General features: G+C 59.3%; 64 protein-coding genes, 1 tRNA gene and 3 pseudogenes (1 of these 68 running past the window's edge). 44 read left to right on the forward strand and 24 right to left on the reverse strand.

The annotated features are described in order from the left end of the window. Positions 1–27 precede the first annotated feature (27 nt). Positions 28–1,116 (reverse strand): asparaginase, encoded by a 1,089-nt coding sequence (locus M1B34_RS27975; RefSeq protein WP_123330847.1) that lies wholly within the window; start codon positions 1,114–1,116, stop codon positions 28–30. Between the two features lie 349 nt (positions 1,117–1,465). Here M1B34_RS27975 and M1B34_RS27980 point away from each other — a divergent pair, with 349 nt between their 5' ends. The 8 genes from M1B34_RS27980 (at position 1,466) to M1B34_RS28015 (ending at position 9,139) form a co-directional block, all read left to right on the forward strand. After that, positions 1,466–1,897, forward strand: coding sequence for a hypothetical protein (locus M1B34_RS27980; RefSeq protein WP_123330849.1), 432 nt, complete (start codon positions 1,466–1,468; stop codon positions 1,895–1,897). A gap of 267 nt (positions 1,898–2,164) precedes the next feature. Then, positions 2,165–3,121, forward strand: coding sequence for a sugar ABC transporter substrate-binding protein (locus tag M1B34_RS27985; protein ID WP_268266825.1), 957 nt, complete (start codon positions 2,165–2,167; stop codon positions 3,119–3,121). Positions 3,122–3,179: 58 nt separating this feature from the next. Continuing rightward, on the forward strand, positions 3,180–4,733 hold the full coding sequence (locus M1B34_RS27990) for a sugar ABC transporter ATP-binding protein (protein ID WP_268266826.1): 1,554 nt from the start codon (positions 3,180–3,182) through the stop codon (positions 4,731–4,733). After that, a complete protein-coding gene (locus tag M1B34_RS27995) occupies positions 4,730–5,707 on the forward strand; it encodes an ABC transporter permease (RefSeq protein ID WP_268261881.1) in 978 nt (325 codons plus the stop codon). The genes M1B34_RS27990 and M1B34_RS27995 overlap by 4 nt, the downstream gene beginning before the upstream one ends. Positions 5,708–5,710: 3 nt before the next feature. Further along, the gene (locus M1B34_RS28000; protein ID WP_123330858.1) at positions 5,711–6,730 is read left to right on the forward strand and encodes a LacI family DNA-binding transcriptional regulator; all 1,020 of its coding nucleotides are present in this window, start codon (positions 5,711–5,713) and stop codon (positions 6,728–6,730) included. A gap of 23 nt (positions 6,731–6,753) precedes the next feature. Continuing rightward, positions 6,754–7,671 (forward strand): ribokinase, encoded by a 918-nt coding sequence (rbsK, locus tag M1B34_RS28005; protein ID WP_268266827.1) that lies wholly within the window; start codon positions 6,754–6,756, stop codon positions 7,669–7,671. Further along, entirely contained in the window at positions 7,668–8,072 is a 405-nt protein-coding gene (rbsD, locus tag M1B34_RS28010) for a D-ribose pyranase (protein ID WP_123330862.1), read from the forward strand. The genes rbsK and rbsD overlap by 4 nt, the downstream gene beginning before the upstream one ends. Before the next feature lie 38 nt (positions 8,073–8,110). Next, positions 8,111–9,139 (forward strand): nucleoside hydrolase, encoded by a 1,029-nt coding sequence (locus M1B34_RS28015; RefSeq protein ID WP_268266828.1) that lies wholly within the window; start codon positions 8,111–8,113, stop codon positions 9,137–9,139. Between the two features lie 28 nt (positions 9,140–9,167). Here M1B34_RS28015 and M1B34_RS28020 read toward each other — a convergent pair whose 3' ends face one another. Then, on the reverse strand, positions 9,168–9,380 hold the full coding sequence (locus M1B34_RS28020; protein WP_268266829.1) for a hypothetical protein: 213 nt from the start codon (positions 9,378–9,380) through the stop codon (positions 9,168–9,170). A gap of 164 nt (positions 9,381–9,544) precedes the next feature. On the opposite strand from M1B34_RS28020, the gene M1B34_RS28025 reads away from it, so the two are divergent. Together M1B34_RS28025 and M1B34_RS28030 are read left to right on the forward strand one after the other, a co-directional pair. Further along, positions 9,545–9,850, forward strand: coding sequence for a hypothetical protein (locus M1B34_RS28025; protein ID WP_123330868.1), 306 nt, complete (start codon positions 9,545–9,547; stop codon positions 9,848–9,850). Between the two features lie 162 nt (positions 9,851–10,012). Continuing rightward, on the forward strand, positions 10,013–10,324 hold the full coding sequence (locus M1B34_RS28030; protein ID WP_123330870.1) for an I78 family peptidase inhibitor: 312 nt from the start codon (positions 10,013–10,015) through the stop codon (positions 10,322–10,324). Positions 10,325–10,396: 72 nt separating this feature from the next. Here M1B34_RS28030 and M1B34_RS28035 read toward each other — a convergent pair whose 3' ends face one another. Then, positions 10,397–10,609, reverse strand: a complete 213-nt coding sequence (locus M1B34_RS28035) for a cold-shock protein (protein ID WP_003179963.1) — start codon at positions 10,607–10,609, stop codon at positions 10,397–10,399. 292 nt (positions 10,610–10,901) lie between these two features. Beyond that, a complete protein-coding gene (locus M1B34_RS28040) occupies positions 10,902–11,201 on the reverse strand; it encodes a hypothetical protein (protein WP_268266830.1) in 300 nt (99 codons plus the stop codon). A 390-nt stretch (positions 11,202–11,591) separates the two neighbouring features. On the opposite strand from M1B34_RS28040, the gene thrS reads away from it, so the two are divergent. From thrS to M1B34_RS28085, 9 genes are all read left to right on the forward strand, one after another. Beyond that, on the forward strand, positions 11,592–13,514 hold the full coding sequence (thrS, locus tag M1B34_RS28045) for a threonine--tRNA ligase (protein ID WP_123330874.1): 1,923 nt from the start codon (positions 11,592–11,594) through the stop codon (positions 13,512–13,514). Then, complete coding sequence (gene infC, locus M1B34_RS28050) at positions 13,514–14,065, forward strand: translation initiation factor IF-3 (protein WP_185039287.1); 552 nt, start codon at positions 13,514–13,516, stop codon at positions 14,063–14,065. Before thrS ends, infC begins: the two co-directional genes overlap by 1 nt. Before the next feature lie 60 nt (positions 14,066–14,125). After that, positions 14,126–14,320, forward strand: coding sequence for a 50S ribosomal protein L35 (rpmI, locus tag M1B34_RS28055; RefSeq protein WP_002553160.1), 195 nt, complete (start codon positions 14,126–14,128; stop codon positions 14,318–14,320). A 30-nt stretch (positions 14,321–14,350) separates the two neighbouring features. After that, positions 14,351–14,707: a 50S ribosomal protein L20 gene (rplT, locus tag M1B34_RS28060; RefSeq protein WP_007905879.1), complete on the forward strand. Its 357-nt coding sequence runs from the start codon at positions 14,351–14,353 to the stop codon at positions 14,705–14,707. A gap of 110 nt (positions 14,708–14,817) precedes the next feature. Continuing rightward, entirely contained in the window at positions 14,818–15,834 is a 1,017-nt protein-coding gene (gene pheS, locus M1B34_RS28065) for a phenylalanine--tRNA ligase subunit alpha (RefSeq protein WP_123330878.1), read from the forward strand. 26 nt (positions 15,835–15,860) lie between these two features. Continuing rightward, positions 15,861–18,239, forward strand: a complete 2,379-nt coding sequence (pheT, locus tag M1B34_RS28070; RefSeq protein WP_268266831.1) for a phenylalanine--tRNA ligase subunit beta — start codon at positions 15,861–15,863, stop codon at positions 18,237–18,239. Positions 18,240–18,242: 3 nt separating this feature from the next. Then, positions 18,243–18,545: an integration host factor subunit alpha gene (gene ihfA / locus M1B34_RS28075; RefSeq protein WP_002553164.1), complete on the forward strand. Its 303-nt coding sequence runs from the start codon at positions 18,243–18,245 to the stop codon at positions 18,543–18,545. Next, on the forward strand, positions 18,526–18,882 hold the full coding sequence (locus tag M1B34_RS28080) for a MerR family transcriptional regulator (RefSeq protein WP_007920509.1): 357 nt from the start codon (positions 18,526–18,528) through the stop codon (positions 18,880–18,882). The genes ihfA and M1B34_RS28080 overlap by 20 nt, the downstream gene beginning before the upstream one ends. Positions 18,883–18,971: 89 nt before the next feature. After that, a tRNA-Pro gene (locus tag M1B34_RS28085) sits at positions 18,972–19,048 on the forward strand. 89 nt (positions 19,049–19,137) lie between these two features. On the opposite strand, the gene M1B34_RS28090 is transcribed toward M1B34_RS28085, so the two are convergent. From M1B34_RS28090 to M1B34_RS28105, 4 genes are all read right to left on the reverse strand, one after another. Beyond that, complete coding sequence (locus tag M1B34_RS28090) at positions 19,138–20,250, reverse strand: tyrosine-type recombinase/integrase (RefSeq protein WP_268266867.1); 1,113 nt, start codon at positions 20,248–20,250, stop codon at positions 19,138–19,140. After that, a complete protein-coding gene (locus M1B34_RS28095; RefSeq protein ID WP_268266832.1) occupies positions 20,250–20,462 on the reverse strand; it encodes a hypothetical protein in 213 nt (70 codons plus the stop codon). The genes M1B34_RS28090 and M1B34_RS28095 overlap by 1 nt, the downstream gene beginning before the upstream one ends. 62 nt (positions 20,463–20,524) lie before the next feature. Then, complete coding sequence (locus M1B34_RS28100) at positions 20,525–21,652, reverse strand: DNA-methyltransferase (RefSeq protein WP_268266833.1); 1,128 nt, start codon at positions 21,650–21,652, stop codon at positions 20,525–20,527. A 49-nt stretch (positions 21,653–21,701) separates the two neighbouring features. Further along, positions 21,702–22,091: a hypothetical protein gene (locus M1B34_RS28105; RefSeq protein WP_268266834.1), complete on the reverse strand. Its 390-nt coding sequence runs from the start codon at positions 22,089–22,091 to the stop codon at positions 21,702–21,704. A gap of 72 nt (positions 22,092–22,163) precedes the next feature. Here M1B34_RS28105 and M1B34_RS28110 point away from each other — a divergent pair, with 72 nt between their 5' ends. Continuing rightward, complete coding sequence (locus M1B34_RS28110; RefSeq protein WP_268266835.1) at positions 22,164–22,835, forward strand: hypothetical protein; 672 nt, start codon at positions 22,164–22,166, stop codon at positions 22,833–22,835. A 111-nt stretch (positions 22,836–22,946) separates the two neighbouring features. Then, positions 22,947–23,144, forward strand: a complete 198-nt coding sequence (locus M1B34_RS28115) for a hypothetical protein (protein ID WP_268266836.1) — start codon at positions 22,947–22,949, stop codon at positions 23,142–23,144. 197 nt (positions 23,145–23,341) lie between these two features. On the opposite strand, the gene M1B34_RS28120 is transcribed toward M1B34_RS28115, so the two are convergent. Next, positions 23,342–23,779: a hypothetical protein gene (locus M1B34_RS28120; RefSeq protein ID WP_268266837.1), complete on the reverse strand. Its 438-nt coding sequence runs from the start codon at positions 23,777–23,779 to the stop codon at positions 23,342–23,344. A gap of 96 nt (positions 23,780–23,875) precedes the next feature. Between M1B34_RS28120 and M1B34_RS28125 the strand changes: the two genes are divergently transcribed. After that, complete coding sequence (locus M1B34_RS28125; protein ID WP_268266838.1) at positions 23,876–24,580, forward strand: helix-turn-helix domain-containing protein; 705 nt, start codon at positions 23,876–23,878, stop codon at positions 24,578–24,580. A gap of 10 nt (positions 24,581–24,590) precedes the next feature. On the opposite strand, the gene M1B34_RS28130 is transcribed toward M1B34_RS28125, so the two are convergent. Next, complete coding sequence (locus tag M1B34_RS28130) at positions 24,591–24,983, reverse strand: hypothetical protein (protein ID WP_268266839.1); 393 nt, start codon at positions 24,981–24,983, stop codon at positions 24,591–24,593. Positions 24,984–25,091: 108 nt separating this feature from the next. Between M1B34_RS28130 and M1B34_RS28135 the strand changes: the two genes are divergently transcribed. Continuing rightward, positions 25,092–25,304: a hypothetical protein gene (locus M1B34_RS28135; RefSeq protein ID WP_268266840.1), complete on the forward strand. Its 213-nt coding sequence runs from the start codon at positions 25,092–25,094 to the stop codon at positions 25,302–25,304. Between the two features lie 37 nt (positions 25,305–25,341). Here the strand turns inward: M1B34_RS28135 and M1B34_RS28140 are convergent, their stop codons facing one another. Next, positions 25,342–25,917: a hypothetical protein gene (locus tag M1B34_RS28140; protein ID WP_268266841.1), complete on the reverse strand. Its 576-nt coding sequence runs from the start codon at positions 25,915–25,917 to the stop codon at positions 25,342–25,344. Between the two features lie 165 nt (positions 25,918–26,082). On the opposite strand from M1B34_RS28140, the gene M1B34_RS28145 reads away from it, so the two are divergent. From M1B34_RS28145 to M1B34_RS28155, 3 genes are all read left to right on the forward strand, one after another. Beyond that, complete coding sequence (locus M1B34_RS28145; RefSeq protein WP_268266842.1) at positions 26,083–26,274, forward strand: hypothetical protein; 192 nt, start codon at positions 26,083–26,085, stop codon at positions 26,272–26,274. Positions 26,275–26,443: 169 nt separating this feature from the next. Then, positions 26,444–26,974, forward strand: coding sequence for a hypothetical protein (locus M1B34_RS28150; RefSeq protein WP_268266843.1), 531 nt, complete (start codon positions 26,444–26,446; stop codon positions 26,972–26,974). A gap of 110 nt (positions 26,975–27,084) precedes the next feature. Continuing rightward, a complete protein-coding gene (locus M1B34_RS28155) occupies positions 27,085–27,267 on the forward strand; it encodes a hypothetical protein (RefSeq protein WP_268266844.1) in 183 nt (60 codons plus the stop codon). A gap of 7 nt (positions 27,268–27,274) precedes the next feature. On the opposite strand, the gene M1B34_RS28160 is transcribed toward M1B34_RS28155, so the two are convergent. Beyond that, positions 27,275–27,676, reverse strand: a complete 402-nt coding sequence (locus M1B34_RS28160; protein WP_268266845.1) for a hypothetical protein — start codon at positions 27,674–27,676, stop codon at positions 27,275–27,277. A 56-nt stretch (positions 27,677–27,732) separates the two neighbouring features. Continuing rightward, a pseudogene (yejK, locus tag M1B34_RS28165) lies at positions 27,733–28,740 on the reverse strand (nucleoid-associated protein YejK). 106 nt (positions 28,741–28,846) lie between these two features. Between yejK and M1B34_RS28170 the strand changes: the two are divergent. Next, positions 28,847–29,077, forward strand: a complete 231-nt coding sequence (locus tag M1B34_RS28170) for a hypothetical protein (RefSeq protein WP_268266846.1) — start codon at positions 28,847–28,849, stop codon at positions 29,075–29,077. Between the two features lie 40 nt (positions 29,078–29,117). On the opposite strand, the gene M1B34_RS28175 is transcribed toward M1B34_RS28170, so the two are convergent. Then, positions 29,118–29,426, reverse strand: a complete 309-nt coding sequence (locus M1B34_RS28175) for a hypothetical protein (protein WP_268266847.1) — start codon at positions 29,424–29,426, stop codon at positions 29,118–29,120. Between the two features lie 331 nt (positions 29,427–29,757). Between M1B34_RS28175 and M1B34_RS28180 the strand changes: the two genes are divergently transcribed. Then, positions 29,758–30,360 carry a hypothetical protein gene (locus M1B34_RS28180; protein ID WP_268266848.1) on the forward strand — a complete coding sequence of 201 codons (603 nt, stop codon included), beginning with the start codon at positions 29,758–29,760 and terminating at the stop codon, positions 30,358–30,360. A gap of 47 nt (positions 30,361–30,407) precedes the next feature. Here M1B34_RS28180 and M1B34_RS28185 read toward each other — a convergent pair whose 3' ends face one another. From M1B34_RS28185 to M1B34_RS28200, 4 genes are all read right to left on the reverse strand, one after another. Next, complete coding sequence (locus M1B34_RS28185) at positions 30,408–30,926, reverse strand: hypothetical protein (RefSeq protein ID WP_268266849.1); 519 nt, start codon at positions 30,924–30,926, stop codon at positions 30,408–30,410. After that, positions 30,923–31,114 (reverse strand): hypothetical protein, encoded by a 192-nt coding sequence (locus M1B34_RS28190; RefSeq protein WP_268266850.1) that lies wholly within the window; start codon positions 31,112–31,114, stop codon positions 30,923–30,925. The genes M1B34_RS28185 and M1B34_RS28190 overlap by 4 nt, the downstream gene beginning before the upstream one ends. A gap of 428 nt (positions 31,115–31,542) precedes the next feature. Further along, entirely contained in the window at positions 31,543–31,899 is a 357-nt protein-coding gene (locus tag M1B34_RS28195; RefSeq protein WP_268266851.1) for a hypothetical protein, read from the reverse strand. A 394-nt stretch (positions 31,900–32,293) separates the two neighbouring features. Continuing rightward, positions 32,294–33,010, reverse strand: a complete 717-nt coding sequence (locus M1B34_RS28200; RefSeq protein WP_268266852.1) for a S24 family peptidase — start codon at positions 33,008–33,010, stop codon at positions 32,294–32,296. A gap of 89 nt (positions 33,011–33,099) precedes the next feature. Here M1B34_RS28200 and M1B34_RS28205 point away from each other — a divergent pair, with 89 nt between their 5' ends. The 4 genes and pseudogenes from M1B34_RS28205 to M1B34_RS28220 form a co-directional block, all read left to right on the forward strand. Further along, positions 33,100–33,288, forward strand: a complete 189-nt coding sequence (locus tag M1B34_RS28205) for a Cro/CI family transcriptional regulator (RefSeq protein WP_268266853.1) — start codon at positions 33,100–33,102, stop codon at positions 33,286–33,288. A 2-nt stretch (positions 33,289–33,290) separates the two neighbouring features. Then, on the forward strand, positions 33,291–33,617 hold the full coding sequence (locus M1B34_RS28210; protein ID WP_268266854.1) for a transcriptional regulator: 327 nt from the start codon (positions 33,291–33,293) through the stop codon (positions 33,615–33,617). Positions 33,618–33,619: 2 nt separating this feature from the next. After that, positions 33,620–34,066, forward strand: a complete 447-nt coding sequence (locus M1B34_RS28215; protein ID WP_268266855.1) for a hypothetical protein — start codon at positions 33,620–33,622, stop codon at positions 34,064–34,066. After that, a pseudogene (locus M1B34_RS28220) lies at positions 33,969–34,892 on the forward strand (major capsid protein); the annotation flags it as partial. The gene M1B34_RS28215 and the pseudogene M1B34_RS28220, both read left to right, overlap by 98 nt. A 90-nt stretch (positions 34,893–34,982) precedes the next feature. Here the strand turns inward: M1B34_RS28220 and M1B34_RS28225 are convergent. Next, entirely contained in the window at positions 34,983–35,825 is an 843-nt protein-coding gene (locus M1B34_RS28225; protein ID WP_268266868.1) for an SDR family oxidoreductase, read from the reverse strand. A gap of 364 nt (positions 35,826–36,189) precedes the next feature. Here M1B34_RS28225 and M1B34_RS28230 point away from each other — a divergent pair, with 364 nt between their 5' ends. The 3 genes from M1B34_RS28230 (at position 36,190) to M1B34_RS28240 (ending at position 39,133) form a co-directional block, all read left to right on the forward strand. Then, positions 36,190–36,936, forward strand: a complete 747-nt coding sequence (locus M1B34_RS28230) for a YkgJ family cysteine cluster protein (RefSeq protein ID WP_268266856.1) — start codon at positions 36,190–36,192, stop codon at positions 36,934–36,936. 289 nt (positions 36,937–37,225) lie between these two features. Then, entirely contained in the window at positions 37,226–38,194 is a 969-nt protein-coding gene (locus M1B34_RS28235; protein WP_268266857.1) for an XdhC family protein, read from the forward strand. 84 nt (positions 38,195–38,278) lie between these two features. After that, positions 38,279–39,133 (forward strand): AraC family transcriptional regulator, encoded by an 855-nt coding sequence (locus M1B34_RS28240; RefSeq protein ID WP_123334341.1) that lies wholly within the window; start codon positions 38,279–38,281, stop codon positions 39,131–39,133. A gap of 109 nt (positions 39,134–39,242) precedes the next feature. Here the strand turns inward: M1B34_RS28240 and M1B34_RS28245 are convergent, their stop codons facing one another. The 5 genes from M1B34_RS28245 to M1B34_RS28265 form a co-directional block, all read right to left on the reverse strand. Further along, entirely contained in the window at positions 39,243–41,483 is a 2,241-nt protein-coding gene (locus tag M1B34_RS28245) for a xanthine dehydrogenase family protein molybdopterin-binding subunit (RefSeq protein ID WP_268266858.1), read from the reverse strand. Between the two features lie 12 nt (positions 41,484–41,495). Next, positions 41,496–41,969, reverse strand: coding sequence for a (2Fe-2S)-binding protein (locus tag M1B34_RS28250; protein WP_268266859.1), 474 nt, complete (start codon positions 41,967–41,969; stop codon positions 41,496–41,498). A 422-nt stretch (positions 41,970–42,391) separates the two neighbouring features. Next, positions 42,392–43,723: an OprD family porin gene (locus M1B34_RS28255; RefSeq protein WP_268266860.1), complete on the reverse strand. Its 1,332-nt coding sequence runs from the start codon at positions 43,721–43,723 to the stop codon at positions 42,392–42,394. 63 nt (positions 43,724–43,786) lie between these two features. Next, entirely contained in the window at positions 43,787–45,331 is a 1,545-nt protein-coding gene (locus M1B34_RS28260; protein WP_268266861.1) for an MFS transporter, read from the reverse strand. 10 nt (positions 45,332–45,341) lie between these two features. Then, a complete protein-coding gene (locus M1B34_RS28265; RefSeq protein ID WP_123331134.1) occupies positions 45,342–46,550 on the reverse strand; it encodes an aspartate transaminase in 1,209 nt (402 codons plus the stop codon). Between the two features lie 311 nt (positions 46,551–46,861). On the opposite strand from M1B34_RS28265, the gene nac reads away from it, so the two are divergent. From nac to M1B34_RS28310, 9 genes and pseudogenes are all read left to right on the forward strand, one after another. After that, positions 46,862–47,767, forward strand: coding sequence for a nitrogen assimilation transcriptional regulator NAC (gene nac, locus M1B34_RS28270; protein ID WP_123331136.1), 906 nt, complete (start codon positions 46,862–46,864; stop codon positions 47,765–47,767). Between the two features lie 114 nt (positions 47,768–47,881). Next, on the forward strand, positions 47,882–48,310 hold the full coding sequence (locus M1B34_RS28275) for an acetyl-CoA carboxylase biotin carboxyl carrier protein (RefSeq protein ID WP_123331138.1): 429 nt from the start codon (positions 47,882–47,884) through the stop codon (positions 48,308–48,310). 31 nt (positions 48,311–48,341) lie between these two features. Further along, a pseudogene (gene accC, locus M1B34_RS28280) lies at positions 48,342–49,692 on the forward strand (acetyl-CoA carboxylase biotin carboxylase subunit). Beyond that, entirely contained in the window at positions 49,689–50,360 is a 672-nt protein-coding gene (pxpB, locus tag M1B34_RS28285) for a 5-oxoprolinase subunit PxpB (RefSeq protein ID WP_268261868.1), read from the forward strand. Before accC ends, pxpB begins: the two are co-directional and overlap by 4 nt. Then, the gene (locus M1B34_RS28290; protein WP_123331144.1) at positions 50,357–51,328 is read left to right on the forward strand and encodes a 5-oxoprolinase subunit C family protein; all 972 of its coding nucleotides are present in this window, start codon (positions 50,357–50,359) and stop codon (positions 51,326–51,328) included. The genes pxpB and M1B34_RS28290 overlap by 4 nt, the downstream gene beginning before the upstream one ends. A 12-nt stretch (positions 51,329–51,340) precedes the next feature. Further along, complete coding sequence (locus M1B34_RS28295) at positions 51,341–51,745, forward strand: hypothetical protein (RefSeq protein WP_268266862.1); 405 nt, start codon at positions 51,341–51,343, stop codon at positions 51,743–51,745. A gap of 16 nt (positions 51,746–51,761) precedes the next feature. Then, positions 51,762–52,529 (forward strand): LamB/YcsF family protein, encoded by a 768-nt coding sequence (locus tag M1B34_RS28300; protein WP_268266863.1) that lies wholly within the window; start codon positions 51,762–51,764, stop codon positions 52,527–52,529. Between the two features lie 132 nt (positions 52,530–52,661). After that, entirely contained in the window at positions 52,662–53,414 is a 753-nt protein-coding gene (locus tag M1B34_RS28305; protein WP_268266864.1) for an SDR family oxidoreductase, read from the forward strand. Positions 53,415–53,524: 110 nt separating this feature from the next. Continuing rightward, on the forward strand, positions 53,525–53,600 hold the 5' portion of the coding sequence (locus M1B34_RS28310) for an amino acid ABC transporter permease (protein WP_268261864.1). It continues 626 nt past the right edge of the window; only the first 76 of its 702 coding nucleotides appear in the window; its start codon is at positions 53,525–53,527; its stop codon lies beyond the right edge, outside the window.

The raw sequence follows: 53,600 nt of genomic DNA on the forward strand, positions 1-53,600 counted from the left end.
CCGACCTGAGCGGCCGGGCGAGGTGGATCAGTATTCCCAGAAGATGCGCTGCAATTCTTTGCTGTCCTGAGTCTTGGTCAGGGCGACCATGGCCAGGATGCGGGCTTTCTGTGGGTTCAGGTCGTGGGCAACGACCCAGTCGTATTTGTCGTCAGGCTGTTCTGCGTTGCGCAGGACGAAACCGCCGGCATTCACGTGGGAGGAGCGAATGATCTGCACGCCATTTTTGCGCAGCTCTTGCAGGGCTGGAACGACGCGCGAAGACACCGAACCGTTGCCAGTGCCGGCGTGGATGATGGCTTTGGCGCCAGACTGGGCCAAGGCCTTGTAGGCGGTGTCGCTGACGTTGCCGTAGCCGTAGGCGATTTCTACGTCAGGCAGGCTCTTGATGGTCTTGATATCGAATTCCGAATCCTGGGTGTGGCGCTTGGCTGGCAGGCGGAACCAGTAGGATTTGCCTTCCACGACCATGCCCATTGGGCCCCAGGCGCTTTTGAACGCTTCAGTTTTGATGTTGACCATTTTGCTCACGTCGCGACCCGACTGGATCTCGTCGTTCATGGTAACCAGCACGCCTTTGCCCCGTGCTTCTTTGCTACCGGCCACAGCCACGGCGTTGTACAGGTTGAGCATGCCGTCGGCGGACATGGCGGTGCCTGGACGCATGGAGCCGACCACGATGATTGGCTTGTCGGTTTTTTCCACCAGGTTCAGGAAGTAGGCGGTTTCTTCCAGGGTGTCGGTGCCGTGGGTGATGACGATGCCATCAACGTCTTTGCTGTCGGCCAGTTCGGCGACACGACGGCCCAGTTGCAGCAGGTTGTCGTTGGTGATGCTTTCGGAGGCGATCTGCATCACTTGTTCGCCACGCACATTGGCCAGTTGGCTCAATTCGGGGATGCCGGCGATCAGTTGCTCGATACCGACTTTGGCGGCTTGGTAAGTGGCGCTGTTGGCCGAGCTGGCGCCCGCGCCTGCAATGGTGCCGCCGGTGGCGAGTACCACGACATTGGAGAGTTTCTGTTTGTTTTCGACTTCTTTTGCGTGCAGTGCGGTTGGCAGGAGCAGCAGGAGGGCCAAAGCGCCCGGAACCAAAGTGTTGAAGGCAGATTTCATTATTTTTCTCTCTAGTGGTGAGACGGTGCTGATGCAGGTTCATCTAGAAACACCCCGCGGCAGATCTGAACGCGGTGGGGCCAGACGGATGAGCAGGATCTGTACCAGTCCTGCCTCGATCTGAAATAACTTTTAAGTTATTGATTTATATGTATTTATTTTGTTTTCTGAAAGGCGCTGGGTGTTTCTGTGTCCGGGTTTCCGAATATTTCAGAATCCTTTGTTCGGCAATCCGAAGGTGTTTGCCGGACATGCTGCGCAGTGGAGCGGGAGGGTGGAGACGAAGTGAGTTAAAGAAAGTCCTGCCGTGGCCGATGCCCGTTTAGGATCTTTTTTCTTAGGAGTTCACATGTCCCTTTCTGTTGGTTTTCCGCCCTCAGGTGCGATCACTCTCAGTGCCAAATTGCCCTTGTCTCTAGAGGCGCAGGATGAGGCGTCAACGCAAGGGGTGGATGAAGACGGCAAGTTGAAGGTGAGCATCAGCTCTCTGAGCCAGGACACGAAGACTGAAGACACTGAGCGCTCCGACCTGAGTGCTGCTGCGCAGATCCTGCTCAAGCGGATGAAGGAGCTGCAAGAACAGCTCAAGCAACTCCGGGAGCAACTGGCCGCTGCCCAGGCCGCGGATTACCCGACCCCGGAAGCCAAGACCACGGTGGTGATGGCGATCCAGGGCCAGATCGCCGATGTCAGTAGCGTCCTGCAAGAGGTGGTGGCCAACCTGGTCAAAGAACTCAGCAAGGATTCGACCTCCGGCGGGCTGATCAGCACCTCCGTCTGAGTCGCCCCCAGGCTGGAAAGGCGCGCACCGCCAGGGCGCGCTAGGCCTATGCGCTTTTGCAGCCCTGCAGAGCGCTTTTCTCTCGTTGACAAATCCCCGACAGGTTCGCATAGTCCGCTCTACGCAAACGTTTGCTACTCCTGGAAACCTTCAAGTCTGAGGCGTTCTTCCAGTTTGGCTTCGGTTCAGGCTAGTTGTCCGTCATCAGTGCCCAAGTCTGTTTTGCGCAAGCGTTGCTCACAATAATCATAAGATCGGAGTGAACCCATGAAGCTGCCATTCGCTGGACGTCTTCTTGCTGTCGCTGTGCTTGCCGCGGCATCCGCTGCGCTGCCTCTCTCTTCGGCTTACGCCGAAACCACTGAAAAACCCAAGGTCGCCCTGGTCATGAAGTCCCTGGCCAACGAATTCTTCCTGACCATGGAAGACGGCGCCAAGGCGTATCAGAAAGCCCATTCCGCCGATTTCGACCTGGTGTCCAATGGCATCAAGGACGAGACCGATACCGCCAACCAGATTCGTATTGTCGAGCAGATGATCGTGTCCAAGGTCAACGCGCTGGTCATTGCCCCGGCCGACTCCAAGGCCATGGTGCCGGTGATCAAGAAAGCCGTGGATGCCGGTATCACCGTGATCAACATCGACAATCAGCTGGACCCGGCGGTCCTCAAGAGCAAGAACATCAGCGTGCCATTCGTAGGCCCGGATAACCGCAAGGGTGCGCGCCTGGTGGGCGAGTACCTGGCCAAGCAGCTCAAGGCCGGTGACGAAGTCGGCATCATTGAAGGGGTTTCCACCACCACCAACGCCCAACAGCGCACCGCAGGCTTCAAGGATGCGATGGAAGCGGCGCAGATCAAGGTGGTGTCCCTGCAGTCCGGCGATTGGGAGATCAACGCCGGCAACCGTGTCGCCGCGGCGATGCTGAGCGAATACCCGAACCTCAAGGCCTTGCTGGCCGGCAACGACAGCATGGCGGTGGGCGCGGTATCGGCGGTACGAGCTGCGGGTAAGGCGGGCAAGGTGCAGGTGGTGGGTTACGACAACATCAACGCCATCAAGCCGATGCTCAACGACGGCCGGGTATTGGCCACCGCTGACCAGTTTGCTGCCAAGCAGGCGGTGTTCGGTATCGAGACCGCCCTGAAAATGCTCAAGGGCGAGAAAATCGACGGTGGCGCCAATGGCGTGATCGAAACTCCGGTTGAGCTGGTGACCAAGTAGTCGTCCAGGCGGCGCAACGGCGTCCGTCCCTCAGGGGCGGGCGCATGGAGAGTTTCTTATGGCAGTTTCTGCTGCGAACCCTGTCCTTTCGGTCAGCGGTATCGGCAAGACCTATGCACAACCTGTACTCACTGGCATCGACCTGACCTTGATGCGCGGTGAAGTGCTGGCCTTGACCGGCGAAAACGGTGCCGGCAAAAGCACCCTGTCCAAGATCATCGGCGGCCTGGTCACACCCACCACCGGGCAGATGCAGTTCAACGGCCAGGATTACCGACCCGGCAGCCGGACCCAGGCCGAAGAGGCCGGCATCCGCATGGTCATGCAGGAACTCAATCTGTTGCCGACCCTGTCGGTGGCCGAAAACCTGTTTCTCGACAACCTGCCCAGTCGCGCTGGCTGGATCAGCCGCAAGCAACTGCGCGAGGCGGCGATCGAGGCCATGGCCCAGGTGGGGCTGGATGCCATCGACCCAGACACCCTGGTCGGCGAGTTGGGTATCGGCCACCAACAGATGGTGGAAATCGCCCGCAACCTGATCGGCGATTGCCACGTGCTGATTCTCGATGAACCCACGGCCATGCTGACCTCGCGTGAAGTGGAAATGCTTTTCGAACAGATCACTCGCTTGCAGGCCCGGGGCGTATCGATCATTTACATCTCTCATCGGCTCGAAGAGCTGGCCCGGGTTGCCCAGCGCATTGCGGTATTGCGCGACGGTTGCCTGGTCTGTGTCGAGCCGATGGCCAATTACAACAGTGAGCAACTGGTCAACCTGATGGTTGGGCGCGAGCTGGGCGAGCACATCGACTTGGGCCGGCGGCAGATCGGTGCGCCGGCGCTGACGGTCACCGGGCTGAGCCGTTCGGATAAGGTTCGTGACGTTTCGTTCGAGGTGCGCAGCGGGGAAATCTTCGGGATTTCCGGGCTGATCGGTGCAGGCCGTACGGAGTTGCTGCGCCTGATCTTCGGCGCTGATACCGCCGACAGCGGCACCTTGGCCCTGGGGTCGCCGGCTCAAGTCGTGAGCATTCGCTCGCCAGCCGATGCGGTGGCTCATGGCATTGCCTTGATCACCGAGGACCGCAAGGGCGAGGGCTTGCTGCTGAGCCAATCCATCAGCGCCAATATTGCCTTGGGCAATATGCCGGCCATCTCCCGCGCGGGGCTGGTCGATGCTGGGAACGAAGCACGGCTGGCCCAGCGTCAGATCGATGCAATGCACATCCGCAGTTCCGGTCCGGGGCAGTTGGTGTCCGAGTTGTCGGGCGGCAACCAGCAGAAAGTGGTGATCGGTCGCTGGCTGGAGCGTGATTGCTCGGTGCTGCTGTTCGACGAACCCACCCGCGGCATCGACGTGGGGGCCAAGTTCGATATCTACGCCTTGCTGGGCGAACTGACCCGCCAGGGCAAGGCCTTGGTGGTGGTCTCCAGTGACCTGCGGGAACTGATGCTGATCTGCGATCGCATCGGCGTACTGTCCGCCGGGCGCCTGATTGACACGTTCGAGCGTGACAGCTGGACCCAGGACGAACTGCTTGCCGCGGCTTTTGCCGGCTACCAAAAACGTGATGCGCTGCTCAATGAAGCGGCGCCTAGGAACGCACCATGAAAACTCCACCTGCAAGCGCCAAGCGCGGCGGCAATTACTACGGCCTGGGGACTTACCTGGGGCTGGCCGGCGCCTTGCTGGCCATGATCATTCTGTTCTCCAGCCTGAGCAGTCATTTTCTGTCCTATGACACCTTCAGCACCCTGGCCAACCAGATTCCCGACTTGATGGTGTTGGCGGTGGGCATGACGTTCGTCCTGATCATCGGCGGGATCGACCTGTCCGTGGGCTCGGTACTGGCTCTGGCAGCGTCGACGGTCAGCGTGGCGATTCTCGGCTGGGGCTGGGGCGTATTGCCGGCTGCACTGCTGGGCATGGGCTGCGCTGCGCTGGCGGGCACCATCACCGGTTCGATTACCGTGGCCTGGCGTATTCCGTCGTTTATCGTGTCGCTGGGGGTGCTGGAGATGGCCCGGGGCGTGGCCTATCAAATGACCGGCTCGCGCACGGCGTACATTGGCGATGCGTTTGCCTGGTTGTCCAATCCCATCGCCTTTGGCATTTCGCCATCGTTTATCATTGCGCTGCTGATTATCTTCATCGCCCAGGCTGTGCTGACCCGAACCGTGTTCGGTCGCTACCTGATCGGTATCGGTACCAACGAAGAAGCGGTGCGCCTGGCGGGGATCAACCCCAAACCCTACAAGATCCTGGTCTTCAGTCTGATGGGTTTGTTGGCGGGCATTGCTGCACTGTTTCAGATTTCTCGCCTGGAAGCGGCAGATCCGAATGCGGGCTCCGGCCTGGAGTTGCAGGTCATCGCTGCGGTGGTGATTGGTGGCACCAGCCTGATGGGGGGCCGTGGTTCGGTGATCAGCACCTTCTTTGGCGTCTTGATTATCTCTGTACTGGCTGCCGGCCTTGCACAAATCGGCGCGAGCGAACCGACCAAGCGCATCATTACCGGCGCGGTCATCGTGATTGCCGTGGTGCTCGACACCTATCGCAGCCAGCGCGCAAATCGGCGGGTTTGATTCATGGCAACAATCAAGGATGTGGCGGCGCTGGCGGGGATTTCCTACACCACGGTTTCTCACGTGGTGAACAAGAGCCGGCCGGTCAGTGAGCCGGTGCGGCTCAAGGTCGAGGAGGCCATCAAGCGCCTCGACTACGTGCCCAGTGCGGTGGCCCGCTCACTGAAGGCCAAGACCACGGCGACCATCGGCTTGCTGGTGCCCAATAGCCTCAACCCGTACTTTGCCGAGCTGGCCCGGGGCATCGAGGATTATTGCGAGCGCAACGGCTACTGCGTGATTCTGTGCAATTCCGACGATAACCCGGACAAGCAGCGCAGCTACTTGCGGGTGTTGCTGGAGAAGCGCATCGACGGCCTGATCGTGACCTCGGCCGGTGGCGACGGCGGGTTGGCCGAGGGCTTGGCCGGGGTGCGCACGCCGATGGTGATCGTCGACCGTGGACTGGAAGGTGTTGACGCCGACCTGGTGCGTATCGATCACGAGTACGGCGCCTACCTGGCGACCCGGCATTTGCTGGAGTTGGGACATCGAGACATCGCCTGCATTGGCGGCCCTGTCTACACCAGCGTGGCGCAGATGCGCCTGGCCGGATTCTGCCGTGCCCTGGAAGAGGCGGGGATCGAAGTGCCCGCCGAACGCATTATCGAAAGCGATTTCACCAGCCCCGGTGGCTACAGCGCAGCCGCGCAGTTGCTGGAGCGACAGGCGCCGAGTGCGATCTTTGCCAGCAACGACATGATGGGCATCGGTGTGCTGCGTGCGGCGGCTGAGCGCAACATTCGTGTGCCCAGCGAGCTGTCGGTGATCGGCTTCGATGACATCCAGATGAGCCGTTATGTGTACCCGGCACTGACCACGGTCGGCCAGTCGATCCTGCAACTGGGGGAGATCGCGGCAGAGTTGCTGTTGCGCCGGATCGCCAGCCCGAGCTTGCCGACTGAGCAACGTATTGTGACGCCGAATATTGTCTTGCGAGAGTCGACGGCACCGCTTGCGGGTGCCTTTGCCGAATACCGCTGAACCGAACTGATGAGTATCGATGTATGCCAGCAAAAGTAGTGATCGTGGGCAGCCTCAACATGGACCTGGTGACTCGGGCCGAACGCCTGCCCCGGGGCGGTGAGACCCTGATCGGCAAGTCATTTGCCACTGTGCCCGGTGGCAAGGGCGCCAACCAGGCCGTGGCGGCTGCCCGCCTGGGCGCTGAGGTGGCGATGGTCGGCTGCGTCGGCGATGACGCCTATGGCGAACAGTTGCGTGGAGCCTTGCTGGTCGAGGGGATTGATTGCCGGGCGGTTCGTGCCGTCGAGGGCTCCAGCGGCGTGGCGCTGATCGTGGTGGATGACAGCAGCCAGAACGCCATTGTGATTGTGGCGGGTGGCAACGGTCAGATCAGCCCTGAAGTGGTTGCCCAGGCCGACAGCGTGCTGCAGGACGCGGACGTGGTCATCTGTCAGTTGGAAGTGCCGATGGCGACTGTGGGTCATACCCTCAAGCGCAGTCGTGAGTTGGGCAAGACAGTGATCCTCAATCCAGCCCCCGCCAGCGGCCCGCTGCCGGCCGAGTGGTACGCGGCCATTGATTACCTGATCCCCAATGAAAGCGAAGCCTCGGCGCTTAGCGGTGTGGCGGTGGATTCCCTGGCGAGTGCCGAGGTCGCCGCCGGGCATTTGCTGGCGGCCGGGGCGGGCAAGGTGATCATCACGTTGGGCGCTCAAGGCTCGCTGTTTGCCAATGGCCAGGGTTTTGAGCATTTCCCCGCACCCAAGGTCAAGGCACTCGATACCACAGCAGCGGGGGACACCTTTGTCGGCGGTTTTGCGGCGGCCCTGGCTGCTGGTAAAAGCGAGGCCGAGGCCATTCGCTTTGGCCAAGTGGCTGCTGCACTGTCGGTGACCCGTGCCGGGGCGCAACCCTCCATTCCTACGTTGTCTGACGTGCAGGCCTTTTCCCCATCATGAAAAAAACACCTTTGCTCAATGTCGCCTTGTCGCGGCTGATCGCTTCGCTGGGGCACGGTGACATCGTGGTGATCGGCGATGCCGGCCTGCCGATACCACCGGGCGTCGAGTTGATTGACTTGGCGCTGACCCAGGGCGTGCCTGATTTTATTGGGACCCTGACAGTGGTGCTCAGCGAAATGCAGGTCGAAAGCCATGTGCTGGCGCGCGAGCTCCTGGACAAACAGTCACCGGCCCTTGCAGCCCTGGATGGGCTTAACGCCAGCGGCGAGTTAGGGCAGCGTGAGTGGCTGGGGCATGAGGCGCTTAAAGTCCTCAGTCGCCAGGCGCGGGCCGTGGTCCGTACCGGCGAATGCCAGCCTTATTGCAATATCGCCCTGATTGCGGGAGTGACGTTCTAGCTCTCCAGCCTTTCTTTCCCACGCACAAGGAGTGCGCCATGCGACGCTATGCTCAGCTATTTCAACACTGGACTCGGAGCCTGCTGCTTTTGACTCTGCTCACTGCTACCGGCGCCCAGGCGGCGGAAAAGATTGACCTGATCATCGACACTGACCCGGGCGCCGACGACGTCGTCGCCTTGCTGTTTGCCCTGGCATCGCCGGAAGAGTTGCACGTCCGTGCCCTGACCACGGTGGCGGGTAACGTGCGGCTGGACAAGACGTCGCGCAACGCGCGGTTGGCGCGAGAGTGGGCAGGGCGTGAGGAGGTGCCTGTGTATGCCGGTGCGCCCAAGCCGCTCTTGCGCACGCCAATCTACGCCGAGAACATCCATGGCAAGGAAGGGATTTCCGGTGTGACCGTGCATGAGCCCAGGGCTGCACTGGCCCAGGGCAATGCGGTCAACTACTTGATCGACACGCTGCGCGAAGCCAAGCCCCATAGCATCACCATCGCCATGCTCGGGCCGCAAACCAACCTGGCCCTGGCGCTGATCCAGGCGCCGGAGATCACTCAAGGCATCAAAGAAGTGGTGGTCATGGGGGGCGCGCATTTCAACGGGGGCAACATTACGCCGGTGGCGGAGTTTAATCTGTTTGCCGATCCGCAGGCCGCTGAGGTGGTGCTCAACAGTGGCGTCAAGCTCACCTACCTGCCGCTGGATGTGACCCATAAAGTGCTCACCAGCGAGACGCGGCTGCAGAAAATTGCCGCGCTGAAGAACAACGCCAGCAAGGTCGTGGGCGATATTCTCAATGAGTACGTCAAGGGCGATATGGAACACTACGGGATCCCGGGCGGCCCGGTGCATGACGCCACAGTGATCGCTTACCTGCTCAAGCCTGAGCTGTTCAGCGGCCGTCAGGCCAATATGGTCATCGACAGTCGCGAGGGGCCGACCTTCGGCCAGACCATCGTCGACTGGTATGACGGCTTGAAGCAGGAAAAGAACGTATTTTGGGTTGAAAATGGCGATGCCCAAGGCTTCTTCGATTTGCTGACCGAGCGCCTGGCCCGCCTCAAATGAGCCTGGCCCGCGCAGGCGACTGCGCGGGTTACTCTCTTTCCGTGTCTTGTGTGCCCGGGTAGTCGGCGGGGTACTTTTCAAATACCTGGGTAATAAAGGCCTGGGCTGCTTGCGTGCCCAATTCCTTGACCAGCAGGTCTATACCGATGATTGCCAGCTCCTCGGGGCTCCCGGGGCTGTAGGAGCAATGGCCCTGTGGCCATTTGGCTTTGATGTCGGCGTCGATACTCACGGTGGCCATGACGGTCTCACGAATTCAAATAAAGGCGGTTGCCAGGATAGGGGCAGGGCGAAGGGCTGCCGAGCGCAGAGTTAAACACCTTGCGGGCCTTTTAGCACTCCGACTTAGGCATGGGGGAGGGGCTGTGCGACACTTGCGCTTTGCCTGTTTTAAAGGAAACCCCTGTGCAGATTGATTTGAACAACCCTGAGGCCTTGACCCTTGAGTCGGTGCGTCAGCTTCTGGCGTCAGCCAGCGACAATGTGCACGCCCAACTGCGCGTCACCAAGGGCGGCATTGCCTATATCTCATCCGGCGTGGTCGGGGGCGTTGATATTGACGGCCTGCTGTTTCGATTGGAGACCTGGGCGGCCGGTTCTGGCTATGTCGGGTTGGTCGCGGCCAGCGATGAAGTCTGGGTCATGCAGATTTTCAATGCATTGAAACAGAATTGGCCCAAGCCCGCTTTTGACTACATCGACATCTATTGAGGCCTGTTCATATTCAGTCACGATTGCCGGGTGAACGCCTGCGCTGCTCTGAGGCAGACTTGCCTACTGCGTGACGATAGGGCAAAAGGCCATTTCGTTTTTGCAACCAAACGCGCAGCGCGCTGTCGCACGAACTCTGCTTATTTTTAGAAAGGAGGCTTCATGCCTTGGAAGCTCGCATCATTCGGAACCTTGTTGGCGGCGGTCGTGCTCGCAGGTTGCAGCACCTCAGGGGCAGCCAAAGACCCTGTGGCCACTGAGCCCGTATACACCCGCTGTGAAGCGAAGGGCGCTGAATTTTCTATCGGCAAGACCGCATCTCCGGAGTTGCTTGAGCAGGCCCGTACCCGTGCTGGGGCGCAGAATGCACGAATCCTCAAGCCCAACGACATGATCACGTTGGAGTACCGCTCCGATCGCCTGAACCTCAATACCGATGCCAACCTGGTGATCACCCGCGTCAACTGCGGTTGATGACTTGAGGTTTTTGTCGCGCCCATAAAAAACCCCGTCACATGGACGGGGTTTTTTTAGCTCGCGTAGATTTTACTCTGGGCGAACTTGTGCAGCTTGCATACCCTTTTGGCCTTTCTCAGCCACGAAGGAAACGGTTTGGCCTTCTTTCAGGCTTTTGAAACCGTCGCTTTCAATAGCTTTGAAGTGTACGAACAGGTCGTCACCGCCACCTTGAGGAGTGATGAAGCCGAAGCCTTTTTCATCGTTGAACCATTTTACGGTGCCGGTTTGGCGATTAGACATGGTGTATCTCCAAGAAACATATATTTTCAGTAGTGCTGTGTTGCTCAGGCCAACTGGGCACACCGAGCTATCATAGTCGAAATGTTCGACTTGGGAGCCCCCTCTCAGTGCTGTTTGCCCAGTGGTTGAACTCATTTTGCTGATCGGATCCGCTGGAAGCCCCGATTTAAGGGACTTTGGCGGAAAATAATCGGCGATAAAAAAACCGTAAAAGCTGCATTTATTGTGAGGGAAGTCAGTATTTCAGCTGATTTTCAGCCCTCAAAACAGCAAGAATCCGAGTGTCGCCGGGTTACTTGACGACTCGGCAAGCGGCAATCGCATCCAGCGCTTTGGTTCTGAGTTCCGCGCTCGGTTGTTTCTGCTTGCTCATCAATTCCGAGATTTGCTCAGTGGTGAATTTTTCGTTGAGCTTTTCCGCGCCACAAGCGCAGTGCTTCTCGGCGCTCTTGGCATCCACGCTCTGGCTGGCAGCTGCGGTGCAGTCCTTCATATAGTCAGCACGTGCCCCGGCGGGCCAGGCAGCGTTTGCGCTGAGGGGCAGCAACAGGGCAAATGGGGCGACGGCGGCAAAAAGTTTGATAAGACGCATGACTCGAGCTCTCCTGAAGTCGATAGCAAGGACGGCAATTCTCCGTTTATTTGAGGCCCTGCGTATATCGCAAGTTCACTTTCCTGGTGAAAACACCTGGCGCCGGGTTTCCGTATTCCCGGCGCAGCGATGACCGTTCATCTGTGCTAGCATGCCGCCCCTTGGGTGTTTTCAGGCTTTGGGTGTACTTCAATTCCCCTCGCAGTTTATGCCTCATGATTCTTTTTGATGTGAACCCCAGTCACTCTGGTTCGGTTTCCCGGTTGGCCGCAAGGCTCCTGCCGCTGTAAGGCAGGCGTTGATCACTCAATGGCCTGGACTGAATCGCGTACTGGCTCATCCCAACCCACGTGACCTTTGGTAGGGGTCACCACTAGGAGAGGAGGCGCCATGCCAACTATTACTCTTCCCGACGGCAGTCAGCGTTCATTCGATCACCCGGTATCCGTAGCCGAGGTCGCCGCGTCCATCGGCGCCGGCTTGGCCAAGGCCACTGTGGCCGGCAAGGTCAATGGTAAGCTGGTCGATGCCTGCGACTTGATCGACAGCGACGCGTCCTTGCAAATCATTACGCCAAAGGATGAAGAGGGGCTGGAGATCATTCGCCACTCTTGCGCTCACTTGGTTGGCCATGCGGTCAAGCAGCTGTACCCGACGGCCAAGATGGTTATCGGTCCAGTGATCGATGAAGGCTTCTATTACGATATCGCCTATGAGCGTCCTTTCACTCCGGACGACATGGCCGCCATCGAACAGCGCATGCAGCAGCTGATCGAAAAAGATTACGACGTCATCAAGAAAGTCACTCCGCGTGCGGAAGTGATCGACGTGTTCACGGCTCGCGGCGAAGACTACAAGCTGCGTCTGGTCGAGGACATGCCGAACGAACAGGCCATGGGCCTGTACTACCACGAAGAATACGTCGACATGTGCCGTGGCCCGCACGTGCCGAACACGCGTTTCCTCAAGTCGTTCAAGTTGACCAAGCTGTCCGGCGCCTACTGGCGTGGTGATGCTAAAAACGAGCAGTTGCAGCGCGTTTATGGCACCGCTTGGGCGGACAAGAAGCAATTGGCGGCGTACATCCAGCGCATCGAAGAGGCGGAAAAACGCGACCATCGCAAGATTGGCAAGCGTCTTGGCCTGTTCCATACCCAGGAAGAAGCACCGGGTATGGTGTTCTGGCACCCGAATGGCTGGACCCTGTACCAAGTACTTGAGCAGTACATGCGCAAGATCCAGCGCGATAACGGCTACCTGGAGATCAAGACTCCGCAGGTGGTCGATCGCAGCCTGTGGGAGAAATCCGGGCACTGGGCCAACTACGCCGACAACATGTTCACCACTGAGTCGGAAAGCCGCGACTACGCAATCAAGCCGATGAACTGCCCGTGCCACGTGCAGGTGTTCAACCAGGGGCTCAAGAGCTACCGCGAGCTGCCAATGCGCCTGGCTGAGTTTGGTGCCTGCCACCGTAACGAGCCGTCGGGTGCTCTGCACGGCATCATGCGTGTGCGTGCGTTCACCCAGGACGATGCCCACATCTTCTGTACTGAAGAGCAGATGCAGGCTGAGTCCGCCGCTTTCATCAAGCTGACCATGGATGTCTATGCCGACTTCGGCTTCAAAGACATCGAGATGAAGCTTTCCACTCGTCCTGAAAAGCGCGTGGGTTCCGACGAGCTGTGGGATCGTGCTGAAACGGCACTGGCTGCCGCACTCGACAGCGCCGGCCTGCCTTATGATCTGCAGCCAGGCGAGGGGGCCTTCTATGGTCCGAAAATCGAATTCTCGCTGAAAGATTGCCTGGGTCGTGTCTGGCAGTGTGGTACCTTGCAGCTCGATTTCAACTTGCCGATCCGTCTGGGCGCCGAATACGTGTCCGAAGACAACAGTCGCAAGCACCCAGTGATGCTGCACCGGGCGATCCTCGGTTCCTTCGAGCGTTTCGTCGGTATTTTGATCGAGCACTACGAGGGTGCATTCCCTGCGTGGCTGGCTCCGACCCAGGCAGTGGTGATGAATATCACTGATAAACAGGCAGATTTTGCCCTTGAGGTCGAAAAAACTCTCAATCAAAGCGGATTTCGTGCCAAGTCCGACTTGAGAAATGAAAAGATCGGCTTTAAAATCCGCGAGCATACTTTGCTCAAGGTTCCCTATCTCTTGGTTATTGGAGATCGGGAAGTCGAGATGCAGACTGTCGCTGTGCGTACCCGTGAAGGTGCTGACCTGGGCTCGATGCCCGTCGCCCAGTTCTCGGAGTTCCTTGCACAAGCGGTTTCCCGGCGTGGTCGCCCAGATTCGGAGTAATTATTATTAAGCGTGAAATGAGACAAGATAAACGAGCTGCACCGAAAGCCCCGATCAACGAGAATATCTCGGCACGCGAGGTTCGGTTAATTGGCGCTGACGGCGAGCAGGTTGGCATCGTCTCGATTGATGAAGCGCTTCGTATAGCTGAAGAAGCCAAGCTGGATTTGGTGGAAATTTCCGCCGACGCAGTACCGCCAGTTTGCCGTGTGATGGATTACGGCAAGTCGATCTTCGAGAAGAAGAAGCAGATCGCGGCTGCGAAAAAGAACCAGAAGCAGATTCAGGTTAAAGAAATCAAGTTTCGTCCAGGGACGGAGGAAGGGGATTACCAGGTAAAACTACGCAACCTGGTACGTTTCCTGAGTGACGGGGACAGGGCCAAGGTATCCTTGCGATTCCGCGGCCGTGAGATGGCCCACCAGGAGCTGGGGATGGAACTCCTCAAGCGGGTTGAAGCTGACCTGCAAGAGTACGGTTCGGTCGAACAGCATCCTAAGATGGAAGGACGCCAGCTGATTATGGTCATCGCCCCGAAAAAGAAGAAGTAATCAACAGGGCACGGCAGGCCTTGCGATTATGTTTATCAACTGAATGCGGAGTATCCGAACATGCCAAAGATGAAAACTAAAAGTGGTGCTGCTAAGCGGTTTCTGAAAACTGCTAACGGTATCAAGCACAAGCACGCTTTCAAGAGCCACATCCTGACCAAAATGTCGACCAAGCGTAAGCGTCAACTGCGCGGTAGCAGCTTGCTGCATCCGTCTGACGTGGCAAAAGTCGAGCGCATGCTGCGCCTTCGTTAATTTTTGGATCAAGAATAGAGGAAGTAACTCATGGCTCGTGTAAAGCGTGGCGTCATTGCCCGTAAGCGTCACAAAAAAATTCTGAAACTTGCTAAAGGCTACTACGGTGCACGTTCGCGCGTATTCCGTGTTGCCAAGCAAGCGGTAATCAAGGCAGGCCAATACGCCTACCGTGACCGTCGTCAGAAAAAACGTCAGTTCCGCGCTCTGTGGATCGCTCGTATCAACGCTGGTGCTCGTATCAACGGTCTGTCCTACAGCCGTTTCATCGCCGGCCTGAAAAAAGCGTCCATCGAGATCGACCGTAAGGTTCTGGCTGATCTGGCAGTGAACGAAAAAGCGGCGTTTGCTGCGATTGTCGAGAAAGCTAAAGCCACCTTGGCTTAAGTACCCCCGACAGTCCATCCGGGCTCACCTCTGTGGGCTCTGGTGTTAAACGTCTTAAATAGGGGAAGAGCCTTCAAGCTCTTCCCCTATTTTGTATCTGGAGTCTGTACATGGAAAACCTGGATGCGCTGGTCTCTCAAGCACTAGAGGCTGTGCAAAGCGCTGAAGATATCAATGCCCTGGAGCAAATCCGGGTTCACTACCTTGGCAAAAAGGGCGAATTGACTCAGGTGATGAAGACCCTGGGGAATTTGCCGGCAGAGGAGCGCCCACAAGTCGGTGCCCTGATCAACGTTGCCAAGGAGCGTGTCACAGAGGTTCTCAATGCGCGCAAGGCGTTGTTTGAAGAGGCTGAACTGGCCGCCAAACTGTCTGCCGAATCCATTGACGTAACCCTGCCGGGCCGTGGTCAGACCTCGGGTGGTCTGCATCCGGTTACCCGTACTCTGGAACGTATCGAACAGTTCTTCACTCACATCGGCTACGGCATCGCCGAAGGCCCTGAGGTCGAAGACGACTATCACAACTTCGAGGCGCTCAACATCCCAGGCCACCACCCGGCCCGGTCGATGCATGACACCTTCTATTTCAATGCAAACATGTTGTTGCGCACTCATACCTCGCCGGTACAGGTCCGCACCATGGAATCGAAGAAGCCGCCGATCCGCATCGTCTGCCCAGGCCGTGTGTACCGTAGCGACTCCGATATCACTCACTCGCCGATGTTCCACCAGGTCGAAGGCCTGCTGGTCGACCGCGACATCAATTTCGCCGACCTGAAAGGCACCATCGAAGAGTTCCTGCGGGTGTTCTTCGAGAAAGAACTGGCCGTGCGTTTCCGTCCTTCCTACTTCCCGTTTACCGAGCCGTCCGCTGAAGTCGATATGGAATGCGTGATGTGCAGCGGTAAAGGCTGCCGTGTCTGCAAGCAGACCGGCTGGCTGGAAGTCATGGGCTGCGGCATGGTTCATCCGAACGTATTGCGCATGTCCGGCATCGACCCGGAAGAGTTCTCGGGCTTTGCCTTCGGCATGGGCGTTGAGCGTCTGGCCATGCTGCGTTACGGCGTGAACGACTTGCGTCTGTTCTTCGACAACGACTTGCGGTTCCTCGCGCAATTTCGCTAGTCGTAACGAATTTTTAGGAGAGCAGGATGAAATTCAGTGAACAATGGCTGCGTGGTTGGGTTAGCCCGCAGGTAAGTCGCGACGAGCTGGTTGCTCGTCTGTCGATGGCCGGTCTTGAGGTCGATAGCGTTACGCCGGCCGCCGGTATTTTCAGTGGCGTTGTGGTGGGCGAGGTGCTGAGCACCGAGCAGCATCCGGATGCCGACAAGCTTCGTGTGTGCCAGGTCAGCAATGGTGCAGAAACCTTTCAGGTCGTTTGCGGTGCGCCTAACGTGCGTCCGGGCCTGAAGATCCCATTCGCAATGATTGGCGCCGAGCTGCCAGGCGACTTCAAAATCAAGAAGGCCAAACTTCGTGGTGTTGAGTCCAACGGCATGCTGTGTTCTCAGGCCGAGTTGCAGGTAGGTGAAGGCAACGACGGTCTGATGGAGCTGCCGGCTGATGCGCCGGTAGGCAAGGACTTTCGTGAATACCTGGAGTTGGACGACGCGAGCATTGAGGTTGATCTGACCCCTAACCGCGGTGACTGCCTGTCGTTGGCCGGTTTGGCGCGAGAAGTCGGCGCCTTGTACGCCGCACAGGTCACCCGCCCGGTAGTGGCCGCTGTTGTGGCTGCACACGACGAAGTGCGCCCGGTTGAAGTACTGGCGCCGGCTGCCTGTCCGCGTTATCTGGGTCGAGTGATCCGCAACGTCGACCTGAGCAAGCCAACCCCGCTGTGGATGGTGGAGCGTCTGCGTCGGGCTGACGTACGCAGCATTGATGCGGCGGTGGATATCACCAACTACGTCATGTTGGAGCTGGGTCAGCCTCTGCACGCTTTCGACCTTGCCGAAATCAACGGTGGCATCCGTGTACGCATGGCGGAAGAAGGCGAGAAGCTCGTTCTGCTTGATGGTCAGGAAGTGACCCTGCGTAGCGATACCTTGGTGATTGCCGACCATTCCCGCGCGCTGGCCATTGCCGGTGTCATGGGGGGCGAGCACAGCGGTGTGACCGCCACCACGCGCGACATATTCCTTGAAAGTGCGTTCTTCGATCAGATTGCTGTTGCCGGCAAAGCGCGCTCCTATGGGCTGCATACCGATGCCTCGCACCGTTATGAGCGCGGAGTGGATTGGCAGCTCGCCCGTGAAGCCATGGAGCGTGCCACTGGCCTGCTGCTGGACATCACTGGCGGGGAAGCCGGTCCGATTATTGAGGCGGTGAGTGAGCAACATCTGCCGTCCATCGCACCGATCACTCTGCGCGCCGAGCGCGTGACTCAGATGCTGGGTCTGGAAATCGAAAGCGCGGAAATCGAGCGGCTGCTCAGTGCCCTGGGCCTGGCGGTTACTGTGGATGGGGCAGGGCAATGGCGTGTTGAAGTGCCAAGCCATCGCTTCGATATCAGTCTCGAAGTCGACCTGATCGAAGAGCTGGCTCGTCTCTACGGCTACAACCGCTTGCCGGTTCGTTACCCGCAAGCACGCTTGGCTCCACAGGCCAAAGCTGAAGCCCGTAGCGATCTGCCGGTGCTGCGCCGTCTGCTGGTGGCTCGCGGTTACCAGGAAGCGATTACCTACAGCTTCATCGATCCTAAGCAATTCGAATTGTTCAGCCCGGGCGTCGAGCCGCTGCTACTGGCCAACCCGATTTCCAATGACATGGCTGCCATGCGTTCGTCGTTGTGGCCAGGCCTGGTCAAGGCACTGCAGCACAACCTCAATCGCCAGCAGGATCGTGTCCGCCTGTTCGAAAGCGGCCTGCGTTTTGTCGGCCAATTGGAAGGCCTGAAGCAAGAGCCGATGCTGGCCGGTGTCGTTTGCGGTAGCCGCTTGCCTGAAGGCTGGGCTCAAGGTCGCGACGCGGTGGATTTCTTTGACGTCAAGGCTGATGTGGAAGCAGTGCTGGGCTTTGCCGGTGCACTGGACTCCTTCACCTTCTCGCCAGGTAAACACCCGGCGCTGCACCCAGGACAAACTGCGCGCATCGAGCGTGAAGGCCGTTTGGTTGGTTTCGTCGGCGCGATTCACCCTGAACTGTCGAAAACCCTCGGTCTTGATCGCCCGGTGTTTGTATTCGAACTGGTTCTGGCTGAAGTCGCCCTGGGCAAAATGCCGAAGTTCCACGAACTGTCGCGCTTCCCAGAAGTACGCCGCGACCTGGCCCTGTTGGCCGATCGTGACGTTGCAGCCAGCGCCGTGCTTGACGTGATTCGTGAAAACGCCGGTGAGTGGCTGACCGACCTCAGGCTATTTGACGTGTATCAGGGTAAAGGTATTGATCCACATAGAAAAAGCCTTGCAGTTGGCTTGACCTGGCAGCATCCATCGCGCACTCTTAATGACGATGAGGTGAACTCCACTACGCAAAATATCCTCACCTCGCTCGAACAAAGGTTGAACGCCACGTTAAGGAAGTGACGTATGGGGGCTCTGACGAAAGCTGAAATGGCCGAACGTCTCTACGAAGAGCTGGGCCTGAACAAACGTGAGGCCAAGGAATTGGTCGAACTTTTTTTTGAAGAAATCAGGCATGCTCTCGAAGATAACGAACAGGTCAAATTGTCCGGTTTCGGTAACTTCGACCTTCGGGATAAGCGTCAGCGGCCTGGCCGCAACCCGAAAACGGGAGAAGAAATCCCGATCACGGCTCGCCGTGTGGTCACCTTTCGTCCAGGGCAGAAGTTGAAGGCCCGAGTTGAGGCTTATGCTGGAACCAAGTCATAACGACGAGCTGCCGGTTATTCCAGGCAAACGCTACTTCACCATTGGTGAAGTCAGCGAGCTCTGTGCGGTAAAACCGCATGTGCTGCGTTATTGGGAGCAGGAGTTTCCTCAACTCAACCCTGTGAAGCGCCGCGGAAATCGCCGGTATTATCAGCGCCAAGATGTGCTGATGATCCGGCAGATCCGCGCGCTGCTTTATGATCAGGGGTTCACCATCGGTGGCGCACGGTTGCGTCTCTCCGGTGATGAGGCCAAGGACGATACTACCCAGTACAAACAACTGATCCGTCAGATGATCTCCGAATTGGAGGACGTACTGGTGGTGCTGAAGAAGTGATGAAAGGTATTTAAATACTTCCACATTTCAAAAGCTTGCGGTATATTCCTCAGCGCTTCGTAAGGAGCGATACAAGTTTCACGCCTAGTCGGGGCGTAGCGCAGTCCGGTAGCGCACTAGCATGGGGTGCTAGGGGTCGAGTGTTCGAATCACTCCGTCCCGACCATATTTTCTGAGTAAAATCAGACACTTAAGCCGATCAGCTAGATCGGCTTTTTTGTGCCTGCGCAAAACCCGCACAATACTGGCGCAAAACTACCCGGTTATTTCGCTGATATTTAGGTCCGGAATCGCTTCGGACCAAATGATTTCCTCGTGGTCCCGTTGGTAGTTTTTGGTCATTCCCTCGCTCGCATGCCCCGCTATTTTCTGCCCATCCTTTCCGGCTTTCTTGTACAGGTGGAGTGACAGCGCTCGCACTTCGTGGAAGCCCGGCATCTCTTCCTCCTTCCATCCTGCGTAGCATCCAGCCGCCTCCCTGGCTTCCTTGAATGCTCTCGTCAAATATCGCTCCTCGATCTTGGTCCAGTGGTCCTTGGTCTGCGCCTGTTTTTGCTTGAGGCGTTCCGGCTTCCGATGTACCAGGTACGGTGAAACGATGTTGTCTCGGCATCTAGCGATCACTTCCTGCAGCTCGTCTGTCACCCGAAAGCGAATCCATGCTGCGTCACTAGACTTGGCCGTCTTCTTTTGTACGACGTACAGGAAGCCCTCCCTAACGCCATCGAAGCGCATGTCGAGGATATCGGTGCGCCTTTGAGCCGTGATCAGCGCGAGATCAATAGCGTTTCGAAGCCAGGCCGGCGACTTTTCACGGATGGCCTTCAGGCCTTCGACGGTATGCCGCTTACACTGTTTCTTCTCGATGCGATTGATCGTGCTCGCTGCCGGGTTGTCCGGGCAAAGTCCCTTGGCCGCGGCGTGGTTGAAGATATCGGTCAGCAAGGCGCGACACTGGTTCGCCGTGCGCGGGGTGAGCGCGTCCAGCATATCCGCGACCATACGGATTGAAATCTGGTCGACGGCCTTGCCCTCGAATTGTTTTCGGAAGCGTCGGAAATGCACCGCGTACAAGCTGAGGGTGCCTTTTGCCAGCTCCCGCGGCGGCAGAACCTGTTGCTCGTAAGTGTCGAGGAACGAGGCGAACGACTCAGATGATGCGGACATGACGGCGCCAACCAGGTCAGCGCCGCGCATGAACTCCAGATTCAACTGCTTGGCGGTATCGATCGCCTTAATGCGGTCGGCCCCGAACTGGAACCACTTGCCATCGGTAGGCCGCCGGTAGCGATATGTCGAGCGCCGCGAGTCGAAATACAGGTTCTGCGGAAGGCTCTTGTTCGCCTTGTTGCGCGGCCGAGGGACCATCATGCAGCTCCTTTCAATACCATTGCGACCAGTTCGTTGCCGGCGGACTTGCTGAAGGCGGTCCAGTCAACGTACCAGAGCTTGCCGATTTGCTCGCCAGGGATGTAGCCGTTGCGAATGTGGTTGCGGATTGCCTGAGGGCACTGGGGGGTTCCGTTTTCTCCCCAGCGGCGCCGCTGAAATTCGCTGATTTTTATCAGTTCTCGTCTCATTGATATGCCTCTATCCCGCCCGCCATTGCCGGCAGGCTGTTCAGGTTTTTGAGTGGGGTGTTTCAGATGGTGCTGATTGTCGCCGGCGTTGCGCCGTGGGCTTGTTTTGAATAGGCGCAGTCATGGAACACGTCCATCTGGGCGGCACCATCAAGCCATGCTGCTTCGATCCTTTGTTCAGCCATAGAGGCATACTCAGGGTTGAGTTCGCACAGGATCGATTTTCGACCCTCTTGCATAGCCACGACTGCGGTGGTGCCCGCTCCACCAAATGGGTCGAGCACGATACCGCCCCGGGGCGCGCCTGCCAGGATGCATGGGCGAATTAGATCAGGTGGGAAGGTGGCGAAGTGGGCGCCCTTGAAACCTTGCGTCGGCACCGTCCAAACACTGCGTTTGTTACGAGTATCCAAGGGCCAGGCACTTTCCTCTCGACCAGGCCGGTGTGTTCCCAGTGACTGCCCAGGGATAGGCTGTTCACGCTTTGAATCATCACGCTTGAAACTGTCCCGCTTGCCGCGCACTGCTTTCATTGGGCCGTTTGACTTTCCGGGCACTCGATCACTGCCGCGCTGTTGCTCGAGATCCTGAGACATTCGGGTGATCGTACTAGGCGCAACAGGCTCCTTGATCGCATCCTGGTCATAGTAATAGCGTGGTGACTTGCTCAACAGAAACAGGTACTCGTGCGACTTTGTGCACCGATCCCTGGTGGATTCAGGCATGGGGTTTGGCTTATGCCAAATGATGTCCTGGCGCAGGTACCAGCCATCATCCTGAAGGGCGAAGGCGAGACGCCAGGGGATGCCCATCAAGTCCTTCTGTTTGAGTCCTGTCGGTGGCGCCTTTCTCTTGCCACGCAATACCGCTCCGCGTGTAGCCTGAGAAACCATGTCGTGCTTGCCTGCTGAACCACCAGGTGCGTAGCCGCCTGCGATTGATGCGTAGGTGTCACCCATGTTTACCCAGGCGGTGCCGTCGTCGCGCAGTACTCGGCGTACTTCGCGGAACACCTCGACCAGTCGAGCGATGAATTCAGCCGGCGTTTCCTCCAGGCCGATCTGTCCAGCCACACCGTAATCCCTCAGTCCGAAGTAAGGCGGGCTGGTCACACACATCTGAACTGATTTATCCGGCAGGGTGCGCATCATGTCGATGCAGTCCCCAACTAGCACCTGGTGCTGTTTCATGGCCTTGGCCCCGTGTAGATGAAGACGTAGGCGAACCAGAGGGTGGCGATCATGAGCGCCTCCCAATTTCAGCAGCTGCCTCGACAATTGCGCGGCGCGTTGCACCGAAAGGATCGGCGTGGTGATACATGGTGTGCTCACCAAAGCGCTCAGCACCCACGTAGGTGTAAGGTCCGGTGTCGCCGTCGAACGGCTCGACGATGTGGATTGCGACACCCAGGCGCTCCATGCGCCCCATGACCACCGCCAAGCGCAGCGCATCCCCGTCGTTGATGAGCGGGTTCCAGTGGCCACGGATGCCGGACTTGCCAGCCAGCCGGAAAGGCCACTTTGGATCGCTGCAGGTGCACGGTTCGATATCGATGCGGGCGGAGTGCGCGGCCTGAATGAGTAGGTTGCGGTCAACTGCAGCCAAGTCGTGTTTGTTTTCTTCGGGCATGACTTCGTCCTTGCCGCTATAGCGGCTGACTTTGAGGGGGAAGGGGGGGGGCTAGCGTTTTGATTAATTTGAATGCGGGCGCTGCGCTCAGGCAAAGTGCCTGCACTGAATTGGAGCTTTGATATGCAATGGAATAGGCTTGTTGAGCGAACCGTGTGGGCGCTGTGGCTCTTGATTTTCGGAGGGGCAGCGCTTTGGGTTTTTGTTGGGTCTATCGGGTATTTCACCAAAACTGGATGGCTGCCAAAAGATGTAGCGGCGTGGGTCCAGGCGGTTGGTGCTATTGCTTCGATATGGGCTGCATTTCTGATCGGAAACAGACAGATTCGTGAGCAGAATCGAATCAGAAGAGAAGAACAGAGGGCTCGTTTATTGGCCTTTTATTCGGTTGTAAGAAATGCCGCTCAAAACTCATTAGCATTTGAGTCGCTTTTGACCTCGGATAACTCCCTGGCGGCAGTTCAAGAAAACTGGCAATTAATGTTTTCTCAGATGTTCAAGGTTTCACAGCGCGCTTTGAGCCAGTTGCCGTCACATGAACTGGGGAACTACGACCTAGTGGAAAGCTTTCACTCTATTGCAGGAAGCATCGACACCCTAGTTGCTGCGGTGGATAGCTCCTTATTCAGCACGGCATTTCAGCAGCAGGAATTCATTTTTTTGCGCCAAAACGCACTTATCCATTGCAGAGTTTGCAGGTTGGGCTGGGAGAGATTTGAGCAGGCTTGCAGGGAGCAAAATTAGTTAGGAAGGTACTAACTGAATGTTCACTAATTGGTTCTCGCCAACTGGCGTGATTCGTTGATATGGGGTATTACGGGTGACCGGCATGGAGCCGGATCAAGGAGAGAACAGATGTCTAATCAAGCGCAAATCGACGCAATTGAGCAACTGCTATTGGCCTTCCTAAAATCCAGACAGTTTAAAGTGGATACGGAGTTGGCTTTCGAAAAAGCCAGCTCGGCGCTCATGGGAAGCGACGGCCCGCCCGGCACTATCGAAAAGACACAGGCTGTTAATTACCTGGCCCATCTAAAGCTGCAACTCAAGTAAGTAGCCTTGTGCCGCCACATCCGCTGTATGCGGCACATCTATGGTTTCAGCCACTATTCCGTGACTTGTTACACTGGTCGCATACGGCGTCGAGGTCGAGCGCCTGCATGGGGCGCCCGTGGATCTTGGTCTTGCGGCGAAGGCCGGGAAGTTGAGGTCTGGCAGGTCGGTCATGGGGCCGCTGAGGTAGATACGCTTCATGCGGCCTCCTTTTGCTCTGCCGGTTTGCGGATTAATCCCAGGCGAACGCCTTCATCGCGGACAATCAAAATGTCATCGCCATAGCCCCATGGATTCTCGAAGCCGTTATCCATAGTTGGCTGAAAGTACCCGTAGCGCATCGTCGAGCCGTTGAGGACGAATGCACCGATAGATCCTGCCAGGCTCTTGAGTGTGCCGCCGTGCGAGAAGCCATCCCACTGATCTTCCTTCGCAACGTTGATGCGGGCGCCGGTGCAGTCATCGAACAGCCAGACGATGTTGCGGCGGGCGTTGAGAGTGAGATACGCGTCGTGGCCTGCGCCTTTGTTTCGGAAGAAGAACCGCCCGCAATCGGCAATCACCTGGATGAACTCATTGGCGGCGATGATCCGATCCAAGCGCTGCTGGCCGATGGTTTTGTTTTCTGTAGGCATGGGGAGTCCTTGCCGGGCCATGCCCGGGCGGTGGAGTTAAAAGTAGTTTTGGGGTATTACAGTAGGCAGGCATGATGCCGATAAGGGAGCCAACCATTGGGCAGTGCAAACAAATCCAGTTACGACTTGTCAGGATTTTTTTCGGATGTAAAAGCGGTGTGGGAGTGGTTTGAGCACTTATTTGCTGCGATATGGGGTGGGCTCGGCTGGCCGCACGCTACTTTGATAATGTTTATTGTAGGCATCTGTTTCTTTAGGAGAGAGATAAAAAACATTATTCCGAGAATTAAGAGGGTAGGTGCTAGCGGCGTTGAGGTTGATCCGCAGCCGCCTCTCGCGCAGCCCGTGGCAAGGAGTGAAGTTCAACTTCAGTCTCCTCATGGACAAGATTATCCCGGTACCTTTTCGATTGCTTTAGGCCTTGTCCAAGGCGAAATCGCCAACAAAAACCCAAATGAACAAATTCAATATCTCGTAGCCACCGATGCGGGATGGCGCGTACTTTGGCTTTTCGAGAACACTTACGCTTTTATTTTTGGGGGGCAAATACAGCTGTTGCAACTGCTAAATCAGCGCGGCATAACAGGTCTACCACTTGCCGAAGCTGTACGGGAATGGGATGCCTACAAAGAGCGATTCAAGCCGAACCTTGATGAGTGGCAAATGAAGCCGTTCTTAGATTTCCTGATTGCTCGTGAGCTTATAACGCTTAACGACGACACTTTTTTTATCGCGCCAAGAGGTAGAGAGTTCCTAACTTGGATGGTGAAAAATGGCCGTTCCCCTGTCCGGCCCTGGTAAACATATTGAGTCAGGCTACCGACTGAGACTCTTGCTTCGACGGCCATGCAGAAAAGCCAACCTTTGGCGCCTTCGTCTTCGGGTTGATGATCGGCTTTCCTTTGGCGTCCACCAGCACTGCCTTGGCCCTGATCTGCATGTCGCGGCATCTCAGCGTCTTGCGTGCCAGTTCAATGAATTGCTCGGCGTACTGCGGCGCGTCGAAGAGTGGTGAGAGCTGGCGGACCGTACACCCCCCCATGATCTTCTCGGTGCGTTTGGCGACCAGCTCCAGCCATTCGGCCTCAGGGATCGGCTCGACGCCGCCGGTAGCCTTGGCGTTCTTCCTTGTGCCAGCCGTCTTCTTGCGGGCCTCGGTCTTGGCCACATCGATGGTCATTCCAAGCACTGCGAATGTGCTCATGAGTTATCTCCGTGCAGCCTCTGGCCTCGCCAGGGTGGCGTGATTGGGTGAAGTGGAGTATCTGTGTTGGGCCCGGCATGGAGCCGGCTCACAGGAAGAGAAAGACTTATGGAACTGATTGATAACCCGTACTGGCAAGCCCTCGGCGCAGTTGTCGCCGAGTTGAATGAAATGGGGGTCGATATTGACGACTTGCAGCGTCGGGTTTCAGACGGCCTAAAAAACGGAAGGGTTTACGCTTGTCACGATAAATCGCGGGCTCTCGCCGGAGTTGAGGCACTGAATGCATCGATTGCTGCGTTTCGCCTCATCGACTGCTGAGCCTTGAGTACAAAGCAGCGCAATAGGTGAGGGCGGGTCAGGGAGTGTTGCTTGTTCCGCAGTTCCGGCAGTCTTCCCTGTAGCGCTGTGCGTCGCTGATGAACCGGCCGCAGCCATCGCAATTGAACATCATCATGCGAGGCTTCTGCGGCTTGGCCAGCTTGATTCCGGTGCCGCGCAGGGCTTCTTTGATATTCACGTCGTCACGCTCAACAAGGCGCCTGGAGTGGGAATCGATGTACGGTTTTGGCCAGACGACGGCGCCGGAACTGCCGAGCTTGCCTATCCAGGTCACGGTGTGAGATCTCGACACCACCACAGCCTTGCAAAGGTCGCTTGTAAAAACGCCATCTTCGCAAAGCCAGATCAGGTTGTTGCCGTTCCAGCATTGCGGCTTCTGAATGTAGAACTCGGCCGCATCAGGATGCTGGTCAAGCGCCTCGCTCAGCGTCACGTACTGGCAGTCAACGCCGACGCGTGCCCGCGCATCGACGTAGGTCTTGGGCCACGGGATGTCTGTGTCACGGTGATCGCAGGCGCCTTCCTTGGTGAAGACTTGGGCCTTGGCCAGATCGGTGACATATCCAGAGCCACCAAAACCCCAGAACGACAACCCATCGCCGACTTAGGCGTGACTGCGGCTGTCTTGCAGGTAGAACTGATCGTCCATGGCTGATCTCCAATGTAGGCGCTGCCCTCCGGAGTCCGGTGGTGGCAATTTGGTTTGGGGCGAGGTATTACGGGTGACCGGCATGGGGCCGGATCAAGGAGAAAAACGATGCTCGATAACAACTGCTGTGATGAATCCCGGCGTAAAGTTGACACCGCGAAAGGACTTGGAAGTTTAGAAAAAACAGAGCGCCGAAATATCATTGGCACTGTCATCACTCGATACAAGTGCGCCGCCTGCGGCGATAAATTGGTTAGGTCTGAAACAGAGGGTGGCCCTGCTGTGTGGAAACCAGATTAATAAAGTGAGATGTAGTCCTCTGGTTAACCTTGCTTGAACGATCGAGCCTGTGAGCAACTGGGCCATAATCACTCGACCATTTCGATGCAGTCGACTACCAATATCTGGTGCTGCTGGGACATAGGTGATCCTCGCCTGTATAGTTCCGAGATCTACAGGGGAGTGGGTTATGAACTGGGAAGCAGTTTTCCGTTGGATCGAAACCCATCCAGGACTGGCGTCTTGGGTACAAGCTGTTGGCTCAATCGCTGCGCTTGGTATTGCAATTTGGATTTCGTCTTCGCAGCGCCGAGATCAACTGAAAGCGGCAGAGAAGGCTGCAAAATCTAAAGTCGATGCTCTCGTAGCCGTTGTGGAAAGTGCGTCGATGTATGTCACGGTTCTTGGGGTTATGATCGAGAAAAAACCAGGTGCTTTTGCATTCGGTCAGAGTTGGAAACTCGTCCATAAACAATGGCTGGAATCCTCAATCCACTCACTTAATCAACTGCCTGCGCATGAATTCGGCAGGGGGGATTTGGTTCGCGGCTATTTCGGCATAGTCTCAGTAATCAATGAGATCAACCGACTCATAGATAGCGCAGTTAACGCAGATGCTCTGCAAGAATTAGAGTTCGCCTTCATGTGCGAGGAAGTTCTTATTAAGATTGAGGTCGTGCAGACCATATGGAGAAATATTCAAAAATTAACTGACATTTAAGCCATAACTATCCCGTTTGGGAGTGTGAGATATTCTCCCTCGCCGGCTGGCCTGATATCGTTGATATGGGGTATTTGTTATCGTCCGATGAAAATTGGACGGTGGCAGCTATGAACGATAAGCCCGATGTTCTGGCTATACGGCTGATTGGCGAAGAGGTGGTGCGCCTGCTCAGCCTTTCGGATGAAGAGTTGGACAACCAGGCCCGGGAAGGGCTCAACCTTATCGCTGAGCTGGCCCGGTGGCGCGAAGTGCTTGCCGCGCCAGTGCCGAAGGTGCAGCGCAATAGGTGATGGCGGGTCAGGCGCGGCGCACTTTGAAATGCAGCATCGCCTTGATGCTGTGGCAGTAATCCTGAAGTAACTCATAGGCCTTGTACTTGGCCTGACTTCGGGTAGCTGCCCACACCCTGACCAAATCCTCTCGGGCCTCTAGACTCCAGTTGAGATCGTCCCAATCATGCTTGAATGGTAGGACCAGCCACTCTTTCAGCGGCAGGCTCTCGGCCATCTCGCCGTATTGCATTTCGTGGGTAGGGTGGTAGTTGCTGATCCGCTTCTTCGGGTCTTCGTCCAGTACCACGCCGATGTAGTGGCCACGATCGGCCAGGATGATGCCGGGTTTCCCGTAGGCTATGACGCGGCGGCCGACTTCTGCAGGCACCTGATAGTGCTGCCGGACGTATGCGCAGTTGTGGCTCATGGATTATCTCCAGTCAGGCGCCGCGCTCCGCACGGAGCGAGGCGCAGCGGTAGGTGTCAGGCCGAAGCGCGCTTGAGCTGATCGGTGAGCTGGGTAGGAAGATTGCGCAGCGTCAGCGTGCCGCCGTCTTCATCGAACTCGATCTTGTCGCCCAGCAGGTGTGCTTCGAAACTGATCGACAGACCTTCGGCTCGGCCGGTGAAGCGCCGGAATTTGTTCAGTTTTTTCTTGTCCGGCGGCAGGGTCTCGGAAAGCCCGTAGTCCTTCACTTTGATGAAGTCGTAGAAGTTTTTCGGCCGTTCTTCGTCGATCAGGCCGGACAGCTCTTCAAGTGCGATTGGCTCACCCATCTTGGCCTGGGCCATGGAGTAGTTGACCAGGGTGCTGATCTTCTCGCGGGCATCTTCTTCGACCATCTCCTCGCTATCCACGAAGTCGCTGAACGCCTTAAGCAGAGTCCGGGTTTCGCCTGGGCCGTCGATGCCTTCCTGGCAGCCGATGAAATCGCGGAAGTAGTCGCTGAGCTTCCGGCCCTGCTTGCCCTTCAGGTAGGAGATGTACTGCTTCGACTGACGATTGGTCTGCCATTCGCTGATGTTGATGCGCGCCGCCAGGCGGATGCGGTCCAAGTCCAGGCGCTTCACTGTCATCAGGACCAGTTCTTCGGTCATGGTCACCGCTTCGGTTTCTTGAACCAGGGCGATGACCAGGTAATCGGTCAGACCTTACTGGTAGTGGCAGAAGAGTGCGTGCCCACCGGTGGTGAGGTTCGACTCTTCCATCAGCTTGGTGAGGTGTTCGACGGCCGTGGTGCTGAACGACAGGAAGTCGGTAACACCGGCCAGGTACTTGCCGAGCCAGCCGCTGAGCGGGTATGCGCCTGACTCCTGATGAAAGAAGCCCCAGCCCTTGTCGGCAGTGGCGTTGTAGCTTTCGTTGAGCTGGCTCATCAGGTCGTCGCGGGCCTGGCTTTCGACCTGTTCGGACGCTCCCAGGAACAGAACAGCAGGGGTGCCGTCAGGCTTCTTGTCGATCTTGTGGATGACGCTATGGCGTACAGGCATTTCTTTTACCTCAGGTAAGCGCCGCCCTCCGTGACCGGTGGTGGCAATTTGGTTTGGGTTGGGGTATTACGGATGGCCGGCATGGAGCCGGATCAAGGAGGAACAGGTGGACAACAAACCCTCAAACAAGCTGCTTGCAGAGCAAAGCGGCCTCACAAAGGCTGAAGTCGGAACGTACCTGACGGCGCTTGAGTCGCAGCCTGATGGAAGCTGGATGGCTTACTTCGGCACTGAGATCAATCGCTCGCCAGATGCCAGGACAAAGTTGAATGCAGCACGGACGTTATTGATCCCAGCCTGGCTTGCAAAGCATTGGGTTGATCGCGATATTGGCTAGGCTCAGCCCTCCGGTGACCGGATGCAGCGATCGGGGTGGTTTATGCGGGTTCGATTCCGGGCTTGCTAATTACCCAGTTCTCGACATTCACATTTGCTCCATCGGCACGAGCCTCCAGCACCTGGGCTAGATTGATCGCCGCCCGCCAGGTGAAGCGAAAGCCCTTCACGCGGCCGGTGGTCAGCTCGATAACGTGATAAGCGTCCTTGCCCTTGGTGACGACCTGATAGCGCACTGAGCGCTTTGGCGCTGTCTTTCCGATCATGGCGAAAAACTCAGCGGTGGCCGCAGTGGCCCGGATCCGCAGAGCAATGTTTCCCTCGACTCGCGCTTGCATTGTTGGATGCATGACTGATCCTCGGTGGTTGGTTGCATCTATTCGTCAGCACTCGTGTCACCTGGTGTTTGCCGTTGAGCGCAGGGGAGGCCGAGTCCGTATTGGGTTTTGAAATCGAAGGGGTGTTTCTTCTGTTGTGCGGACATAGGGGATCCTCGACGGGGCGGCGTTATCGTTGAAGTAGCCGAAGTGAATTCGCGGCTCGTGGAGTGTTAGCCCGGCGGGTGCCAAGCTTCCGTCGCAGCTTCAATGACGCTGCAGACGCTTAGTAGGTGATGGGCATGATGGCTTCTGGCTGATATTCTTTCGGCCCGAGTGTTATGCCAATTTAATGAGCGCAAAAATGTCGAACTGGTTTGAAGACAACCCAATTAAAAGTGTTATTTCTCATACTTGCTTAGTCGGTGCGGCGATTTGGGCGGTTTCATACTTCATTCTGGATGAAAACAAAGTAAATGTTTATAAGGCAGCCTCGGAGCAATATAAGGCTAAGGTCTCAGTGCTTGAGAGCGAAGTATCAAGCTTGAAATCTGAGAACGACAGGTATCGGTCCTGGCTACTGCAAGATCCCAAATCCTTCCCGGCATTGGAGTCAAAGATCAAATCCCTTGAGGTCGCGCTGGAAGAGGAGAATAAGACTCCAAAGGTTAAGGCGGAAGATAACGTAGACGCGCTGCTTTACGAACTTTCTAAAGGTTTTTCTAAGGGTGAGTCTTTTACTGACCCTAAAACTAAAGCGGTAATTGGTGTGTCTACTCTTACGCCGGATAATACCGCTAATGGTGTGGTGGTCCTTCCGGGGGGCGATAGAATAGAGCTCGCAGGAGCGAAGCCTGGGACCACTTGGAGCTTCAATAAAGGTGGAAAAAAGTACAACCTGACATTGGACTCTGTTAATTGGTTAAATAACAGCGTGAAGGCTTCTGTTTCTGAAGTGTCGGAGTAGGAGCTTTAACTCTTGCAATTAAGGTGTTGGCGGGCAGCGCCGGAGTGTCAGGGGCAGTTGTTCGCGCCGCAGTTCTGGCAGTCGTTGAGGAATCGGCCGTCCCAGCTGATGAAGCGTCCGCAGCCGTGGCAATTGAGGGGGCGTTCCCAGGCTTTGCGCTGCTTCCTTGGCTTTACAAGTTCAATTCCGGTGTCTTGCAGGGCCTCTTTGATATTCACGTCCCGCTTGTGCACCAGGCGCCGGGCCTTTGCCTCGAGGTAAGCCAAGGGCCAGATCACCGCTTCCTCTGGGGTGTTGCCGATCGCTTCGGCAGCCTCAAGCTTGAGGTGGTGGGCCATCTCGAACCGGTATGTGTGGCCTATTGGCCACCTGTCCAAGGCAATGTCGTTCCCATTCCACTGCCCTGGGATCTGAAGGACGACAGAGCATCCCGGCGTCAGCTGGTTTCGGGCTTCGTCCAGGCTGATGTACTGATGGTCTACACTGAGGTGCGCGTGGGCATCGACGTAATCCTTAGGCCAGGGAATGTCTGTTTCCCGGCGGGGGCAGTCCAAAAGGTCCGTCACGCTTTCAGCGCATTCAGCTTCTGACGGCAGTCCCGAACATCTGCCATGCAGCGAGCGGCTTCCGCATTGTCGCCGTCGCGCAGCGCTTGCTTGGCCCAGTGTGTCCAGCCATCAATAGAGCCCTGGAGATCGGCGACCATTGTCGCACTGGTGCTGACGAACTGACCTTTGTCGTTACGAATTGCCATGGTGAATTCCTCCTGGTTGTCATCCCAAGCAGCCCTCGCGAGAAGGCTGCTCAGTGATGCTTTCCGCCGTGACCCGCTACTGGCGTCGGTCACCGGCTTGAATCAAATGTCACTCCAGCCGCGGGCCTTTCGGCTTGTTCTCCCGCTGGATAACTGTTCTTGGCGCTTTACGCTGCACGCTCGGGTCAGTTGCCAACCCTCTGAACCGTTGAGGCCGGTTCATCGCTGCCTTTGAATCTGGGCCGGTGGTGATCCGGCAGTGGTGATGCGGTGGAACTAAAGAGCGGTGGCTTTCGCCATTCCGCTTCAAATGCAGGCATGCTTGCGCTTATAAAGGCATGCTTGTATTTAATGTGCAGGTTTACTTGTGTATTTTCATCGAGGCGAAAAAAAACCCGCTCAGTGGCGGGCCTTGGGATTCGTTGGTATCAGTAGCTTGAGTCGAGCCACAGAGCAGCTTCGTATACGGTCTTCAGTGGATTGTCGCGGCAGTGCTTTTCAACGAAGGCAATCAGCGACTCGCTATCTGGCTGAAGCTTCATTGCTGTATTGGAATCCATTAAGCGTTGGGTGTTTGTCCCACTGAGATAGCCCTGTAACCACGCAACAGTCAAAACGTCCATAAGCTCTTTTTGCCCTTTAGGCGGCTTCATGAATTTTCCGCACGATGTAGCCCCTATGCCGCTTACAGCAAATTTCGTCTCAGCGTTTGACGTCGTTGGTGCGAGGATCGCGAAGCACAGCGCCACCGCGACCGCTGAAGTTTTCAAGAGCGTTGTTTGCATCAAAGTAATCCCTTTTTTTTTGATCGAAGCCGGCTCCGGCTTCTGTCGTATATCTTCAAGCAATGCATGCCGTATCGACCTGCAATGTGTACGTACTGGTGGTAGCTGGTGCAGAAGCCGTTGGGCTACTGTTACATTGATGATCGCCCGGCTTGTAAAGGCGATAGAGGAACCAGTCTTTAACAGCTCCAAGGCCGAATACTGCGAAGAACGAAGCTATGTACAGGATGAAGTACGCTAACTCTGCTCATCCACCATGCTTTGTGCTAAGCCATCCATCAAGCCAATACACCACCAGGCCAATTGCGAAGAACACTAAGAATGCAAGCGTCCATGCATGGTTCTCGTGAGCCTTGTAAATTTTGCGCTCAGCCTCGTTCAAGATCTGTGTTCCTCACAACTTCTTTGCGTTCCATACCAGCAGTACGCGGGCGTGAATGATCATGCCTTCCAGTTCAGCGCCCTTAATGTCGTAGGGAGGGAAGGTCTCGTTATCCGAAATCATGCGAAGCATCTTCGGTAGCCGCTGTAACCGCTTGATGTACAGCATTCCATCAAGCGTAAAGACGTAAACCCCGTCAACCACTACTTCGTTGATTCCCTGGTCAACGATCAGTGGGTCACCGCTGGAGAACGTTGCCCCCATGCTTTCACCGAATCCAGTGATTACAGAAAGATTGTCGCCGTTGGTGTAGGTGATTCCCTGTTCACGCAGGTACTCGGTGCGCACTGTGATATTGCGGACCGTCTCGATGTATTCCTTTGGCAACACCTGTCCTGGCCCCATAGACCCAGCTACGTCGTACTGTGGAATTTCAATCTCATCATTCTGGTGCTTGCGGGTGAAATCCCCGGTCAGCACGTTGTTTTGAGCTGATCGACTGGGTGGGTCTCCCTTCCCAATCAGTAGCCAATCGACGGTCGTGTCGAATCCTTCGGCCATTGCGAGCAAGTTTTCGTTCTTGATGTTTCCAGTATCCCCGGCAAACCACTGGCGCACAGCTTCATAGCTGATTCCGCACGTGGTGGAAATCTGCCGCTTCACGCCCCGGATTCCAGTTTCTGGCTTCCGAGACAGCACAAGTTTTGTCATTCGATCAGTGATGTTCATTTGCCCAATCTACAAGCTAGCTTGTCAAGCATGCTTTTTTAATAAATACAAGCATGCCTGGATTTGGCGTACGAGTATTGGAGGTGCCCATGAAACGCCAGACAGCGATTGATTATTTCGGCTCCATTCCCAAGCTTGCACGCGCCTTGAAGATCACGTACGAGGCAGTGCGGCAGTGGGGGAAGGACGTCCCAGAATTGCGCCAGTACCAGCTGGAAAAGATCACCAACGGAACGCTGAAGGCGGGCAACGAAAGCCCGTCTCAGTCGGTAGCCTGACCATGCCGACGTCCTCATTAAGCCAAGAGCGGGATGACATAGCCCGCGAGATAGAGACGCTGATCTTGCAGCGGGTTGCATGTGTCAGCCAAAAGCACCTTTCGGTTGCACTGAAACCCAAGTTCGAGAGCTGCAGCGAGTCCACGGTGTCACGTTGGAATGATGGCGAGTACCAGAAGTGGGCGGCAGCGCTCTCGATCCTGGGGTTGCGCGTTGTTCCTCAGTCGGCAGTTGTCGTCACCGCCGAATACCTGTCAGCGCTTGAGACCATGGCGCGGATCGGCTTGAAGGCCGAGAAGAGACGGCCCGGCCCGCTTGGGTGGGACTGACCATGGATTGGTTCCGGATGTATGGCGAGTTCGCCACCGATCCCAAAGTGCAGATGATGAGCGAGGCCATGCAGCGTCGCTTAGTCATGTTGTTCTGCCTCGAATGCAGTAACGGTATTGAAACGTTTCATGTAACGGAACGCGAAACATCGATTGCTTTTGCTATGCGCGTTACAGAGGAAATTCTCTCCGAAACCAAGGCCGTTTTTTTGGCTAAAGGATTCATCAACGACGACTGGACGCTGAGCAATTGGGATAAGCGCCAATACGTCTCTGATTCCCAGATCTCCCTCAATCGTAAGGAAATAACTCATGTCCCTGTCGCAAATGCAGGTTTTCAACGAATACATCATGCCGGCGACCATCGAGACGCGGGATCAGTACCTGGTCGCGTTCAACGCTGCGAGCTGCGGTGCAATCCTTCTGTCTCCGGATGGCTTCACTGGTGATTTCCTCCAGGAGTCGTTCTTCCAGACCCTGGCTGCCGCTCAGCGCCGCGTCGATCGCTACGCCGCCAACGGTGCCGCGCCGATCACTGATCTGACCGAGCTGAAAAACTCCTCGGTCAAAGTGGCCGGCGGCTTCGGGCCGATCCGCTACGAGCCTTCGCAGATGACCTGGCTGGAGCGTCCAACCGCTCAAGGCATCGAAGTAGCATCGCGTGCGTTCGCGGAGATCCTGCTGAAGGACCAACTGAATACCGCCATCGCGGCGCTGGTGGCTGCAATCACCGCTCAGGCAGCAGCTGTGAATGACGTGTCTGCCACCGCTGGCATCAGCCAGGCCGCATTGAACAACGCTCATGCGAAGTTCGGTGATGCGAGTCAATCGCTGGTCACCCAGATCATGCAGGGCACCACCTACCACAAGCTGGTCGGCCAGGCGCTGACCAACAGCGAGCAGCTGTTCCAGGCGGGCAACGTTCGTGTGGTGGACATCCTCGGAAAAATTTCGGTCGTTACCGACGCGCCGGCACTGATGCAGACCGGCACGCCCAACAAGGAAGTCATTCTGTCCCTGGTGCAAGGCGCAGCGATGGTTCACGACGGTCGCGACATCATCAGCAACGTCCAGACCACCAACGGCAAGGAGCGCATCGAAACCACGCTCCAGACCGACTACACCTTCGGCCTGGGCCTCAAGGGCTACACCTGGGACACCACCGCCGGCGGCAAGTCGCCAACCTACGCCGAGCTGGCGACTGGTACCAACTGGGACAAGACCGCCACCAGCATCAAGCACACCGCCGGTGTGGCTCTGATCGGTGATGCCTCACCGGCCTGGGGCCTGGAGGTAAACAGGCCCCAGGCTCTAACCCCATGGGCAATTTTCAGGAGCCCGGCAGGCTCAATGCGCAGTGGCGGCTTAAGCGTTGCCGTGGTCCAGCGAGCAGGACAAGGCGCGGTGGGCGTCAGCCTGTTCGAGCAGCGCCTTGGCCTTGGTTTCGAATGTCAGCACGGCGTCGGCCCCGGCGGCGAAGCGGGTCGGTGGTGTTTCAGCATGGGCGAGTTGCACGATGGCCGTCGCGAGTTTGGCCGGGTCGCCACTTTGTTGGCCGTTCATGCCGCTCCAGGCGGTGACGGTTTCGCGGGTGCGTTCGGCGTAATCCTTGAGCGTCGGCTCGGCAAAGGTTGTGGAGTCTGTGGTGAGCAACTCAGTGCGGAAAAAACCGGGTTCCACCAACATGGTTTTGACACCGTAGGGGGCGATCTCCGGGGCCAGGGATTCCATCCAGCCCTCGATGCCAAACTTTGCGGCCGCGTAGGCACTGCAGAACACCCCCCCGCTGATGCCAGCGGTGGAGGAGATCGTGAGCAACAGGCCCGAGCGTTGTTTGCGCATCACCGGCAGCACCGCGCGGGCGACGTTCATTGGGCCGAACAGCAGTATCTCGATCTGTTGACGAACCTGTTCAGGGCTGAGCTCTTCGAAGAACCCCGCGTAGAAATACCCGGCATTGTTGACCAGAACGTCGATCCGTCCGAATTTTTCCAGGGTCGCTTGAACGGCCATTTCGGCGTCTTCAGGGCGGGTGACGTCGAGCTGGAGGATGAGCAAATCATCGTGACTGCCAATGGCCGCCACGATCTTTTGCGGATCGCGCCCGGTGGCGACCACCGCGTGTCCGGCCTTCAGCGCTGCGTGGGCCAAGTGCGCGCCCAAGCCGCGGCCGGCGCCGGTGATAAGCCAAACCTGTTTGTCTGTCATAAGAGTTTCCTTGGAAGCTGAAGTGGTGGTCTTGCTCGAAATGCCGCCCTTGCCGGGTAGGTATGTCGTAGCCTCGACGCATTTTCCGATCTTCAGCCCCGGACGCCTTGCAGGGTTCGCGTTAAAGATTGCCTAAAACAACGGTCTTTCTGCGGCGCAGCGTAGGGCATCACGCCCTGCGGGCGTTCAGCTTCGGCAACCGTTCTGGCAATCACCTTGAATCGGGCAAACATTCACGCGGATCCGGCAACTGCATCCGCGTTTCACTTCACATACTCCGGCCGAAATCCTGGGGGGGCGCCACCGAGATACTGCGGTGGCAGGGCCTGCCAGGGGCGATCGACCATGGGTGTGAGTAGTTGATATGCAAAACAACGCTATCCGGTTTGCCTGCAACGGCTGCGGGGTTTGCTGCAAGGGGCGCCTGATTCCATTGACCCTGAACGAGACGCGGCAGTGGCTAGGACGGGGCCATGATGTGGCGGTCATCCTGGAGGCCTTCGACGAGTCGAACTGGGTTTCCCAGCCCCAGCAGTATGCCCACAGCGCGCGACGAGCCGTGGAGGTCGGCAGCGGCGAGGCGCGTATCCGGGTGGTTGCCGTGCTGGCCGCCAACGCGCTGCGGCAATGCCAGAATCTCGGTGATGACGACCGCTGCTGTATCTATGACGAGCGGCCATTGGTGTGCCGGATCTACCCCATGGAAATCAACCCGTTCATTGCCCTGCGTCCGGAAAACAAGGCGTGTGCTCCTGCCGTTTGGGAGCAAGGCGAGATCCTGTTTACCGACCGCATCGTCGACCCGCTTCTGGCTGACCAGGTCGAGCGTTCTCGCCAGGCCGACCGGGACGACGCCCAGGCCAAGATTACCCTGTGTGAGCTGATGGGGCTGAACGTCGCGGCGTGGAAGGGCGATGCGCTGGCGATTTATCTGCCTGATCGGCGGCAACTGCTGGAAGCCCTTGAGCGCTATGACATCGGGTTCACAGCAGCGCCCTGTACGGATTGGAAAGTCCGCGCCGACACCCCGGTGTTGCGCCAGCAACTGCATCAGTTGGGGGTGGCATTGGACGACCAACTGCCAAGCGCCTACCTCTTTCATCGGTTGTAGGCGCTGGTACGTCTTGACCACGCCGAGGCGCGAGGTGTGGCTCGTCAGTTTGGGCAGTAGGGCAGCCTGAAATACTTTGTCACATAGCCTTTTCAGCAGCGTTGCTCGTTGGATTGGGCAATAAAATCCGTCAATCAGGCAATCGTCTCGCCGTGACGCGCCCCATACTGGCGGCAATCCCTCAAGCGCATTTACACCGCCGGCCCGGCACGCCAGCGCCAGGGTGTTCGAGGCTTGCCCACCCCGGTGCAAACGCTGATCAGAGGAACCGCGTCCCGCGACGCAACCCATGAAAAATCTTGATCTGCAGGTTATCCAGCAAGCTTATTCGTGGCTCGAACAGGGCCACGGCGTGTGGTTGTGCACGGTGCTTGCGACCTTTGGCTCTGCCCCCAGGGGGCCGGGCTCGCTGCTGGTGGCGTTACCGTCAGGAGCGTTCTGCGGTTCGCTGTCGGGGGGCTGCGTCGAGGAGGATTTTCTGCAGCGGCTCGGTCGCGACGAGTTTGCCGAGCACAACCAGATCGTGCGCTATGGCGAAGGTGGGCTGGCCCCCTCGTTGGCGTTGCCCTGTGGTGGCGTGCTCGATGTACTGGTGGAAAGGTTCGAACCCGACTGCAGTGCCCGACAGCATTTCGCGACGCTGCTCGAGGCCTTGCAGGGACGGCACCTGGTGGTGCGTCACGTCACGCTGGGAAGCTGTGTACGACGAAACGAAACCACAGCCAGCATCACCGCCCCCGTCGTGATCGATGCCGATCAGGTGCGCATTCGTGTGGGCGCAGCCCAGCGGCTCCTGGTCGCGGGCCTGTCACCGGTGGCCGAGTTCTGTGCGGGCTTTGCGGTCGCCCTGGGTTACGAAGTGATCGTCTGCGACCCGCGCAGCGAGCTGACCGCGGGCTTCAACATGGCAGGGGTGGAGTTGCGGAAGATCTTGCCCGCCACCTTCATTGCCCAGGGTGGATGCCATGCGGCCACGGCCATTGTGGCCTTGACCCACGACCCGCGTCTGGACGACCTGACCTTGCTGGAGGCGGTGAGAACCCCGGCCTTCTACATCGGCGCCATGGGCTCCCGGCGCACCAGTGAAAAACGCCTGGAACGGGTCCAGCGCATTGGAGGCTTGGAGCCGCAGGTGATCGAACGCATTCATGCGCCCATCGGCCTCAAACTCGGCAGCAAGACCCCGGCAGAGATCGCGCTGGCGGTCATGGCGGACATTGTTCGCGTAAGCAACAGCGTGGCCCGTGACCAACTGTAGACCTGATATTTCCAAGGAGGCGTAACCGTGCAAGCTGATTTCAAAATCAACCCGAGCGTCAGCGATACCCGTCGTCTTGCTGACATGGTGAGCCAAATGCTGCGCAGCGAGGGTGACCAAGTCACCGCTATCCCCGGCTTGAGCCTGCATCGGCGTAAATTGGCGACCACGCCGGTGCATTGTGTTTACGGCCTGGGCATCGGCGTCACGGTGCAAGGGTGCAAGCAAGTCATCGTCGGGGAGGACGTGCTGACTTATGGCCCCGGCCAGTCGATGGTCACCAGCCTCGATTTACCGGTCATTTCCCATGTGATCCAGGCCAGCATCGCCAAACCCTTTCTGGGCCTGATGCTGACATTCGACAACGCCATGGTGATGCAACTCGCCCAGCGCATGCAGTTGTCGCAGCGCATGAAAGATGGCTGCTTTCGTCCGCTGACCGTGCAGGCCCTGGATGTCGGCGTGCTGTGTGCGCTGGAGCGTTTGCTGGGGCTGCTCAGCGAGCCGGCACTGCTTGAAACCCTGGCACCCTTGATCAAGGAAGAAATCATCGCTCGCCTGCTCAGCGGTGCCCATGGTGCGCAGTTGCTGCAGGTGGTCACGGCGGGCTCGCCCAGCCAGCACATCGCCAAGACCGTGGCCTGGTTGAAGCTGAATTTTCGCCAGGCCTTGCGCATGGATGATTTGGCGGCCATTGCGCACATGAGTCCGTCCACCTTTCGCCAGCATTTTCGCGTGGTCACCGGCATGAGCCCGTTGCAGTACCAGAAACAGCTGAGGCTGCAAGCGGCTCGCCAGTTGATGTTGAGCCAGAATGTCGATGCCAGCAGTGCGGGCGGGCTGGTGGGTTACGAAAGCTCATCGCAGTTCAGTCGCGAGTACAGCCGCCTGTTTGGCGAGCCGCCGCAGCGGGACATCCGGCGGATGCGCTTGCAATGAATCTCGATGGGCAGGAGGCCGGCCCATCTTCCCTCCAATAGGCTCGGCCTCCGCCCGTTTCTCAGGGTGGGTCGAAGCGTCGCTCCGGGGGCGTTAACCCCCGCAGTCATCACCCCAGCTTGAAAGGCAATTGACGTATCGGCTGCCCGGTGAGGCTCGCGATCGCATTGGCGAAGGCGGGTGCCAACGGTGGCAGGCCGGGTTCACCCATGCCCGTGGGCGGTTCTGCGCTTGGCACCAGGTGCACGGCAAACTCCGGCATGTCGGTGATGCGCGGCACACTGAAGTCCGCGAAGTTGCTCTGTTGCACCACCCCATCCTTCAAGGTGATGGCGCCTCCCGGCAGGCACATCGACAAGCCCATCAGGGCCGCGCCTTGCACCTGGGCCTCGACGCTGCGGGGGTTGACCACCAGGTTGCAGTGAACGCCGGCGGTCACTTGGTGCAGCACTGGGCGGCCGTCCTGCGCCGAGGCTTCCACGACATAGGCCACCACCGAACTGAACGACTCGTGAACCGCCACGCCCCAGGCGCGACCAGCCGGCAGTTGGCGTTTGCCGTAGCCGCTCTTGTCCACCGCCAATTGCAGCGCCGCACTATGGCGTGGGCGTTGATCGGCAAACAGCTTCATCCGGTAAGCCACGGGGTCCTGTCGAGTGGTGCGGGCGATCTCATCGATCAAGGTCTCCATCACGAAGGCCGTGTGGGTGGACCCCACGCTGCGCCACCACAGCACCGGCACGTTGAGTTTCGGGTGGTGCACCGTCAGGCGCATCGGCAGCGGATAAGGGTCGCGCATGCCTTCAGTCGCCGTGGGATCAATGCCGTTTTTCACCCGGCCGCCGAACATGGTGCCCGAGATGATCGACTGTCCGACCAGCACGTGGTCCCAGGCCAGCACTTGGCCGTTATCGTCGAAACCGATGTGCGCGCGGTGCAGGTGCATAGGGCGGTAATAGCCGCCCTTGATGTCGTCCTCGCGGCTCCACAGGGTGCGCACCGGCACCGTCAAACCGGCGCTTTGCGCCGCCTTGGCCACCTCGCAGGCCAGCACCACAATGTCGCAGGTGGCGATGCCGCGTCGGCCAAAACCGCCGCCCGCGGTCTGCACGTTGATCTGTACCTGCTCGGGCTTGAGGTTGAGCACCCGTGCCGCCGCGGCGCCGTCGGCGCCGGCAAACTGGGTGCCGACCCACAATTCGGCGCGCCCAGCGGACAGCTGTACGGTGCAGTTCAGCGGTTCCATGGGGGCATGGGCCAGGTACGGGAACAGGAACTCGGCTTCCAACTGATGCGGTGCGCTGGCCAGCGGCGTCATGTCCGCCTCGAAATGGCGCGGGCCCGGGCGGCCAGCCAGTTCGCGGTAGTCGGCCAACTGACGCTCGCTGTCGACCTTCTCTACGTTCGCGGTGTCCCACTGCAGCTTGAGGGCATCGCGCCCTTGCTTGGCCTGCCAGTAGCCCAGCGCCACGACTGCTACGCCTTCGGCGCCAGCGTCCAGCGGCACCCGCAGCACCGCCTTCACGCCCTGGATCGCCCGTGCCGCGCTGTCATCCAGCGAGGCGATTTTGGCGCCGAACACCGGTGGGCGAGCCACCACGGCGGTGAGTTGCCCGGGCAGGCCCATGTCGATGCCGAAGGCCTGCTGGCCACTGCTCTTGGCCTTGGCATCGATGCGCGTCGTGGCATGGCCAATGATGCGGAAGTCCTTGGGGTCTTTGAGGGTGATCTGTTCAGGCACCGGCAGTGCCATCGCCGCCTCGGCCAGTTCACCGTAGCTCGCTGTGCGGCCGCCGGGGCCCAGTACCTTGCCGGCTTGTGTGCTCAGGCTCGCCACGTCCAGGTTCCAGCGTGCGGCCGCTGCCGAGAGCAGCATGGCGCGAGCGCGGGCACCGAGTTCGCGGTATTGGGTGTAGCTGTTCTTGATCGAGTTGGAGCCGCCGGTCAGGTGCATGCCAAAGAGCGGGTCCTGGTAGGCGATGTCGCTGCTGCCATTGCGGCTGCGCACCAGGCTCCAGTCGGCATCCAGCTCTTCGGCGAGGATCATCGGCAGGCCGGTCTGTACACCTTGGCCGAACTCCAGGCGGTTGAGGGTCACGGTGACTTCACCGTTCGACGCGATGTGCACGAACGCAGAGGGCTGCTGATTCGGCTTCAGTACTGCTGCGGCGTCACCGCCAGCGCTTTGCGCCAGGGCCAGGTGGGGAAATGCCCCCAGGGCCAGGCCGCCCACACCGAGGATTTTGAGGAAGCTGCGGCGCGGCAGAGTGGCAGGGCCATCGGCCTGGTCGCGTTCAAGCATGTGTTGCAAGGCGCGCGGAAGCTCGTCCGGGAAGATGTCGTTCAGCATGGTGGGCTCCGATCAGGCCAGGGTTTTCGCAGCATCCGCCACCGCTGCGCGGATACGGGCGTAAGTGCCACAGCGGCAGATGTTGCCGGCCATGGCCGAGTCGATCTCCGCGGCCGTTGGCTGCTTGCCTTTGGGTTGGGCCTTGAGAAACGCCGTCGCGCTCATGATTTGGCCGCTCTGGCAGTAGCCGCATTGGGCCACGTCATGCTTGACCCAGGCCTCGTGCACGGCGGTACCGACCGGGTCGCTGCCATCGGTGGCGGCTTCGATGGTGGTGATCTTCCGGCCTTCGGCGACGGCGATAGGCGTGACGCAAGAGCGAATGGCCTGGCCATCCAGGTGAACGGTGCACGCACCGCACAAGGCGGCGCCGCAGCCGAACTTGGTGCCGGTCATGCCCATCGTGTCGCGCAAGGCCCAAAGAATCGGGGTGCCAGGGTCGACGTCAACCTTGTACTCACGTCCATTGATGTTGAGGGCGCTCATAAGGGGTAGCTCTCCGTGAACAAGTTGGATCAGTGTTTCGAAATGACGTTAGTCGAACGACTGACGACCTTGGCGGCCGACGGCAGAAGGCGTTTTCACCAGGGCCTTGAAGAGGGCGGCTGACACGGCACGGCTTGGCAGCGCAGAGCGCGTCAGACTCACTCGTGCCGGGCGGTTGATGGAGGTGTGCAGCCCGCCCAGGGCAATGCCGACTCAGCCAGCCTGCTGTTCAACTATAGGGCGGGATGTTCGGGTTCGATTGCCTGATCTGCTGCAATTATTGCCCAATCGACCGAAATGGCAGGGCGGCGTTGAGCGTCATCAGCGACGGGTTTGTGGGCCAGGTAGGGGGCGCTGTTGCAGCGCGAGGGGGCGTCACGGGCACACTGGATGACGATGCGCGTCATCCAGTGCCCCGGGTTTTACAGAATGTTCAGCGGGTAGCTGACGATCACGCGGTGTTCATCGCTGTCGCGCTGGGTGGTCACTTCGGTGCGCAGCGAGGCATGGCGCAGGGCGATGCTCAGGTCTTTCAGCGGCCCTTGTTGAATGACGTAGCTCACCGTCAGGTTGCGTTCCCACTCGCTCTTGTCGCCCGCCGGGGTGCGGATGTTCGAGCCACTTTCGTACATGCCCATAAAGCTCAAGCCGGGAACCCCTACCTTGGCAAAGTCATAGCCGTAGCGAACCTGCCAAGTGGTTTCACCGGCACGCTGGAACTTGCCGATCATCGACTCCGTCATGAAGTAGGCGGTCGAGCCGTCGCCCTGGTTCAACCACACCGCGTCGCTGTCGCCGCTGACTTGTTGCAGGCCGGCGGCCAGGGTGTGGCCGTTGACCAGGTAGGTGAATTGCACGCTGCTCAGGCGGCTGTCGACTTTGCCCTTGGTCACGCCGTCGCCGTAATAGCCGAAGGTGTAGAAGTCCGGGTCATGGCCGTTGGCGCCGTCGGAGCGGTTGTCGAAGTGGCGCAGGTCGGTGCGCAGGGTGCCCGGGCCAATCTGCCAGTCATATTTGAGGCCCAGGAAGTGCTGTTTGTAGAAGTCCTGCAAGTTGCCGTAGTAGTACTGCAAGGTCAGGTCCTTGCTGGCTTTGTAGTCCACGCCGCCGTAGTAGAACTTGTTGACGAACTGGCCGGTCTGCGCGTTGTTCGCGCCGGGAATGGACATGCCCATCTGGTTGCTCGAACCACGTCCTTTGACGTGCTCCAACTGGCCCAGGGTGAAGGTGAAGTTGTCCAGGTCCTTGGACTGGATCTGCCCGCCGTTGAAGGTTTGCTGGAGCATACGGTCGGTGGACATCACCACCGGCAGCATCGGCACCAAGGTGCCGTACTTCAGTTCGGTATTGGCGAACTTGGCCTTGGCGGTCAGGCCCAGGCTGCCGAACTCATCCACCGCGCGGCCGTCGCTGTCGGTCGGGAACACGTTGCCGTTGAAGGCGGTGCTTTGCGGGTTGTAGTGCCGGCCTTTGCCGGAGTCCAGGCGCACCCCGAACATGCCGATGGCATCCACGCCGAACCCGACCGTGCCCTGGGTGTACCCGGACTGGAAGTTGGCGATAAAACCCTGGCCCCATTCCTGGGTGTAGTTGGGGGCGGCCGCGCCGCTGCGGTTGTCGGCATTACTGAAAAAATTGCGGGCCAGCACGCTGAGCTTGCTGTCTTCCACCAGGCCGGCGGCAAAGCCCTGTTGAGCGATGAGCAAGCCGCAAAGACCGGCCGCTACTTTAGGTGCGCGATTGAAAAGCTCCATCGGAGTCATCCCCATGAGTTGTCGAGTGTGGTGAGAGGCAGTCAAAAGCGGCAGTCAGGTTTTTTATTGTTTTTCAGGAGCAACGGTGGCCGGCAAGACGTTCAGTCTCACGGGCGGCAAGCGATAGAGGATGAGCAGCGCCAACACACCGATACCGGCGCACAGCAGCAGGCCGACGCCCACCGACTGGGCCAGTGCATCGCGGGCCAGGCTTAGCCATTGCGGGTGTTCCAGCAGGGCGGCATCGGGGCGCAACAGCACCTGCGGGTCGGCGTACAGCGCCAAGGCCTCTACGTGCCCTTGGGCGAGCAACAGCCGTTGCAGGTGGCTGCTGTACAGCAGGTTGACCAGCACGCCCATGCCCGCCGTGCCCAACAAGCCACCGACCAGGCGCAGGGATTGGGTCAGCGCGGTAGCGATTCCGAGGAATTGGCGTTCAGCCAGGGTCTGGGTGAACACCGTGAGGTTCAGCAAGATAAAGCCCAGCCCAAGGCCGGCCAGCAGAATCAGGCCGAGCAACAGGTTGAACGACGCCCCGCGCCCGGCCAGCGCCAGGCCGCCACAGGCCAGCAGCAGCGCGACAAAACCCCACAGTGGCAGCAGGTTCGGGTTGGACAGGCGAGTGACGATTCGGCTGTTGACGATGGCACCCAAGGTAATGCTCAACGCCAGGGGGGTAATCAACAGGCCGGCGTCCTGCGGCGAGTAGCCGTAGCTGCCTTGCAGCAGCAATGGCAGATAGAACAGCAGCGAAAACATGATCGCCCCGGCGGCCATCGACAGCAAAAACAGCAGGCGCATGCTCGGTAGTCCCAGCAACGCGGCAGGCAGCAGCGCGTGCTGGCAGCGCCGTTCCCAGCGCCACAGGGCTAGGGTGGCTGCGACGCAGGTCAAGCCCAGCGCGGCGCTCAGCATCAGGCTCGAATGCCCCAGCCATTCGACAAACAGTTGCAGGCTGCCCAGCGCCAGTGCGATCAACAGTGCGCCCGGCCAATCCAGGCTGATACGGCCCACCTGGTGCGGGCGGTAGTAGGGCAGGTAGCGCCAGGCAAAAAACAGCGCCAGGGCGCCCAGGGGCAGGTTGAGATAAAACACCGAGCGCCAGCCGTAGGCCCCGGTCAGGTAGCCGCCCAAGCCCGGCCCGATGGCATTGACCACACTGAACAAGGCACTGAGTAGCATCTGCCAGCGCAGGCGTTGGCGGGTGTCGGGGAACAGTTCCGGGATGCAGGCAAAGGCGGTGCCGATCAGCATGCCGCCGCCGACGCCCTGCATTACCCGGCCAATCACCAGCCACAGCATGTCATTGGCCAGGGCGCAGACCAGGGACGCCAGGGTGAAGATCAGGGTGGCGGCCATCACGAAGGGCTTGCGCCCGTAGTAGTCACCCAGCCGGCCGAAGATCGGAATGGTGACGATCGAGGCCAGCAGGTAGCCCGTGGCAACCCAGGCGTAGAGCTCAAAGCCCTTGAGCTCGGCGACGATGCTCGGCAAGGCGTTGCCGATCACCGTCTGGTCGAGCGCCGAGAGCATCAACACCAGCGAGACCCCAAGCATCGCCAGCAGGGCCTGCTTGAAGCTCAGGGGAGGGTGGGTGGCCTGGGTCATCGCTGCGTCCTCAGCCCAGCGCCGCAACGGCCGCGGCGATCCGCGAGCAGCCCTCGTCGAGGGTCTTGATATCGGTGGCAATGGACATGCGAAAGAACGGCGCCAATCCATACGCGGTACCCGCGACCACAGCGACCCCCTGGCTTTCCAGCAGGTACATGACCACGTCGTAGTCACTGTCCAGGCGCTTGCCTTGTGCCGTGGTCTTGCCCAGCAACCCCGAGCAGTTCACATAGAGGTAAAACGCGCCATCGGGTTTGCGGCAACTCAGGCCGTCAATGGCGTTGAGCTGCTCCAGGCAACGATCACGGCGTTGCTGATACACCACCACGCTGTCCTTGACGAAGCCCTGGTCGCCATTGAGTGCTTCAACCGCTGCCGCCTGGCTGACCGAGCAGGCGTTGCTGGTGGATTGGGATTGCAGGGTCGCCATGGCGCCGATCAAATCGGTGGGGCCTGCGGCGTAGCCGATGCGCCAGCCGGTCATGGCGTAGGTCTTGGAGACGCCGTTGACCAGCACGGTGCGCTCGCTCAGCGCCGGCTCGATGGCGAGGATGTGTGGGTTGTCCAGGCCGTCGTAGCGGATGTGTTCGTAGATGTCATCGGTCATCAGCAACACCTGCGGATGCTCCAGCAGCACATCGGCCAGGGCCCGCAGTTCGGCCGCGCTGTAGCTGGCGCCGGTCGGGTTGCTGGGGGAGTTGAGCAGCAACCAGCGGGTGCGTTCGTTGATCGCGTCGCGCAGTTGCCCCGGGGTCAGCTTGAACCCATGTGCTTCGGGGCAGGCGAGGGTCACGGGCTCACCTTCGCAGGCCAGCACCATGTCCGGGTACGACACCCAGTACGGCGCCGGAATCAGCACTTCATCGCCCGGGCCCAGGGTGGCGGCGAAGGCATTGAAAATCGCGCTCTTGGCGCCGCTGGTAACCAGGACCTGATTGGCCCGGTAGCTCAGGCCGTTTTCCCGGGCCAGCTTGTCGACGATCGCCTGGCGCAGTTCCGGGGTGCCGGCATTTTGCGTGTAGCGGGTTTCGCCGCGTTCGATGGCGGCGCTGGCCGCTTGCCGAATGTGCGGCGGGGTATCGAAGTCCGGCTCGCCGACCACCAGGTTGATGATGGACTGGCCCTGCCGGCGAAGTTCGTTGGCCCGGTCGGAAGCTGCGCTGCTGGGAGACGGCTTGATACGTTGCACACGGGCGGCGATGCGGGAGGCGGTCACGTGGCGTTCCTCGTTGATGGCGTTGACGAGGCCCTACAGTACGAGGCACGGCCCGGGCCGCCATAAGACGAGATCGTTCTGGTCGGATAGGCATCCCTTATGGCTGGAACTGAACAGCCTTCGCACCAATTGGGTGCGCCTAAGCCCGCAGGCTCGCAGCGGCCGTTGACCCCGGCGAACCCGATCCAGCCATAGGGAAGGCTTATGGTTGAGCGGTTCGGGTGATCACCGGCGGGAGGTTTTCGCGCTGGCCTGGCTCTTGCTAAAGCCTGGGGGCTGTCCTCCTTTTTTCGAGCAAGAGCATCGCCACCGTGAACCTGCGTCGTTTGAAGTACTTTGTGAAACTCGTCGATATCGGCAGCATGACCCAGGCCGCCGATGTGCTGCATGTGGCGCAACCGGCACTCAGCCAACAACTGGCCACCCTGGAGGCCGAGCTGCAGCAGCAATTGTTGATTCGCACCAAGCGCGGCGTCACCCCGACCGAAGCGGGCAAGGTGCTCTACGGCCACGCGCAGATCATTCTGCGCCAGTGCGAGCAGGCCCAATTGGACATCAATGCCACGGGCCAGGCCTTGTCCGGCCAGGTGTCGGTCGGCCTGGCGCCGGGCACCGCGGCCTCGACCCTGTCCTTGCCGTTGTTGCGCCGGGTGCGCGAGCGCCATCCGGGCATCCTGCTGTACCTCAATGAAAACTTCGGCACCACCTTGAGCGAGCTGATCATGAACGGCCGGATGGACATGGCCGTGCTCTATGGCGGGCGCGAAGTCCATGGCCTGAGCTTTGTCTCGCTGCTGCGCGAGCACCTGTACCTGGTCAGCGCCGACCCCTCGGTCAGCGCCCTCGACGAGATCTCCCTGGCGGAGCTGGCCGACATGGACATGCTCCTGCCACGGCCCTACAACGTGATGCGCCGCCTGGTGGATGAGGCCTTCCAGCGCATCGGCCTGAGCGCCCGGGTGGTGGCGGAAATCGAATCGTCGATCACCCTGACCGCCGCCGTCGCCGAGCATTTCGGCTCGACCATCCTGCCCGAGTCCTCAGCCCGGGTGATGGTGGCCGCCACCTCGGTGCACATGTGCCGCATTGTCCAACCCGAAGTCGAGGCGCCCCTGGCGCTGTGTCTTTCCGGGCACTTGCCGCTGTCGGTGCCGGCCCAGGCGGTCAAGGCGATCCTCCTGGAACTGGTTGCCGAGATGCGTGGCAGCCTGATCTGAGTGGTCATAAGGACGGCTTATTACGCCAAAGCCAAAGCGTCTTGGTCGCCGTTGGACGGCCTCGCTACATTGGCCTCATCCACTCAAGACAGCGCGACAGGCAGGGGCCCATCCATGGATTCAGAACGCATCAAGGGGTTGATCGATTTGCTCGCCGAATCCGATCTGCTCGAACTGAGTCTGACCGAAGGCGACAGCACGGTTCGTCTTTTCAAGCAGGCCGGGAAGGTTATGACCAAGGCGCCACAGGCGGCTGCGGCGGCGCCGGTCATTGCCGATTCACCCAAGGCAGATACGCCAGCGCCAGCGGCTACAGAGATCAAGGCCAGCCTGTACGGGGTCCTGCATCTGACGCCTGCTATCGGTGAGCCGCCCTTTGTGGGGGTCGGTGACCAAGTCGAAGCGGGGCAGACCGTGGCCGTGCTGGAGGCGATGAAGATGTTCCATCCGGTCAAGGCCAAGACCCCCGGACGGATCAGCGCGATCCTTGCCCAGAGCGGCGTCGAAGTTGAAGCCGGTCAGTCGCTGTTCCGCCTCGGCTGAGCCCCAGCCCCTCCTTTTTTAGGTGAATTCAATGTTCGACAAAGTGCTGATCGCCAACCGTGGCGAAATTGCCCTGCGCATTCAGCGTGCCTGCCGCGGCCTGGGGATACAGACCGTGGTGGTGCACTCCGAGGCGGATCGCCACGCGCAGTATGTGCAAAACGCCGATCAGGCCCTGTGCATCGGCCCGGCGTCCCCAGGCCAGAGCTACCTGAACCAGGCGGCGCTGCTGTTCGCGGCCAAGGTCAGTGGCGCGCAGGCCATCCATCCGGGGTACGGCTTCTTTCGGAGAACGCCGGGTTCGCCGAGCGCATCGAAGCCGCCGGCCTGACCTTTATCGGGCCCAGCGCGGTCTGCATTCGCACCATGGGCGACAAGGTCGCGGCCAAGCGGGCGATGCGCGAAGCCGGTGTGCCTTGCGTGCCGGGGCCGGACTCGGTGATGCCCAGCGACGACGCCAGCATCCGGGCCATTGCCCGGGAAATCGGTTACCCGGTGATCGTCAAGGCGCCGGCGGTGGCGGCGGGCGCGGGATGCGCGTGGTCAAGGCAGAGGGTGAATTGCTCGCCGCCATCGCCCTGACCCGTGAAGAAGCGCGGCTGGCGTTTGGCAATCCGGAACTCTACATCGAGAAGTTTCTCGGCCATCCACGACACGTGGAAATCCAGGTGCTGTGCGATGCCCACGGCCATGCGATCTGGCTCGGTTGCCGTGACTGCTCCCTGCAGCGCCGGCACCAGAAAATCCTTGAAGAAGCACCGGCGCCGGGCATCGACCCGGCGCTGATCGCCCAGGTCGGTGAGCGCTGCGCTGCCGCGTGCCGGCAGATCGGCTATCGCGGGGTCGGCACCTTCGAATTCTTGTACGAGGGCGGCGAATTTTTCTTTATCGAGATGAACACCCGGCTGCAGGTCGAGCACCCGGTGACGGAAATGACCACCGGCATCGACATCGTCCAGCAGCAGCTGCGCATGGCCCGGGGCGAAGTCCTGGAACTGCGTCAGGAGGACGTGCCCCTCGACGGCCACTCGCTGGAGTGCCGGATCAACGCCGAAGACCCGGTGACGTTCATGCCAACGCCGGGGTTGATCCAGCGCTGGGAAGTCCCCGGCGGCTTTGGGGTGCGGGTCGATTCCCACGTCACCACCGGTTACCGGGTGCCGCCGTACTACGACTCGATGGTGGCCAAGGTCATCACCCACGGCGCGACCCGCGATGAGGCCATGGCCCGCATGCGCCTAGCCCTGAGCGAGCTTTGTGTGGAGGGCATCTCGACCAACATTCCGCTGCACCGGGAGATTCTTGACGACCCGGCGTTCTGCGCCGGTGGCGTGGACATTCATCACCTGGAGCGCTGGCTGCAACAACGGAGTCCGACATGAGCACTGCATCTGTATCCCTGCGTCCCCACATCAGTCTGCTGGGCTCCACCGCCTTGCTATTTGAGGCGCCGGGCGAGCTGGACCTGGCGCCCCAGCAGCGCATCTGGAACCTGGCATTGCAGGCCGGGCAATGGGCCGAGATCCACGAAGCGGTGCCGGGTATGAACAACCTGATGCTGACCTTCATCAAGCCGCCGCATGACCTCAGTGGTTTGTGCGAGCGCTTGCTCGACGCCTGGGAGGCCTGCCAGCCATTGCCCCTGGAAGGGCGCATCGTCGAATTGCCGGTGGTCTACGGCGGTGAGTTCGGTCCGCACATGGCCGATGTGGTGGCGCACACCGGCCTGGACATCGAGACCATCGCTAACCTGCATTGCGAGCCGCTGTACCCGGTGTACGCCCTGGGCAGCCACCCCGGCTATTGCTACCTCGGCGGCATGGATCCGCGCCTGGCCACGCCACGGCGGCAGGTGCCGGTGATCAGCATCGCAGCCGGCTCGGTGTCGATCGGCGGGGTGCAAACCGGTGTTTCCGCCTCGGCCGGCCCCAGCGGCTGGAACACCATCGGCCGCAGCGAAATGTGTTTTTTTGACCCGACCCAACAGCCGCCGGCCATGCTCCGGCCAGGCGATATGTTGCGTTTGCGCATCGAGAGGATCATTCGATGATCGAGATTTTATCGGCCACGGCCCTGGCCACCGTGCAGGACTTCGGCCGCTTCGGCAGCCTCGGCTACGGGGTCGGCACCTCCGGTGCGATGGACCATTTGGCCCTGGCCCTGGGCAACCTGTTGCTGGGCAATCCCGAGGACGCGGCAGCGATTGAAATTCCGCTGTTTCCCTTCGAGGTTCGCTTCCTTCAAGACTGCGCGTTCGCGGTCACTGGGGCGGGCGGTGAAGCGTCCCTCGACGGTCAGCCATTGCCACCGTTCTGGGTGGCCCAGGCTCGGGAAGGCCAGGTGCTGAGCCTCGGCTACCCGACCTCCGGCAGTCGCGCTTACCTGTGCCTGGCCGGCGGTATCGACGTGCCCTCGGTGCTGGGCTCGCGCAGCACGCAATTGCGCGGTGAGTTCGGCGGCTTGCAGGGGCGTGCCTTGCAGCAGGGCGATCGCATTGACGCCTTGCGCCCCGGCATCAGCCGCTTGCCCACGGATGTGGGCGTGGTCTCGCCGAGCCAGGCGCTGCCCCTGCAACGGGACGGGCTGCCGGCCATGCGTGTACTGCCCGCCGCTGAATACGAGTGTTTTACGCAGGCGTCCCGCGAGGCTTTCTGGGCCGGCGAATGGAAGGTCACGACCCAGAGCAACCGTTACGGTTATCGGCTCGAAGGTGCGCCGATCCTGCCCAAGGCGCCGATGGAAATCCGTTCCCACGGCATCGTCCCCGGGGTGATTCAGGTGCCCCACGGTGGCCAGCCGATCATTCAGATGCGCGACGCACAACCCAGCGGCGGTTACCCGAAGTTCGGCACGGTGATCGAGGCTGACTTGTGGCGCCTGGGCCAGGCACCGGTTGGCAGCAAGGTACGCTTTATCGAATGCAGTTACACCGAGGCTGTTGCCGCCCTGGAAGACCATCAGCGCTATCTCGCGGAGGTCAGCCGCTTGCTCGACCTCCACGGGCTGGCCGCGTGTTAAGGACATTCAACCATGACAAATCAGGAAATCCGCCAGTTGGCGGTGTGGCTCAAGGAGAGTCATCTGGCGGGCGCGGAAATACAGCGGCCGGGCCTGCATCTGCTGCTCAAGCGCAGTGTCGACGAGCCCAACGCAGCGGCTCCCGTGACGGCGCCAGAGCCCGCCGCGGTGTTGGAGGCGTCGCTATTGAAGACCCCCGGCCTGGGTCGATTGCTGCTGACCCACCCGCAACAGAACGAGGAACTGGCGTCACTCGGCAGTCGGGTGGAGCCCGGGCAATTGGTGGCTTTTCTGCAAGTCGGCGACCTGCTGTTGCCCGTGCGCAGCCAGCGGGCCGGGCGCGTGGCAGCGCTGCTGGTGCCCTGCGGCACAACGGTGGGTTATGGCGAGGCGTTTATGCGCCTGGACGCAGCATGAGAGGTGAGAACAGGTCATGAAGATTGATTTGAATGCAGACCTGGGCGAGGGCTTTGGCCCCTGGCGCATGGGCGAGGATGAGGCGTTGATGAGCCTGATTTCCTCGGCGAACGTGGCGTGCGGTTTCCATGCCGGCGACCCGTTGATCATGGACAACACCGTGCGCCTGGCCAAGGCCGGGGGCATCGACCTGGGCGCCCATGTTGGCTTCCCCGACTTGATGGGCTTTGGCCGGCGGCAGATGAACATCGAGCTCAAGGAGTTGGCGACCTATGTGATCTACCAGCTCGGCGCCTTGGCCGGAATGGCGGCGGTCAATGGCCACCGCATGACCCACATGAGCTTTCACGGTGCCCTGGGCAACATGGTTGCGGCCGATGCCGGGCTGGCGGAGCCCCTGGTGCGTGCGGTGGCGGCGTTCGATCCGACGCTGATGATCAGTTCATCGAGCAGCCGTGCCATTGAGCGCGCCGCAGAACGGTCCGGGTTGCGCGTGGCCACGACCTTTCTTGCCGACCGCGCCTATGACGACGACTGCCTGCTGGTGCCGCGCCAGGTGCCGGGCTCGGTGATCAAGGAGCCGGCGGCGGTGCTGCAACGGGTTCGACAGCTGTTGGAGGAGGGCACGGTGACCAGCCTCAACGGCAAGCCCATGGCCGTGCCGGCGCACTCGATCCTGTTGCACGGCGACACCCCTGGCGCCGTGGAACTGGCCCGCACCATCCGCCGTGAAATCGAAGGGTGCGGTGGCTGCATCACGCCGATTTCCCAACTGCTGGGGTAGCGGTTGCAGCGTCATAAGCAGGGCTTATTGCCACACAGTCATTCCGTCTTGGTCGCCGGCCCTGGGGCTGGATAGAGTCGAAGTCATTGGGCTCACCCGAGTGAGCCGCACCCGTAATACGAGGACAGATGCATGCCATTTTCAGATTACAAAACCGCGTTGGTCACCGGCGCTTCGTCCGGGATTGGCGCTGCCGTCGTTGAGCGTCTGTGTCAGGAAGGCGTGCAGGTGCATGCCCTGGCCCGCAGTGCCGACAAGCTGCAAGAGTTGGCCGCCAAGACCGGCTGCATCGCCCACGCCATCGACGTCACCGACCTGGCCGGGCTGACGCAGCTGTTTGCCAGCCACAGCTTCGACATTCTGGTGAACAACGCCGGTGTCGATAAACCGGGTTCGATTCTCAAGGCCGACGCCGAGGGCATCGACTTGCTGATCGACGTCAACCTGCGTGCGGTGTTGCACCTGGCGCGCCTGGCATTGCCGGGGATGGTCGAGCGCGATTGCGGCCACATCATCAACATCAGCTCGATTGCCGCGGCCTACAACTTCGCTGGCAACTCCACCTACCACGCCACCAAGGCGGCGGTGAGCATGCTCTCGCGGCAACTGCGCATCGATGCCTTCGGCAAGCGCGTGCGGGTCACCGAGATCTGCCCGGGGCGTGTGGCCACGGATATTTTTGCCCACGTCCACGGTGACTCCGAAGAGACCTACCAGCGTTTCGTCGAGGGCTTCGAACTGCCCCAGGCCGAAGACATCGCCAACGCCATCGCCTTTGCGATTGCCGCGCCGATTGCGGTCAACGTCGGGCACATGGAAATCACCCCGACCTTGCAGGTGCCGGGCGGGCTGTCCACCGCACGTCCCCAGGATTACCAGGGCTGAACAACAGCCCCTTAAAACAGAACGGATTGATCCGTCATCGCTGCATCCCGCCACGGCCACGCCGGGTGATTTTGATTTCTGCCCTAGCCCAATGCCGATAGGGATTGACCATGAAGCAAGACTTCGATTTGGCCGCGATTCTGCAAGGCGAGTACGCCGAGCTGATCGTCAAGGGCATCGAAATGA

Origin of the sequence: Pseudomonas morbosilactucae, from assembly GCF_023241715.1 — a bacterium.
GTDB classification, from domain to species: Bacteria; Pseudomonadota; Gammaproteobacteria; order Pseudomonadales; family Pseudomonadaceae; genus Aquipseudomonas; species Aquipseudomonas morbosilactucae.

Coding starts and splice junctions, on each gene's coding strand:
- M1B34_RS27975 (WP_123330847.1), bottom strand. CDS start 1,116: ATGAAATCTGCCTTCAACACTTTGGTTCCGGGCGCTTTGGCCCTCCTG.
- M1B34_RS27980 (WP_123330849.1), top strand. CDS start 1,466: ATGTCCCTTTCTGTTGGTTTTCCGCCCTCAGGTGCGATCACTCTCAGT.
- M1B34_RS27985 (WP_268266825.1), top strand. CDS start 2,165: ATGAAGCTGCCATTCGCTGGACGTCTTCTTGCTGTCGCTGTGCTTGCC.
- M1B34_RS27990 (WP_268266826.1), top strand. CDS start 3,180: ATGGCAGTTTCTGCTGCGAACCCTGTCCTTTCGGTCAGCGGTATCGGC.
- M1B34_RS27995 (WP_268261881.1), top strand. CDS start 4,730: ATGAAAACTCCACCTGCAAGCGCCAAGCGCGGCGGCAATTACTACGGC.
- M1B34_RS28000 (WP_123330858.1), top strand. CDS start 5,711: ATGGCAACAATCAAGGATGTGGCGGCGCTGGCGGGGATTTCCTACACC.
- rbsK (WP_268266827.1), top strand. CDS start 6,754: ATGCCAGCAAAAGTAGTGATCGTGGGCAGCCTCAACATGGACCTGGTG.
- rbsD (WP_123330862.1), top strand. CDS start 7,668: ATGAAAAAAACACCTTTGCTCAATGTCGCCTTGTCGCGGCTGATCGCT.
- M1B34_RS28015 (WP_268266828.1), top strand. CDS start 8,111: ATGCGACGCTATGCTCAGCTATTTCAACACTGGACTCGGAGCCTGCTG.
- M1B34_RS28020 (WP_268266829.1), bottom strand. CDS start 9,380: ATGGCCACCGTGAGTATCGACGCCGACATCAAAGCCAAATGGCCACAG.
- M1B34_RS28030 (WP_123330870.1), top strand. CDS start 10,013: ATGCCTTGGAAGCTCGCATCATTCGGAACCTTGTTGGCGGCGGTCGTG.
- M1B34_RS28035 (WP_003179963.1), bottom strand. CDS start 10,609: ATGTCTAATCGCCAAACCGGCACCGTAAAATGGTTCAACGATGAAAAA.
- M1B34_RS28040 (WP_268266830.1), bottom strand. CDS start 11,201: ATGCGTCTTATCAAACTTTTTGCCGCCGTCGCCCCATTTGCCCTGTTG.
- thrS (WP_123330874.1), top strand. CDS start 11,592: ATGCCAACTATTACTCTTCCCGACGGCAGTCAGCGTTCATTCGATCAC.
- rpmI (WP_002553160.1), top strand. CDS start 14,126: ATGCCAAAGATGAAAACTAAAAGTGGTGCTGCTAAGCGGTTTCTGAAA.
- rplT (WP_007905879.1), top strand. CDS start 14,351: ATGGCTCGTGTAAAGCGTGGCGTCATTGCCCGTAAGCGTCACAAAAAA.
- pheS (WP_123330878.1), top strand. CDS start 14,818: ATGGAAAACCTGGATGCGCTGGTCTCTCAAGCACTAGAGGCTGTGCAA.
- pheT (WP_268266831.1), top strand. CDS start 15,861: ATGAAATTCAGTGAACAATGGCTGCGTGGTTGGGTTAGCCCGCAGGTA.
- ihfA (WP_002553164.1), top strand. CDS start 18,243: ATGGGGGCTCTGACGAAAGCTGAAATGGCCGAACGTCTCTACGAAGAG.
- M1B34_RS28080 (WP_007920509.1), top strand. CDS start 18,526: ATGCTGGAACCAAGTCATAACGACGAGCTGCCGGTTATTCCAGGCAAA.
- M1B34_RS28090 (WP_268266867.1), bottom strand. CDS start 20,250: ATGGTCCCTCGGCCGCGCAACAAGGCGAACAAGAGCCTTCCGCAGAAC.
- M1B34_RS28095 (WP_268266832.1), bottom strand. CDS start 20,462: ATGAGACGAGAACTGATAAAAATCAGCGAATTTCAGCGGCGCCGCTGG.
- M1B34_RS28100 (WP_268266833.1), bottom strand. CDS start 21,652: ATGAAACAGCACCAGGTGCTAGTTGGGGACTGCATCGACATGATGCGC.
- M1B34_RS28105 (WP_268266834.1), bottom strand. CDS start 22,091: ATGCCCGAAGAAAACAAACACGACTTGGCTGCAGTTGACCGCAACCTA.
- M1B34_RS28110 (WP_268266835.1), top strand. CDS start 22,164: ATGCGGGCGCTGCGCTCAGGCAAAGTGCCTGCACTGAATTGGAGCTTT.
- M1B34_RS28115 (WP_268266836.1), top strand. CDS start 22,947: ATGTCTAATCAAGCGCAAATCGACGCAATTGAGCAACTGCTATTGGCC.
- M1B34_RS28120 (WP_268266837.1), bottom strand. CDS start 23,779: ATGCCTACAGAAAACAAAACCATCGGCCAGCAGCGCTTGGATCGGATC.
- M1B34_RS28130 (WP_268266839.1), bottom strand. CDS start 24,983: ATGAGCACATTCGCAGTGCTTGGAATGACCATCGATGTGGCCAAGACC.
- M1B34_RS28135 (WP_268266840.1), top strand. CDS start 25,092: ATGGAACTGATTGATAACCCGTACTGGCAAGCCCTCGGCGCAGTTGTC.
- M1B34_RS28145 (WP_268266842.1), top strand. CDS start 26,083: ATGCTCGATAACAACTGCTGTGATGAATCCCGGCGTAAAGTTGACACC.
- M1B34_RS28150 (WP_268266843.1), top strand. CDS start 26,444: ATGAACTGGGAAGCAGTTTTCCGTTGGATCGAAACCCATCCAGGACTG.
- M1B34_RS28155 (WP_268266844.1), top strand. CDS start 27,085: ATGAACGATAAGCCCGATGTTCTGGCTATACGGCTGATTGGCGAAGAG.
- M1B34_RS28160 (WP_268266845.1), bottom strand. CDS start 27,676: ATGAGCCACAACTGCGCATACGTCCGGCAGCACTATCAGGTGCCTGCA.
- M1B34_RS28175 (WP_268266847.1), bottom strand. CDS start 29,426: ATGCATCCAACAATGCAAGCGCGAGTCGAGGGAAACATTGCTCTGCGG.
- M1B34_RS28180 (WP_268266848.1), top strand. CDS start 29,758: ATGTCGAACTGGTTTGAAGACAACCCAATTAAAAGTGTTATTTCTCAT.
- M1B34_RS28190 (WP_268266850.1), bottom strand. CDS start 31,114: ATGGCAATTCGTAACGACAAAGGTCAGTTCGTCAGCACCAGTGCGACA.
- M1B34_RS28195 (WP_268266851.1), bottom strand. CDS start 31,899: ATGCAAACAACGCTCTTGAAAACTTCAGCGGTCGCGGTGGCGCTGTGC.
- M1B34_RS28200 (WP_268266852.1), bottom strand. CDS start 33,010: ATGAACATCACTGATCGAATGACAAAACTTGTGCTGTCTCGGAAGCCA.
- M1B34_RS28205 (WP_268266853.1), top strand. CDS start 33,100: ATGAAACGCCAGACAGCGATTGATTATTTCGGCTCCATTCCCAAGCTT.
- M1B34_RS28210 (WP_268266854.1), top strand. CDS start 33,291: ATGCCGACGTCCTCATTAAGCCAAGAGCGGGATGACATAGCCCGCGAG.
- M1B34_RS28215 (WP_268266855.1), top strand. CDS start 33,620: ATGGATTGGTTCCGGATGTATGGCGAGTTCGCCACCGATCCCAAAGTG.
- M1B34_RS28225 (WP_268266868.1), bottom strand. CDS start 35,825: ATGACAGACAAACAGGTTTGGCTTATCACCGGCGCCGGCCGCGGCTTG.
- M1B34_RS28230 (WP_268266856.1), top strand. CDS start 36,190: ATGCAAAACAACGCTATCCGGTTTGCCTGCAACGGCTGCGGGGTTTGC.
- M1B34_RS28235 (WP_268266857.1), top strand. CDS start 37,226: ATGAAAAATCTTGATCTGCAGGTTATCCAGCAAGCTTATTCGTGGCTC.
- M1B34_RS28240 (WP_123334341.1), top strand. CDS start 38,279: ATGGTGAGCCAAATGCTGCGCAGCGAGGGTGACCAAGTCACCGCTATC.
- M1B34_RS28245 (WP_268266858.1), bottom strand. CDS start 41,483: ATGCTGAACGACATCTTCCCGGACGAGCTTCCGCGCGCCTTGCAACAC.
- M1B34_RS28250 (WP_268266859.1), bottom strand. CDS start 41,969: ATGAGCGCCCTCAACATCAATGGACGTGAGTACAAGGTTGACGTCGAC.
- M1B34_RS28255 (WP_268266860.1), bottom strand. CDS start 43,723: ATGGAGCTTTTCAATCGCGCACCTAAAGTAGCGGCCGGTCTTTGCGGC.
- M1B34_RS28260 (WP_268266861.1), bottom strand. CDS start 45,331: ATGACCCAGGCCACCCACCCTCCCCTGAGCTTCAAGCAGGCCCTGCTG.
- M1B34_RS28275 (WP_123331138.1), top strand. CDS start 47,882: ATGGATTCAGAACGCATCAAGGGGTTGATCGATTTGCTCGCCGAATCC.
- pxpB (WP_268261868.1), top strand. CDS start 49,689: ATGAGCACTGCATCTGTATCCCTGCGTCCCCACATCAGTCTGCTGGGC.
- M1B34_RS28290 (WP_123331144.1), top strand. CDS start 50,357: ATGATCGAGATTTTATCGGCCACGGCCCTGGCCACCGTGCAGGACTTC.
- M1B34_RS28295 (WP_268266862.1), top strand. CDS start 51,341: ATGACAAATCAGGAAATCCGCCAGTTGGCGGTGTGGCTCAAGGAGAGT.
- M1B34_RS28300 (WP_268266863.1), top strand. CDS start 51,762: ATGAAGATTGATTTGAATGCAGACCTGGGCGAGGGCTTTGGCCCCTGG.
- M1B34_RS28305 (WP_268266864.1), top strand. CDS start 52,662: ATGCCATTTTCAGATTACAAAACCGCGTTGGTCACCGGCGCTTCGTCC.